We start from the raw sequence: 57,671 nt of genomic DNA, 5'->3' as shown, positions 1-57,671 counted from the left end.
GCCCTTCAGGCTGCGGCAAGACCACCACGCTTCGCATGGTCGCCGGACTTGAGGACATTTCGGGGGGCGAACTTGAGATCGCGGGCCGCCGGGTAAATGATGTCCCGCCAAAGGACCGGCAGATCGCGATGGTCTTCCAGAACTATGCGCTCTACCCGCATATGACCGTCCGACAGAACATGGAGTTCGCGCTAAAGCCGCAAAAACTCTCCGCGACTGAGGCAGAAGGCCGTATCAGCGAAGCGGCGCGTATTCTCGGCCTTGAATCGCTGCTCGCGCGAAAACCGTCACAACTTTCAGGCGGCCAGCGGCAGCGCGTCGCCATGGCGCGCGCCATGGTGCGAACGCCGAAAGTTTTCCTATTCGACGAGCCGCTTTCCAATCTTGACGCGAAGCTGCGCACGCAGGTGCGCGTAGAAATCGCGAAGCTGCACAAACGGCTTGGCACCACGGTCCTTTATGTCACCCATGACCAGATCGAGGCGATGACACTGGCCGACAAGATCGTCATCATGAAGGATGGCCACATCGAACAGATCGGGTCGCCAGAGGAGGTCTTCTCGCTGCCGCGCAACCTGTTCGTTGCTAGCTTCATCGGTAGCCCCGCGATGAACCTCATGCCGGGGGTCGTCGCGGCCGCTGGCGGGGCGGCAGTTCTTACCTGTGGGTCATTGCAGATTCCGGCACCCAACGCTCTGAGTCAGGTCCTGAAAACGGCACAGCAGGTGACGGTCGGCGTGCGGCCATCGGACATCCGGCTGGTGAGTAGCGAGGTCGCGACAACCTCTTATGACACGTCGATCGAGGTCGTCGAATACCTCGGTACCGAGGCGCTGCTCAATCTCAACGCGGGTGGCCAGGAACTTGTGGCGCAGGTGCCTGCTTCGGCCAGGCCCGCCGCCGGTCAGGAAAATGTCCGCATCGCTTTTGATCCGGACAAGCTGCATATCTTCGACACGCAAAGCGGGCAGGCCATTCGGCCCTGAGGTTGCGGCCACAATCGAATCCATTTGGAGGACGCCATGGGACGAGAGATCGTCTTCACCGGGAAGCGCAAGTTTGAACTAGCAGATTACGACGATAGTCCAATCACGCCGAATGAAGTACGTGGCCCTACATTGGCGACCTTGGTGAGCCCTGGCACCGAACTTGCGTGGGCCGATGGCGGCGATTTCCCGGTTCGTCCCGGCTATGCCGCTGTGTTCGAAGCCGAGGAGATCGGTTCGGCCGTCTCCGGTATTAAGCCAGGCGATCGGCTGCTATGCATGGGCGCCCACCGGTCGACCCAGAAGTTCGATACGCGCTACGCAGTCAAGCTTCCTGTCGGTATGGCGCCAGAGAAAGCTGTGGTGGCCCGCCTGATGGGGGTGACGATGACCACCCTGATGACCACGACGGCGCGACCTGGCGACAAGGTCATCATCTGCGGCGCCGGTCCAGTCGGCTACCTGGCGGCGCACCAGTGTCGGATCGCGGGTTACGAGGTTACCCTTGTCGAGCCGGACGAAAAACGGCGGGCTCAAGCGCTACGCTCGGGCATTGTCAACACGCTCCCCACGATGCCGGTGGGCGATCCGGCGTATGTCGGCTCGGTCGCTCTGGTGATCGATTGCTCGGGACATGAACAGGCGGTACTCGACGGCTGCAAGGTTGTGCGCAAACGCGGTGAGGTCGTATTGGTCGGTGTGCCGTGGAAGGCGAATACGGCCATTTTGGCCCAAGAGATACTCCACGCGATATTCTTCAATTTCGCCGTTTTACGCAGCGGCTGGGAATGGGAAGTTCCGCTCCTCGCCCGTGCCTTCGTGTGGGAGGAGCTTTACGAGGGGTACAACAATGCCTCACACAGCACCTTTACCGGCCTGGTTAAGGCACTGAAATGGTTGTCAGAAGGCCGCATCCCGGTCGATGGCTTGGTCCGCAGCTTGAATCCCAGTGACCCTTCTGCTGTCTATGGCGCGCTGCTAAACAGAGAGATTGATGAACCGTTCGTGGTGCTCGACTGGAGCGGTGCCAAGTGAAGTGAGGTATCAGTTCGCCTCAGTTTCAGCAAAGGATCGTGTTTGATTGCTCATGCCCGTTCGGTATCGAGCCGGATCGCTGTGGATGAATGCTGACACGCTGCTTCTTTGAAGTCGCCCTCTTGTAGATAGAACATCGCACCTTTCGCGAACTTCTTGGAATGAGGCAGCCTGTCTGCGAGGTATTCGGCTGCCAATCGGAACGCATCGGCCGGTTTTGTAGGTACCGGATTGGTCAGCGGTTCCGCGTCGAGCTCGTAGAGGACGATTCCCTCACTACGAATGTCGACAAAGAAATACTGACCCTCCCTGAGTGCGGTGTTCACCTCCCGGCGGGAATGCACAATGAAGCTGACCGGCGTGTTGATTTCGCGCATCAGGCGGTCTGCGGCCGTCTGCCAATAGCCGGCGAAATCGGTCAGTTTGCGATTGTTCACCAACACCAGCAGATCGAAATCCGAACGATAGCCCTTCCTGGTATGCGGCTCGTCGACCCAGCCACCACGCGCATAGGATCCGAAAAGTATGATCTTGAGGATGCGCCCACGCTTTTTGAAGTCGGCAGTCCCTCCCTTGAGGGCATCCTCAAACTCCTCGAGGAGTAGCTCAACCGTCTTTCTCAGCTCGCGCTGTTTTGGTGGCGGGAGGTTGTCGATGCTGGATTTCATAAACAAGGATCTGTCGTCCATCGGGTATGCATAGCCGAGACGATGCCTCGAATCCACAGACTGCCTCGTTCGGCCGGATTGAGCAACGCACACATTGCGGCATCTGCGGGATATCGACGCCATTCCCTTCGCGGCGGAGGGGCAGGCCTATACAATTGGCAGCTTCCTCAAGACGAGCTATGCCGATGGCCTCCTGGTGCTCCATGGCGGCAAGATCGCCGCCGAGCGCTACCTGAACGGCATGACACCGCATACCCAGCACCTGTCGCAATCGGTCGCCAAGTATCGTCGGCACCGTGGCGGGCATCCTGATCGGCCGCGGAGTGGTCGACCCGGCCGCGTCCCTGACGCACTATCTGCCGGAGCTGGAGGCGACGGCCTACCGCGGCGCGACCGTCCAGCACGTGCTCGACATGACCAGCGGAGTGGCCTTTGACGAGACCTATACCGCGCTCGATTCCCACATGGCGCAGCTGGATGCCGCCAGTGGCTGGAAGGATCGTTGGAACCCGAACTGGCCCACGCATGTCTGGGACCTGATCCTGTCTTTGAAGGATCTGGAGTGCCCGCACGGTACCTCCTTCCGCTATCGCTCGATCGAGACGGATGTTCTGTCCTTCGTTCTACAGCGCGCCGCCGTTACCCCGCTTGCAGAACTCGTCAGCCGTGAATTGTGGGCGCCGATGGGTGCGGACGAAGACGCCTATTTCACCGTGGACGCTGCCGGCTATGCTTTGGGTGATGAGGGATTCAATGCGACTCTTCGCGACTATGCTCGTTTCGCCCTGCTGCATCTTCGCGGCGGCGAGATCGACGGCCGGTGTATCGTGTCGACCGAGTGGATTGCCGGGACACGGTTCGGTGCTGATCCGACACTCTTCGGCAGCATCTATCAAGAGGTTCTGCCCGCCGGCGCATATCACAACCAGTTCTGGATCGAGGATACCGCACGCGGCGCCTATATGGCCCGCGGCGTCTTCGGACAACTGATCTACATCGACCCGGTGGCGGATTTCGCGGCGGTTGTTCTGTCGAGCTGGCCCGAATTCGTCAGCACGGCGCGGATGCGGACAGCGCTGGCGGCGGTCAGGGCTATCCGAGGGACGCTGTCGTCGTAACGAGCGGGCAATTCCCGTACGGGTCCGCAGCCGCGCCGGCTGGCCGGGATCGTCCAGACGCGGAGCGTGAGAGATCGCAGATGCCGACGCGGTCGGCCATGGCCAGTTCGTGCTGGCGGGGCTGACGGACTAGCCAACGGTACCATCGGCCTCTTGGCTCCTAGTTTCTGAGTGAGCTTCGTTTTTCAAGTCGTTACAATGAACGACTGTCAGCATCGTCGTTGCGCCGTTTTGAAACCTGCGGTTTTTGCCAAAGCCTGAACTGGCTTGCGGATTTCCGAAAATCACGCCTTGCGATCATTTCTGCTACCGATCAATTTAATGGCTTCTCATCTCCTGCACGTGCACGTCTTGGCATATGGACCAAGATCATGATCTTGGCAGGATTGAAGGAGGCCACACATTTTGCGTGCCGTTGTTTTCAGCAAGAGCACACAATAGACGCGTTCATCGCGGAACCGAAGCCGCTCGTTTCAATGGCGACGAAGATCTCGGCAGAGAACTTTCGGTACGCGGAAAGACCCATCAACTCCAAGATCGGCAGATGCGAAGCGGCAGGCCGGAAACTAACCTTGTGCCTGAGAGTCTCAGGGAACCTCACCTCAGCGTGTGACTCCATCCGGTCCAGGCCCGAAGGAACCTAGCTGTCCATCATCCGTGACCGTCTGGTGTCGAAAGCGCGCTGCGGCGTTTTGCGGGGGACCACAATGGGCAAGATTGCCTTGGAGGTCTTGCCTTTCGTCGATACCGGCCACCCCTGCGCCAGGGCTTGGACCACTTGGCCGTGAACGACCTCGTCGCGGTAATCCCGGAGCTCGGCCAGCCACGTCTGATGAGCTTTTATGATATCGAAGATCTGCTGTCCTTTGTCCCCCCTCTTTTCCAAGGTGTTTATCTAACGCGCGGTAGTGCCCGGCAACGTTCGGGACGCCGCAACCGTGAGAAAGTCCAAACCGGACCGGATGGCAGCCAAGAAGGCGGACAATTCATGGATGTAAGCCGGTGGCGGGGCCGCCGTTCACGACGACTGATGCCGTGGAGGTGACGACATTTTTTCTGCATTCATTCATGAACTAGATCAGGGGGCAGGCAAGACTGTCTCGACCAGGTTGGCCCAGTACCCAATCCCGTAAGGAAGAGCTTCATCGTTAAAGTCATACGCAGCGTTGTGGAGAGAGGCTGTCGAACCATTTCCAATGAAGATCATTGCACCCGGTCGAGCTTCGAGCATGAATGCAAAGTCTTCGGATCCCATAACGGGGCTGTAGTTATCATCGACGCTAATCGCCCCAACCAGATTGCGCGCGGCACTGATCGCAAGGTTTGTCTCTTCGGGGGAGTTGATCATGATCGGATCTATTCTACGGTACTTAAACTCGATTTCCGCGCCATAGCCGGTTGCAATCCCTCGCGCTACGGCGGGAATCTGCGCCTCAGCAAAGTCTCGAAGCCCAGGCTTCAACGTTCTTACTGTCCCGGATAATGTCGCTGTTTCGGGTATCACGTTGTAAGCCTCCCCAGCGTGCATCTTTGTGATCGAAACGACTAACGACTCCAATGGATTCGTCGAGCGTGATACCAGCGGCTGCAGGCCGACGATGATCTGGCCCGCTAGCACAATCGGATCGATGTTGCGATGAGGGCTGGCAGCATGTCCTCCCTGGCCTTTGATCGTAATGTCAAATTCATCCAGCGCTGCCATGAAAGGACCGTCGCAAATTGCGAACCTGCCAACATCAAGGCCGGGCGAATTGTCCATGGCAAAAACACGGGAGATTCCAAATCGATCCATTATACCTTCTTGAACCATCCTCTGCCCGCCAAGTGCATTCTCTTCAGCTGGCTGAAAGATCAAGGCCACGGAGCCACCGAAATTCCGGGATTCGGCAAGAAATTTCGCGGCCCCAAGCAACATAGCCATGTGGCCGTCGTGGCCGCATGCGTGCATTCTTCCAGATACGGTAGATGACCAGGGCTTATTTGATTTCTCCGCAAGGAGAACGGCGTCCATCTCAGCCCTCAAGCCAATCGTCGGACCGCTGCGTTGATTTCCCTCAATCAGTGCAACAACGCCGGTCTTTGCAACCCCAGTCTCGATATGCGTGACCCCGAACGATCGAAGTTTTTCTACTACGTAAGCAGCGGTGCCATGCAGTTCATAATCCAACTCTGGACGCTGATGGAGGTAGCGACGCCATTTCGTTGCCTCTTTGATCAGAGGTTTGAATGTCTCAAGATCATACATGCCGCTTTCCTTTAGCTCACACCGCTTAAGTTGAACCCTCGATGGTTCCGCTAAACTCAGCACGGCGTCAAATTCAGACTTTCTATCCCGTGATCTGGATCCGATATGGACAAAGTACGGCTCCCGAAGGCCATGGCTAGTTCCGGAGGTTGGGAGAGGCGGGCTGTTCGAAGTGCTCTAGCGCCAGCCCTTGGAATCGAACTCTGCCCTTCAGGCGAGAGGCTCACCAATTCGCGCCTCCACAGCGGTCAAGTTTTGTCTGATCAACAACGTCAATCCTATCCCGGCCGAAGCCGCTCGGGTTGCGGCAATCGCGCCTGCCACCTCCCATCTTTGATCAGCTGGCGCACTACTTTCGGCAGTAGGCCGCGGATGGCGGCCACTTCAGCCGACCGCTCATCTCGCGCGTTTGCCGCAAGTATGACTGAGCGCGATATCGATGGGTTGATGATCTTCGCCGTACGGATCAGACCAAGCGACGTTTCGCGCTGGACCGCAGATGGGGTCAAAATGGAATAAGCCTTGCCATCGGCAACCATGTCTATGATCGTGGATAGCGAATCTATCTCATATCGGACGTCCAGCAGAATCCCGTTTTTTTTCGCGACGTCGGCCACGGCTCGTTGGACGCTGGTAACATTCATGGGGACGGCCAGGGGATAGGCGCTCAACTGATCGAGAGACACAACGTTCTCGAAAGGGGGACTGTCCGGTGGGATAATAAGACAGAATTCCTCCTCAGCTAGAATGTCATAACGCGAGTTGTCGTCTCCCATCGTGTAGAAAACAGCCAAGTTGAAGCGCCCTGCCAGCATCATTTCTTCAACCGAGCCGCTCATGCCCTCGACGATTTTTAGCGAGACTTTCGGAAATCGCTCGTTCGCCATATTGAGCAATTCTGGAGCCATGAACCGAGCTGGGCCGGAGGGAAGCGCGACCGACACCTCTCCAACAGGGGTTTTCGGATTGCTGGTGAGTTCCTCTTCAGCGATGCTCACCTGGTTCAAGATGATGCGCGCATGATGAAGCAGCCGCGAGCCGGCCGCTGTCAATGTCACCCCACCTCGATCGCGGACGAGCAGCCTTGTTCCTAAGCTGTCCTCCATTTCACGAACATGCAGGCTGAGCGCGCTTTGGGCGACGTTCATTTGCTCGCCGGCTCGGGTAAAACCACCTGCTTCGGCTACGCCAACGAAGTATCTTAATTTCTTAAGATCCACGTTTGGACGCTCCTGCGTCCCGCTTAGCTTCACCAGGCGCAACGCAATCGTGAATCGAGATGACCAGTAGATTGTTCCTGAACATTGTGCGTTTCGACCCCTCCCGAGGCGGCAAGTGACACCCGATCTAGCCACATTGCTGGGTCAGAACACATGTTAATGCATTTGGATGCTGCACGCCATCTGGATTTGCGATGGCTTGGGGCCTGCGACAAGTGGGAGGCGCCTGCCGCCGTTTCATTGCCCGCAGAGACGGTCGCTCTTCTGTAAGGCAGCCACTCTGTATTGAGTGCTGCTCGGTCCTTTATAAGCTTGATTGGTGCGCTTGGTCGGCAAAGACACTTCCATCCGCTGCGGTGGGGACACGCTCCATTTTGCGATCGCTGGCGCGAACGACGCGGCAGAGCCTCGCTGCAGCGCTGCTAGACATCAAAATTGGAGACGGCTCGGTTGCTCTTGTAGAGAGTCATTTTGCGGCCTCGATGGCTTCCTCCGTCGAGAGACTTCCTCCGACACATGGTCGGTGAGCGCCTTTGCGAGGTACCGTTTGCCGGAGCGACCTAGCAAGCCAATACAATTCGGGAAGGTGATAGGCATCACTCGCCAACAGGATTGTCGAGAGAGGCACGACCTCCATGACCTGTGCCCTGCGAGATGTCGTGGGTTACCCCAATCTACCTTGTTTTGATAATCTTGTTGAGATCATGCTTTGTAGCTTCGTCACCGTTGAGCCATTGGGTGTAGGTCCCCCGTGGAAATTAAGCTGCCATTGGCATCCCCGCCAGTGAGATGCGCTCCAGGTAGCGTTTTGGCGTCGTAATGGCGTCCTGGTCGGTGATGACCTGGCCATGAGTATCGTCAATCGGCAGCGCATCAACCCAATATTGCTTCAAACTCCGGCTCCTGCCTGGAAAGAAACAGCGGCAGGTGTTCCAAGTGATGCAAGCCACTTTGACGTGAGACCGTCCCAGAGCTTTCTGTGATGGCGCCGGTTTGCGTGCTATTAATGCCGTGCTTGATCATTGTAGTCTCTTCGGGGTTACTCAGATTGTGATCTGCGGGTCACCAAACCTGGAAGATCTGTCGTGGAGCAGAGGTCAGAACGTCGACGCCGGTTGTGGTCACGCGAAATGTTTCGCTGATCACATAGCCGAACTCCTCATCAATCCAGTTTCCGAGCATCAGGTGAAAGGTCATGTTTGGTTGAAGCACGGTCACGTCGCCATCCCGGAGACTGGCGGTGGGTTCTGTCCAGCCAATCCCCTGTGCATATCCGCAGCGGGATTCCTTGCTGAGGCCTCTTTTCTCGATAGTTAGGTAAAATGCGTTGGCGACGTCGCTACAAGTCGCTCCTGGTCGGACAGCCGAGAGCGCAGCATCAAGCCCCTCCACTTGAACGTCGTGGACCCTGCGGAGTCGACCTGACGGAGCACCAATCGAATAGGTGCGCATCAGCGCAGCACAATATCCATGGCGGGATCCGGCGAGTTCGATATTGACCTGGGAGCCCTCGCGAAAAATATCCTCGCTCCAGGGGATATGACATGTGCCTGTGCGGGGCGTCGCGCAGATGGCTATCGCTTCCAGTCTCGTGCCCGGCTTTCCGTTAACGCCTCGAATGAGCACAGACGCGATCTCAGCAAAGGCGTCCGCTTCGCGCGTTCCGGGGCGGATCACTTCTGCAGCGCGCGCGATAGCGGCATCTGAAATCGCCGCTGCTTCGCGCATCACCTCAATCTCAAGCTCAGACTTGACCAGCCGTATCCACGTCACCGCTTTGGTGCAGTCTACGATCCTGGTGCCTTCGAGCCTTCTTCGGAACTTTTCGACCGTCAGGGTTGAGAGATCATACTGTTCGAGTCCGATCGAGCCTTGTGCCAAGCCGGCGGCTTGGAGGTAATCGATGACTGCGTCATAGCCATCCTTATCTTGATGGGCGATCAACAATTCTGGATAGGCAATGATCTTCTCTCGCCCCATAAAGCACTGATGCATAGCGGCAGGCGCATCCATACGACGGAGAATGAAAACCGGTTCGTCTTCTTTTGCAGTGACCACCAGGGCCTGAGGTACGTAAGCGGATCGTGCGGTATACCCGCTAAGATAAGTGATGTTGTGCTGGTCGGACACAACAAGCGCGTCTACCTCCCGGCGTGCCATTTCGGATTTGACCAGCAAAAGGCGCCGCAGGTACTCGTTGCGGGGAAACGGTCCCTTGATTATTGCCACCTTAAATACCTCCTTGAATTGCGAGACCTCGGATCGCCCAACGCGGCTCGCTGAGACATCAATTCAAAACGCCACCGACCACCGGTCCGCAGACAGATTCCATCAGCGTTCTGCAAAGCGTTGTGATGTCGAACACTGGCAGGCCGGTGTTTCGGCGAACTGACTGTGCCAAGCGAGGAAACATCGTGCACTCAAGCAAGACAGCTCCGATTTCAGGATGCTTTTCCCGCAACTGATCTGTACGCGTACAAACTTCCTCTCGCATGACGGCGATGTCGGTTGCCGACGGTGGGCGCTGCATTTCATTTTTCCAGGTCTGGGTGTTTTCGATGCCGCCGATGACCACTCGGTGAAGGTCATTTGCATCCGAAAGGCCCAGCAGCTCGGTTTCCAAGTGGGAGGCATCAAATGTCAAAACCGCAAGCTTGGCCGACACCGGCAGCTGCCGAAGTATGACCGGCGCAAGCAGGAGAGATGACAGAGCCACGGGAACCTGAACCGCGGCCGCGACCGCCGCTTGGTGTCGGATGGAGAAGCCACAGTCGGCCGTAATCGCAACAGCGCCGCGTTCGACTAGCCGTTTCGCTGATGCGATGTAAGGCGCTTCCAAGTCGGGATCACCTCGTACAACGACATCAGCCCCGGCGCCGGCGACAGTTTCTTGCATGGTTGAAAAGGGGAAAGTTTCTGGATCATGCAGCGGCCCGGTGACGGTGACGTCTTGTAAGGCAGATCCTGGCTTAAGATCCAAAATGCCGAGGATCCCGCCCGAGCGTAAAATGTCATCTGAAGCCATGTCCAAAACCGAACGTTCCTGGTGACTGAAGGCGGCAATCTGAGTTGCCGAGACACAGAAGCTAATTTCTGAACGCGCTCATCTCGATCAGCATCTTCGCCAGGCTCACATAATCCGCCACCATCAAACCAGTCTCGCGGCGAACCGCTTGGGCGGCGAGCGGGAAAGCAGCGCATTCGAAAACGAGCACGGCGACATCCGGATCGCGACTGAGCAAGGCTTGTGCGGCTGCCGTTACATCTTTGATGATAACAGAGGAGGAAACCTCCGGAACTGGCTCAGCCAGGCGGCTCCACGTCTCGGAACCCTCGATGCCCGCGACGGCAACATCAATCTTCGTCGAACACCATCCTGCCGCGGCAAAATGATTCTCACTCATCCGCGTGGCATCATAGGTGAGAATGCCGACTTTCTTGCCTTTGGGTAGGGTTGTCGCAACGAACGGTACCAAGGAAAGACTCGATAATACGACCGGCACTGACACTGAGGAGGCAATTTGGCTTTGCATCAGCGCCGTGAACCCGCAATTTGACGTGATCGCCGAAACACCATCTTCCTGCAGTTGCTGAGCGCACCGAACATAGGAGTCCAGGATATCCTCGCCCCCGTCCACAACGGCTTTGACAGACGCTCCAGGAACCGTGATCTGCCGTGTCGGGAAAGGAAATGTTTGTGGGTTGCAAAGTGCCCCTGGATGCAAAATTGGCCGGTTCTCCAAAAGCAGCAGCCCCAAAGTCTTAGCCATTCCTCACCTCCACGAACGTCGATCTATGTTAGGTGCTGTCGCGGACGGACGGACTTGTCGCGCAGGCAGCGCTCCTACGGGAGCCGGTCTCAGTTTGCTTGCGTCAGCGCGGCTACGGCTTGGCGATGAATCTGGCCGCAGCGAAAGACGACCATTTCCTGCCAGTCTGGCCGACTGGGATTGTAGTGGTCCCGGGTGGCGGTCCGTATCCGCTTGCCAAGCTCAGTGTTGGCTTGCGCGGCTTGGTAGGCAAACAACCAGTGGTCGTTTCGAAGGACTTCGCGGCCCTTGTCAGGGCTGTAAGTGCCGAACTCGAGACACACATATGTATGCCGGTTTCCCAACTCCCGCTGCCAGAACTCATCCTGCGTACCGGTGATTTCTACCGAGGACGAAGTCCCCAGTTCCGGCGAGGTCACCGACGGGCCGAAGATTTCCAGGGCGCGGCGATAGCCTTCCATTCCCGAGGATGTTTCGGTTTGCAGTTCACCATAGCCATAGGGGCCAAGCCCGGTGTGGTAATCGACAACGACAACCGACTGCCGCTGCGATATCTTGTAGTCAGTGAAAATCTCTTCCAAGACCTTTCTCGGTTCTGACGGGGCTGTGCCGCCAAAGAACATACCCTCCGGTCGGGTGTACTGACCCTTCTTCCGCGCCGTCTGAAACGCAATTTCTCCATTTTTGGCGCGGAAATCAGCAATCGTTCGCTCGGCTGCGGCTAACCCCTCTGCCGTAAGATCTGCGGGGACGAGGTGATCGGCCAGTTCGTCGTAGCCCGGATTTTCTGGTAGCGGACGCGTAAAGTCGACAAAATTTCGATTGAGATCGCATCCTTCTGGCGTAACACGTCGATCCCATGCAAAGCCGTATGGGTTAATGGCGTGAATGAGCAAAACCCCGACCGTGTCTTCGAGTTTTTTTACAAGATCCGAGCCGAGCAGAGAAAGTTGAGCCGCGGACCCGCAATAGCCCTCGACGCCGTGGGTTGCGGCTACGGAAACAAGAAGGTTTCTCGCGCCTGGATCACCTAAATATGCGACATCGGTGTACAGCGACTGGTCTTCAGGTCCTTTGTGGCTGGATGCATAGGATCGAACCTCAGTGAGATCGAGAAAGCGCCGTCGCGCTTCGAAATAAGTCCGCGAAAACATATCTATCGCCTTGCTGATCAATGGAGCGTGGATGAAGACGCGACGCGCAGGTGAGAGCTGAAGGCGATGAGGCGCGCTTCACACAGTCGCGCTCATGGCGCAGCCAGGCGCAATAGACGTGTCTCACCGCCTCGAGCATTCACATCGCCCCGCCTATGACTTGGAAACCAGTGTCCGTTCGAACTTTGAGAGGGGCTCGTTTCCGTCCTCCGTTACGAGGAAGGACTGCGTGATTGCGATGCCGGTGTCCTCCAGCCACAACCCCGACATGCAATGAAACGCCATGCCGGGCTGCAACGCTGTCTTATCGCCAGGGCGCAGACTCGCGGTGCGCTCGCCCCAGGTCGGCGGGAAGCCCAGACCGATCGAATAGCCGAGCCGGGCTTCCTTCTCGAAGCCGTGCTTGGCAATGGAGCGTCGCCACACCAATTCGACCTCTTCGGCAGCCATACCGGGACGGATGCTGCCCATGGTCGTGTCCAATCCCTCGACCACTGCGGCTGCGAGCCGCCGGTAGTTATCCGGTGGTTCCCCCAGGAACACCGTGCGGGTCATGGGGCAATGATAATGCAGGCGCGACCCGGCGATCTCGATGTTAAGCGGCGCATCCTTCTTCAGAGGCTTGTCGGTCCATAGACCATGCGGGGTTCGTACCCGTTCATCCGCGCAGAAGTGCGGAGGGCTGGTCGTGTAAACGCCACCCGCGTCAGGAAGCCCCGAAATCTGCGCCTTGTAGATTTCTGCCACCACATCGCATTCGCGGACACCTGGTGCGCATTTCTCCACCGCAGCTGACATCGCCGCGTCAACGATGCGGCCGGCCTGACGCATGTAGTTCTGCTCTGCATTGCTCTTTACAAGCCTCACACGGTTCACCAACAGCTCACCGTCTTCAAAACGTGCGTTCGGGAGGTGATTTACGAACTCGGCGTGAATACGCGCGGTATAATAATACGCACCCATTTCGGCCCCGATGACGCCTCTATCCAGACCCCGTTCCTTCAGAATGTCTGAGGTTGGCTGAACGGGATGGGAGGTGGCCGATTGAACGAAGCTATCTGGATACGCGCGAATGTTTTCGTCGCGCAGATAAGTCGTGTCGCGAGCCGAAACGGCATCCATAAATCGTCCGATCCAAATCGGCTGATCCTCGTTCATGGCGACAACGAGAAACAAAGGCGCATAAAAGGCCCACGCATCGAAGCCGGTCAAATAGAAGATGTTGGCGGGATCAGAGAGGATCAGGGTATCAAGTCCACAAGCCTGCATTTCCAGTTTTGTAGCGGCAAAGCGGGCCTGATACTCGGTCTCGGTAAAGTAAAGTGCTGGCATGGCGGCTCCTTGAAATTCTAGAAACGGGTACGGGTTAGATGCCATTTTGCTTGGAGAGAGAGCCGCCTGCGCCTTAGACCGCCGCTTCCGTCGGCTGGCTGGATCGACTGGCCTCATGCAGCTGTTCGAGCTGGGTCTCGCCGAACTGATTGCGCGCTGCGGCAGTTTTAGACTGGCAGGAGCCCTGACGATAAGATCCGTGCCACGCCAGGCCAGCTACAACACGTCAAGCTGTCGCCTCGATTGCTATGTTCTGGGAGCTACTTCTGCTTCTCCACCACGTGACATAGAGCGCGATCATCCACAGGATCGGGAGAAGCGTCAGCAGTGAGGCCACGGCTGCTACAGTAGGGTCGATCTCATTGCGAATATTCTCCCACATCTTGAGGGGCAATGTGCGAACCGAATACCCGCTGACCAACGAAGTGATTACCACCTCATCGAAGGAGTGGATAAAAGCGAAGAGGGCGCCGCCGATAATGCCAGGACGGATCAGCGGGAGGGTTATTCGGATGAACGCCGTGAAGGGTCTAGCCCCCATGCTTTTTGCCGCCTGCTCCAGTCGTGTGTCGAAATTCGCCAGCGTTGCAGAAACGATGACGACGACATAGCTGATTGCGCCGATCGTATGGGCGAGAACGATGCCCGTTTCCGTTCCGATAATTCCCAAGTTAACAAGGCCGAAATAGCTGGCGACGCCGACGACGATGACCGGGATGGTGATCGGGGCCAAGATGGCCATGGTAATCCAGCCGCGAATTTGGGGCGCGATACGGCTTAGACCGTATGCTGCCAGCGTGCCTAGGGCGGTCGACAGAGCTGCCACGGCCAGACCGATCTTGACGCTGGTCCAGGCGGCACCGTACCAGGCCTCATCGCTGAAGAAGCTTGCGTACCACTGAAGCGAGAATCCGGATGGGGGAAACTGCAGTGTCGCGTCGTCACTAAACGACATGATGATGACAACGATCTCGGGAAATAGCAGGAACGAAATGACAAGCGTCAAGATTAGGCCTGCGACAAGCCGGGACCATCCACCGTCGCCCTGAGCTTGATAAAGCATCTTGGACCACCGCTTCGACCTCGATCCCACCGAGAGCTCGTTCAGGTACCGCTTCACAGGACGGAGCAAACCAAGACGTTCTGACCAGCCCTTCTTTACCTTCGGGGCGCTGTCCTGTGTGCCGGAGAGGTTCAGGCCGAACACGGAGAGCATGACCACGGCAATGGCAAGAAGGACGAACGAGGAGGCGCTGACAGCGCCCATGTTGAACCCTGTGGCGAGCTGAGAAGCAATGAAGGTCGACAGCATCGCGTCTCCCAGGCCCCCCAAAGCAGCCGGCGTGATGTAAAAGCCGAGGCAGATCACGAAGACCAACAACGTTCCGCTGCGTACGCCCGGCATACTCAAAGGGAAATACACCCGCCAAAAGGCAGTCGAGGGCTTGGCGCCCATGCTCTTGGCGGCGGCGATCAATGAGGTGTTGATGCCAAGCATTACACTGACCAGCGGCAGAATCATCATCGGCAGCATGATGTGCACCATGCCGACATACACCGCCGCGCGATTGTAAATCAGCGGGAGAGGGCTGGATATCAGGCCCATATCTATCAGCACACTGTTGAGCAGTCCGTTGTCTCCAAGGATGACGACCCAGGAATAGGTGCGAGCCAATCCGCTCGTAAGGTAGGGAATAACGACAAGCACGATCAGCACCATGCGCGCTCGCTTCGAGGCCGTCGAAATCAAATATGCCGTTGGATAGCCAACCAACAAGCAGATGATTGTGGCTACCGCGCTGATTTCCAGAGTCTGCAGCAACACTCGGATGTTGGCATACTGACCCAGGAAAGAACTATAATTCTGCAGGCTGAAATTCGGCGCATTAAGGCTTTCGAGGAAGAGTTGGACAGTTGGGACCCCGAACACAACGAGGAGTACGGCCAAGGCAGGAATCACAAGGGTTACGGGAGCACGTCCGATTTTTTGAAACGTATGCATCTGAACGCCTCTCCGGTTTACTCGTCGAGCAGACGGACGTCTGCCCGAAGCCAATCGAGACGTACTGAATCTCCCGGGGCAAAGACGTCCTGTCCCGAAGCCGCGTGTTCACGCACTATCAGGGAAGTGCTTCCGACACGGACCTGATACTTTCTAAGCGGGCCGGCATAGATCATTTCTTCCACAGTGCCGGTCACAGTCTGACACTGATCAAGCTTGGCGGGCGCCAAGGCGCTTACCGCGGAGATCCGGATGCGTTCGGGGCGAACCATCGGTATTTTGTCTAGGGTGTTTTGCTTCTGATATCCGAGTTCCGGAGTATCAAGCACATTTGCTTCTCCCAAAAAGTTGGCAACGAAGCGATTGACCGGTCGGTCGTAGAGGGCTTCAGGCGCATCCAACTGCTCGATTCGACCACCTCTCATCACCACGATGCGGTCCGACAGCGTCAAGGCTTCTTCCTGGTCATGGGTGACACAAATGGTGGTCTTGCCGAACTCACGATGCAGGCCTTTGATCTCTCCCTGCATTTGTTCCCTTAGATTTCTGTCGAGCGCGCCGAGCGGTTCATCGAGGAGGAGGATCGGAGGATCAGCAATTAGGGCGCGTGCAAGCGCCACGCGCTGCTGTTGGCCGCCGCTGAGTTGTGAAGGCATACGTTCACCGAAGGAATCCAAGTGAACTCGCTTGAGCATCCGCTCAACCAAGGGTGCCCGCTCACGCGACTTCACGCCGCGCATCTCGAGCGGAAATTCAAGATTTCTGCGAACCGTTAAATGCGGAAACAACGCGTAGTTTTGAAAGACGATACCTTGGTCTCGACCATATGACGGCACGGCCGCCACCGATTTGCCCGCGATCAGGATGTCGCCTTTGGTCGGCGCCTCAAACCCCGCAAGCATCATCAGCGCTGTGGTCTTGCCGGAGCCACTGGGACCCAGGATGGTGAGAAACTCGCCGCGACGAACGATGAGTGACAGCTCAACAACCGCCGCGACCGCTCCGTACATTTTCGTGACATCACGAAATTCAATCTGAGCCGAAGCACGGTCTTCCAATGTCTGATCCTCAGTCGTTGGTCGTTTGTGCAGTTTGACGACGGATCCAAAATCCGAGCGCAGAGCAGAGTGGGACATGCTGTCGTCCTCAACCGTGGCGTCTGAAAGCGCCTTGGATACATCGCCAGTGGCCGCCGCGGCGACACACTGGCGTTTCGACTGATGCAAGTTATCGAATGACCCAGTCACTCCAACGCTGGACGAGGCGCTGGATGTTCGAAGCTCCATCCGAACCGACTTCGGAATACCAGGCCCCGTTCAATAGAATTGCCTTTTCAAGGTACTTGGGATGGCTCGGCAGTGTGAGGCCGATCTCCTCAGACAGCAACTTGAAAGCGTTGCGGTTGGTCGGTCCCTCCGGGTAGAGCTTCGCGAAGGCTGCCTGATTTTCGGCACGGCTCACGAATTCAACGAATTTCTGCGCATTCGCGGCGTTCGGGCTATTTTTCGGGATGACCCAGTAATCCCAGGTCATCTTGGCTTGGTCGCGACTCATCTCGATAGGAGCGCCCTGTGCGATGGACGACACGGCCCGGCCGTCATAGGACATCATGAGGTCGCCCGCCCCGCTGAGCATCAACTGTTGAATTTCAGATCCGGCTGTCCACCATTTGCGGATGTGAGGCTTGATCTTGTCCAGGCTTGCGAAAATGCGATCGATGTCCATCGGATAGATCTTGTCGGGAGAGACGCCGTCGGCGAGGAGGGCTTCTTCCCAAGGCCCCTCAGATCCATATTGCCCCGACACAAGGTAGCGAACACCCGGAAACTTTTCTACATTCCAGAACTCCGCCCAATTGCCGGGTCGCGGCTTGCCGGCAGGATACTTCTTCGTGTTGTAAACCAGGTTGTAGGTATAGAAGAAAAAACCAACCCCAAAGTCTTGCTTTACATTGGGCACGAGACCGTCGACATCCTCTTTCTTAAAGAGCGAGTAGTCGATTTTCTCCAGATAATCTTTTGAGGCAGCTTGCAAGGCTGCGCCCTGGCTCATGGGCCCCACGTCGATCGTCACGCTGTTGGTTTTCTGCATCAGCTCAAGCTGGGCGAGCTCAAAGTCTTGTGTGACCGGAGTGACCTTGATGCCTGTTTGTGCCTCGAAGGGCTTTGCATAGGCATCAATCACAAACTTACCGAGTTGTCCGCCGTAAGTGAGTACGCGAACTTCGCCGGTCGTCTGGGCGGAGACACGAACAGCAGGGGCCGCCAAAGCACCGACGGCGATGGCGGATGACGCCTGCATGAAACGTCTGCGGTTGATCAAAATGCTCATCTTCGTTCACCCTCTTTTTTGTCTCGCCACCATTGACGAGTTCGTTATTCTGTTTTGGCTGGCTTTTGTCCGATCAGGCCGCCAGTTCTGTCTCAACCAAATTGACCCAATAGCCGACGCCGTAGGGCAGGGCCTCATCGTTGAAATCATATTCAGGATTATGAACTGAGGCCGTAGGCCCGTTGCCCAGGAAAATATAAGAGCCGGGACGGGCCTCGAGCATGTAGGCAAAATCTTCCGACCCCATGCCCGGTTTGATCCGGTCGTTGACCGCTTCAGTACCGACGAGACCACGGGCTGCTTGCACCGCCAGCTTCGTCTCGGCCTCGTGGTTTATGGTGACAGGTTCGAGGCGACGGTACCTGAAGTCGACGTGCGCGCCGAAACCGCCTGCAATTCCCCTGGCGGCTTCGGAAATTGCCTTTTCCGCGAAGTCTCGCAGAGATGGCGACAGGGTGCGAACGGTCCCAGATATTTCCGCTTGATCGGGGATGATGTTATAGGCGTTGCCCGCATTCATCTTCGTCACGGAAATGACCAGAGCTTCCTGAGGGTCTGTGTTCCGCGACACAAGGGCCTGCAAGCCAACAATTACCTGACCGCCGATGACAATAGGATCGACGTTTTTGTGAGGCGTCGCGGCGTGACCTCCTTTGCCCCGGATAACAATATCAAACTCATCGAGCCCCGCCTGTATGGGCCCACTGCAAATGCTGAATTTGCCAATGTCAAGACCGGGGTAGTTATGCAATCCGAAGACCTTGGAGATCTCAAAACGTTCCATTATGCCTTCCTGCACCATCTTCTCCCCGCCGCGGCCGTCTTCCTCCGCAGGCTGGAAAATGAGTGCCACAGCGCCCTTAAAGTTGCGATGAGCTGCAAGATACTTTGCGGCACCCAACAGCATTGCCGTGTGGCCGTCGTGACCGCAGGCGTGCATCTTTCCTGAGATTTTCGAGGCCCAGGGTTTGCCGGAAGCCTCCAAAATGGGCAATGCATCCATGTCAGCGCGTAGGCCTATCGTAGGCCCGTCACCGAGTTCGCCGTGTATCAGCGCGACAATACCGGTTTCCGCGATCCCGGCTTCGATATGGTTGATCCCGAATGATGCGAGCTTTTCGACAACGAAATTTGCGGTGTTATACAGCGCATAACCCAACTCAGGGTTCTCATGAAGGTAGCGACGCCAAGCCACAACTTCATTTGTAACCATCTCGAAGCCTTCGATGCCACGCATCCTCCTACCTCTCTTCCTGCATGCCTTAGGCGAACACACACTCGGGCCGCGACCTCTACACGCGCGTTGGCTAGGATGATCAACTGTCTGCTGTTTGCTGGTAACCTTCAGCGGACCCTAGATCCTGCGTTGGTCACTATTCCCTTCAGGCGAAACTGCCTTTGCTGGGTGGTGAACGCAAATAGAGTCTCCATATGAAATCCATCTTGAAACGAGATGGGTTCCCGCCACCGTTGTGAAGCATTTGAAGACGGTCGCCTGTGAAAAGGACCAGAGAGGCTGGTGTGTGGATAATCTGCGCTGGCGTCTTGCCGATCGCTACGGGGAGCTCTGAAGCTCAGTCTTCGTTTGTTTGACTTTTCGGAACCGGAGAGAGATGGTCCGATTGGATTAGGACAGTTCATGTGAGGCAGATGTTGCAAAAAGGGCCTTTGCACGCTCAGATCATCGAGCGATTTGACGACATGCCTGGGCAGCTACAGCAAGCAGCTCGGCATATCTTGGAACATCCTCAGGAAGTGGCGCTGGTCTCGATGCGAGAATTGGCACGAAATGCAGGCGTTCAACCTTCTACAATGACACGTCTAGCGAAGTTCCTCGAATTTTCCGGATATGAGGATTTTCGCGGTCACCATGCTGACGTCATACGGGTTAGCGCGGATGGATTTGCCGCCCGGGCATTGCAGAGAGACGAAGGGGCGATTAACGGTGAGGGTCTGGCTTTTCGGATGCTACAGAGCCTCTCCGCACAGATCGCCCGCCTTTGCGAGCCCGACACGCTGTCGCAGCTGCACGCGATGGCGGATCGCCTAAGCAAGGCCCGGAGGATCTACGTGCTTGGCTTGCGTTCCTGCCATTCAGTCGCCTGGCATTTCCACTATGTCATGACGTTGTTTGGCGAAAAGACCGTTCATCTCGATAGTCCCGCCGGCACAAGCGGCGATGCGCTCATTCGCGCCGAGCCCGAAGATATTCTTCTGGCCGTTTCGATAAGCCCTTACTCGCTTTACACTCTGGAGCTTGCCGAGGCCGCACGGGTGAAAGGGGTGGGAATCGTTGCGATTACCGATAGCGAAGTTTCCCCTTTGGTTTCGATCGCTGAGCACGTGGTCCTGTGCCCGACTGAGAGCCAGACCTTTTTTCATACCTTGGCGCCCGCCCTCGCCGTCTCCGAGGTTTTATGTGGCCTGATGGCAAGCCACGATCGTGCAGAGGCACTGGAAGCACTCAAGCGCGCCGACCAGCATCTTTCAGCGATGAGCACATATGCCACGTCCATTCCACGACGGAACATATAACCGAGTTCCTGCTCATCGTTGTGTTCGCCTGACTGGTGATAGAGAACGTTCCTGCGAACTGGATGGCTATAGGCTACAGGCCCACGGGAGCACTGGCAAACTTACGCTCATAGTCTGGTGGAGAGCATTACCCGCCTGCCATCACCGTGCCGACTTGTCGACCTGTTTTCGGGAAGCTTCAAGGTCGGCCTTGCAATTCAAGAGGAAGATTGTTTCAAATCCTGCCCCGCGCCGGCAGCTATTTTCCCGGACGTAGCGACGATAGGCTGCGCCGCCGGCCTGCGCATCGGCGCCGACCCCCTGCGAGGCACCCACGAAACGAAAGATGCGTTCCGCCAGAGGTGCCCCCGTCAAAGTCTGCGACAGGAGCGATGTTTAGTTGTGGCCTTTTCCTGCCTTTGTGCTGTCTGCCTAGATGACGAGACGATCCACGCTTCGAGGGGTAAGGAGAAACCCGCCCTTACGCGATCCGTTCGACCATGGTTTCAAAGCATTTTGATGTCGCGGTTCTGAACTGCCCCGGGTTGACGTCGCATTCCGGAAGAGAATGGCTCGCTCTCAGGTCCTCCCGTTTTTGGCCCGACAGCCAACCTGTGTGGTCGCTTGGAGGCCTGCGCGAGCGCACACGAATGGGGCCGGGNTGACGTCGCATTCCGGAAGAGAATGGCTCGCTCTCAGGTCCTCCCGTTTTTGGCCCGACAGCCAACCTGTGTGGTCGCTATGGAGGAACCGCGCGGGTCCGGACCTCGGAGAGAACTTGTTGGTCGTCTTGCTTGTCATGGCTCCACCTTCTCAGGAGTTGATGGAGTGGATGCCCCTCCCGCCCAGTCAGCGGCATGGCAGAATGCCGTCGCAGAATGGGCTGCGGACAACAGGAGGAACGACATGAACAACGTCACCATCATTGGCATCGACCTGGCGAAACGCGTCTTCCACGCTCATGGCGCTCACGCCGACGGCAGCGCGCCGCTGGCATGCCGCAGGCGAGAGGGGAACTGTCTCAGCGAGTTCTTCTGATCTGAGACAAATTGTTTATTTGGACAGGTCGAAGAAGTGCCAAATCCAGGCGATGGAGCTCGCAATCGCGCCGACCTACTGCTGCTGTAAACGGGTGAATGCTTGAGTATTTGTTCATGCCATCCTCCCCATCATCGTACTAACTAAGGCCGGCCGAAAAGGTCATCGAGCTGGCAAACTTGTGCCAGTCCGCGCGTGGAATCTATGACAGAGGCCGCATTGCCAACTCGCTCGCGACGGCGTCGTCGATCGGAGTCTCATACGTCATCAAGATGAAGCCCAAGACTGAATAGAAGCCGACGGTCGCCAGGAGATCGAATACCGCTTGCTTTCCGATTGTGGCTGAAATCGCCTGTTCGATTGCCGGAGTCAAACGCTTTTGGTCGAAAAGCGCATCAACTGCTTGAGCGAGCAGCCCGTCCTCCCCCTCGGGCGAGCCGCGCAAAGTTTCAATTCGCGCATCCGAAATCCCGAGAGCACGGGCACGGCTAACATGATGAGCCCACTCGTAGGCTGAGCCCATCCGATGAGCTGCCCGCAAAATGACGAGTTCTGACCGAATGGCTCCCAGAGCGGTATCTTTGACGATGTGCTGGCGCAGCGGAGCCCACGCCTTCAGCAAGGCTGGATGATGGGCCATTGTGCGATAGACGTTCAGTGCACCGGCAAAACCTGATTTCAGATCCTCGATCTCAGTCGGCCAATGTTCTTCGGTTATGGGTGGGCAAGCGGACGTAACCTTATCGGAATGGTCCATCGCCGATCTCAAGCCTTGACTGCTGCATTAATAGCTTCAGCGATCCGTTCGACGATCAGGTCGATCTGTTCCGGCTGAATAATAAATGGAGGCGCCAGCAGCACGTGGTCGCCATGCAAGCCGTCGATGGTGCCGCCCATCGGGTAACACATCAGGCCGCGCTGCATTGCCTCTTTCTTAATCTTGACGTTAATTTTCCGGGTTGGGTCGAACGGCACCTTGGTTTCCCTATCAGACACGATTTCGATGCCCCGGAAAAGGCCTCGACCCCGTATGTCGCCTACATAGGGTGATTGGCCTAGCGCGGCATCAAGCCCGGTCTGGAGACGCTCGCCCATCTTGATCACATTTGTCATCATCCCTGGGCGCTTCAGGATCTCAACCACCTTGCTGGCTGCTGCGGCAGCAATCGGGTGGCCGATATAGGTGTGACCGTGCTGAAAAATGCCTGAGCCTTCCGCAAAAGCATGATAGATCTTCTCAGAAAGCAAGACGGCGCCGATCGGCTGAAAGCCACCGCCCAACCCCTTGGCAATGGTCACCAAATCGGGGACGATCCCCTCCTGCTCGCACGCAAAAATTGTGCCGGTGCGGCCCATGCCGCACATCACTTCATCGAGGATCAGCAAGACGCCGTACTTGTCACAGATCTGGCGAACTCGCTTGAAGTAGTCGGCGACAGGGCCGACCGCACCGAGCGTCGCACCCACCACCGGCTCCGCCACGAAAGCCATGACCTGATCCGCTCCCAACTCTATGAACTTGACCTCCAGCTCGGCGGCCAGGCGCTCGGCGTAAGCTTCCGGCGTTTCACCATTTTGCATGTCTCGATACGCATAGCAGGGCGAAACGTGGTGGGTTTCGGGCAAGATTGGTTTGAACTGCGCGCGCCGCCACGCATTCCCGCCGGCCGCCAGGGCGCCAATCGTGTTTCCGTGATAGCTCTGTCGGCGTGCAACGATGTGACGTCGCCGCGGCTGGCCAATTTCGACGAAATACTGACGAGCCATCTTGAGCGCGGCCTCAACAGCCTCGGACCCACCCGAGACCAGGTAGACAAAGTCGAGGCCCTTGGGCGCCAGTTCTACCAGTTGCTCAGCTAGCTGCTCAGCCACGTCGGTGGTGAAGAACGAAGTATGGGCGTAGGTGATGCGCCCCATCTGAGTTCTCATTGAATCCAAAACTTCAGGATGATTGTGGCCAAGACAACTTACCGCTGCGCCGGCCGATCCATCGATGTAGCATCGCCCTTCGCTGTCCGTGATGAAGACACCTTCGCCCCCTGCGGCTCTTGGCAGAACCGTCCCAATGGAACGATGGAGGAGTTTGGTCATGCGAATCTCGGTCTTTTCAAGTCGCCAGCATTGAGCCGCATGGCGCAATAATTCGCAGGTTCCGCGAGATAATGCAACAACTGTTTGATATTAGGATTTTTGACTCATTTGTTTTCCCGCGCTACAGCCGGGCTGCGCTCGGGGCACGCAAGTCCAGAATCGGCACTGTTGCTCTCTTTTGCAGAATTCCTGCGTTGCCAAGCGTTTTTTATGGGCGCTACGCCGAGGAGCTAAGTTGCACTTTGAGCCATGGTGACGGCTTCGAGGTGCAGGTCTCGTTTTTCCCTCAAAGGCACCGTCGGCAACAGTGGACAGCTACGGGGCCACGGAAGAGCCCGTCCGCGCAACACTTGATCGCGAGTCAAGCGCGGGAAGCCGGGCACAATGGAATTTCCGGTTCATTAATCCGGCCACCCGCTGGTTATCGTGCTCATCATTGACCTCCGGCTGATCTCGCGGGCGGGCGAGCCAGGCCAGTTCAGGTCAACTATACCCGCTCGCTCGGGTGCCCGGAAGAACATGGAACCGAGGCTTACAAACGCAGATGAACACGAGCCTAGCTTCATTCTGTGCTACGATTCAGGTTGATTATCCCAACGCCGTTCTCGAAAGCGATCCGTGTGCCGAAAGGTTCGGAAAGCTTCTGCAGGCGGTCTAAGATTATCTCGGCTTTCCCAGCAGATGCGAGGCTCGGAATTCCTCGGTTCGCGAACCTTTTAGAGTGACCGAGCTCAACGGGGTACAGACGCAACTCGGCGAGTCTGTTCTCCTCGAAGCGGCTTACCGTTATAACGCTTTCATAGAATACGGGGTCACTGAAACCAGGGGAAGTTTCGTACCCCGATGCCATTTCAGACACGGTCACGTCAGCGTCTGTGGTGTCGACCAAGTCCTTGCCATAAACTTCGTACATGTCAGCGCCGACAGGGGTCCGAAGATCGTCCATCATGAAGTTGCCTAGACTATAAAATATTGGCCGACCCTTATAGATTTCGATACCCCGCAATCGGTGCGGTCCGTGTACGATGTAAGCGTCAGCCCCCGCATCGATAGTCTGATGTGCGAATTCTGTTTCGTAATCCGGCGGTTCTTCGCTCCAATTCCCCGGTTCATGTCCGTGATTTGTAAAAATGCAGAAGTCAGAAAACTGCTTTCCGCGGCGAATGTTTCGGAGGATATTCGCGACGTCATTGGGGTTGGGCTCATAGGAATACCCGGGCCGCTCGCCAGCTCTGAAAGTCACATTCGCAACCCTAACTTTATCTGACTGTCTCTGGGACCGCCCAAAGTTCGGCAATGAATCGCGCACTATCCGGAGGCTGTCGAGCATTTTGGGCTCCACAACGATACTCCTCTCCAATCGAAGAGTGTTGATGCCAGGTCTACCCGGAGCTTCGCCCGCTGCGTCGCAGGCACGTGACATAGGTGTGAACGTGGAAGCGGACGAAACCAACCCCACCCGTCCTTTAGGTGTTTCTACAAAACGTGCGGCACCAGCCTGTGATAGATTTTCGCCAACCCCCGCGTAGACAATGCCGTTATCCTCGAGCGCGCGGCACGTGAGGCGCATACCCTCCACGCCCCAGTCGAAAGCGTGATTGTTTGCGTAACTAACCAGATTGAACCCCACCGATCTCAGATCAGGACCAGTTTCAGTCAAGCTGAGATGATACGCTCCGCCGTACTCTGCTTGCGGACTTCCTTCGAATGAGCGAATATCGAAAATGTTGGTTTCCAAGTTGCCGAAGGTGATGTCCGCAGATTGCAAAATTTCAACAACTTGCGCAAAGGCTGGGTGGCAGCTGTTTGTTAATCGCCGCGACACAATGAGGTCGCCAACTGCGACAATCGTAAAGCCGTCCGCGATATTGGTTTCGACAGAGCCTGCCAAGTCGTAGCTGTTCAGCTCGGGCTTCTGTTCTTCTCTATCTGCATTTTGGTCCGGGTTCATACATTCTCCAGATAGCCTGCACGAGGAGTGGCAAAAATACGTTCGGGTGAGATTTGAAGGCTTCAGGGGAGGTCCCTTCAGCACTGGTCACTGATTAAGAATCAGAGCCTCGCTTACAACGTCAGAATTCTCACAAATGGTCGGGGCCCGTACATGACATGCGACAACTCGACGATCTACCATCGGGTTCAATATCGGAACCTCCACTCTGCAGCGCTCGATTGCCAATGGACAGCGAGGGTGGAATGCACAGCCCGTCGGTGGGTTGACAGGGCTCGGAACTTCCCCTTCCAGGCGTGCTTCTAGCGCGCGATGAGTAGGGTCGGGCACCGGAGCTGCTGCGATCAATGCCTCGGTGTAGGGATGCGCTGGATTGGCAAATAAATCTTCGCACCTGGCGAGTTCCACGATGCGCCCCAGATACATGACCGCCACCTTGTGGCCAATATGCTCGACGACGCCAAGGTCATGAGAGATAAAGACGAAAGCGATGCCCAGGTCTTGCTGGAGATCCATGAGCAGGTTTAGGATCTGCGCTTGGACCGAGACATCGAGAGCCGAAACCGCCTCGTCAGCTATGATGATCGCCGGCTTCAGGGACAAAGCCCGTGCTATACCGACACGCTGGCGTTGACCTCCCGATAGCTCGGAGGGGAGCCGGTGCATGATCTCTGGAGCTAGACCCACCTGTCGCAGAAGCTCTGCCGCCAATGCCTCCCGCTGCTTTCGGCTGAGGCGCTCGAAATTCTCAACTGGTTCAGTGATAATCCGGCCCGCCGAGAGCCGCGGGTTTAGCGACGAATAGGGGTCCTGGAACACCATCTGCATACGACGGCGTGTATTTCGGAGCTCGGGTTTCTTCAGCCTTGCAATATCAACACCTTCAAGAAGCACCCGGCCTCCGGTGGGGTCCATAAGGCGCATCAGGAGCCGTGCGACGGTTGACTTGCCGCAGCCTGATTCACCCACGATGCAGAGGGTCTCACCTGCCTCGACGGAAAACGACACGTCCTGGACGGCCCGAATCACTGGAACATCTCTCCTCGAAAATCCGGTGCCAAGCGGATAATGCTTCACCAGACTCTCGACCTTAAGCAGTGGACCATTCATACGCTCAGCACCTTCTCTACGTGCCAGCAGGCGGCCGCGTGGACCGGCCCGTGTTCCTCTAGGACTGGTGTTTTCTCCCTGCAAATCTCACTGGCGTACGGACAGCGCGGGGCAAAGCTGCATCCGACGATGGGTGCGCGCAGGCTCGGCACGATTCCTGCAATTTCCGGCAGACGACGTTCCTTTCCGCGGCGCCTATCGGGAACAGAGCGCATGAGTGCCTTGGTGTAGGGATGCATGGGCCGTGCAAAAAGATCGACGACAGTCGCCTGCTCAACAATCTGCCCGGCGTACATCACGATTACACGCTGACATGTCTCGGCGACAACGCCGAGATCGTGAGTGATGAACATTACCGAGGTGCCCGTGCGCTCTTTGAGGTCGACGATCAATCTGAGTATTTGCGCCTGTATTGTCACATCCAGGGCTGTAGTAGGCTCATCGGCAATCAACAGCTCTGGTGAACAGGCAAGCGCCATGGCAATCATTGCACGTTGGCGCATGCCGCCTGACATTTCATGCGGATAGTTCTTCAGCCGGCGCTCGGGGTCTGCGATACGTACCAGACGCAGCATCTCCTCAGCCTTCGTCATCGCGACGGAACGAGAAACCCGAGTGTGAATTTCAACGGCTTCGGCGATCTGCCGCCCAACGGTGTGCACCGGGCTCAGACTGGTCATCGGGTCTTGGAATATCATGGCAATCTTGTTGCCACGAATTTTTCGCATCTCGCGATCGGAAAGCTTGAGCAGGTCTTGCCCGTGGAAACGAACCTCACCTCGAACTGTCCGAGCAGTTAGCTTTGGCAACAGACGAAGAATGGACAGCGAGGTAACGCTTTTCCCGCACCCCGATTCGCCAACGACACCGAGCGTTTCGCCTTTTCGGACCTGAAAGCTCACGCCACCGACAGCCCGGGTGATGCTATCTTCACCAAGGAAGTGAGTTTCAAGATCGCGAACGTCGAGAAGGACGTCGTTGTCAGAAAAATTCAGCATCTTCATATCAATGCCTTCGCTTCACGCGAGGATCAAACAGGTCGCGTAAGCCGTCCCCGAATAGATTGACAGCCAGCACAGTAAGGGCAAGGCAGATGCCAGGGGCAAAAAGCGTCAGCGGAGCGATGGAAAGATAAAGGCGAGAGCTGGAAATCATATTTCCCCAACTTGGAATCTCTGGCGGCACGCCAACGCCAAGAAAGCTTAAGCCGGCTTCGGTCAAAATCGCATTTCCGCAGACAATTGCACTTTGAACCATGAGTGGCGGAAGAGTGCTCGGAAGAATGTGGCGCCACAAGATCTTCGGAAGACGAGCGCCACCGCAAACAGCCGCCTCGACGTATGGTCGCTCCCGTACGCTTAGAACAATCGAGCGAACGAGCCGGGTTACCCCCGGTATTTCGGGAAGAGCAATTGCCAACACCAAAATCCCGATTCCAGACCCAGTTAACGAAATTAGCGCAATTGCCAGGAGAATGGCCGGGATCGACATCAAGGCGTCCATGAAACGCATGACTAGATTGTCTACTGCGCGGATGTAGCCAGCCACGACGCCGATCATGAGCCCCGCCAAGGCTGCTATTAAAGCTGAAGTCAGCCCAACCAAGAGCGATATACGCGCTCCGTAAATGGTCCGGACTAGAACATCACGACCTAGATTATCAGCGCCCAGCCAATGATCACTGGACGGAGGCTGCAGGCGAGCGAATGGATCCATTTTTCCGGGATCACCTGCATAGAACGGAGCAAGAAGTGCGAGAAGGATCAGGAGAACGAGGAGGCCCCCGCCGGTTAGAACCAGTGGGTGGCGACGGGCAAGTACTGAGATCCGAAATCGATCCTGCGAGCCAGCATGTGTTGGCGATGTTGAGATGACCATATTAGTACCGAATACGTGGGTCGATGAGCGTGTAAGCAAGATCGACCATGAGATTGATAAGGACATAAAGGCCCGAGACGATAATCAGAACGCTTTGAATTATGGGATAGTCCCGCCCGTTAATGGCATCTACAACCAGGCGTCCGATGCCCGGTATGTTGAACACGGTTTCCGTAAGGACGACGCCGCCGACAAGTCCCGCGAAACTCAATCCAACCGCAGTAAGGATCGGGACACCAGTATTTTTCAAGGCATGATGAAACAGCATGGCATAGGACGACGCACCCTTGGCTGCTGCAGTTCGCATGTAATCTTCTGACAGAACTTCAAGCATGCTCGACCGCGTGATCCGGGCGATAAAGGCAATGTACGCAAGGCTTAAGGTCAGTGTTGGGAGGATTAAGTGCAGGAGCCAGGCTGCCACGCCCTCACCGATCGGCTTGTATCCCTGAACAGGCAGCCAACGCGTCTGGATAGAAAAAAAGTAGACGAGGAAATAACCGATCACAAATACGGGAACAGAAAATCCGATAGCTGAAAAACCGATTAGAACGCGGTCTGCCAGCCCTCCCGCACGCCACGCGGCAAGAACGCCGAAGGATGTCCCGACAAATACCGAAAGGAAAACTGTCAGCAGCGATAGGGAGATGGTGGGCTGTAGCCGTTGTGAAATTAACTCACTGACGGGACTGCCAGAAAATATTGACGTTCCGAGATTGCCGCTAAAGATTTCTCGAGCCCAACGGACGAACTGCGCCGCCAAAGGATCGTTCAAACCCATTTTTTCGCGTATGCCGGCAACGACCGCTTCCGTCGCAGTCGGACCCGCTATAATGGCGGCGGGGTCGCCCGGCGCAAATCTGACGAGCAGGAAAATGAACGCTCCAACCATCGCCATGACGGCGATGGCCGAGATCATCCTGCGGATGATGTAGAACATCATGTTGCTCAGGCCTTCTCCATGTTCCACAACGCGACGCGGTTGATGGGCATCTCGACAACGCCGGTAAGTTCCTTGCGCCGCGCGACTGCCCTGAGTTCTTGGCCGAGTCTGATATCGCCAACAAAATCCCACCAGATTTTTTGCATTTGTCGGGCTAACATCTTACGCTCCTCAAGTGTCCCGACATCAGGCCACTTGGCACGAAGCGCCTCATATTCCTCATTACTCGGCCAACCATACCAAGCCTTTTCCCCACCTGCATTCATAAAGATCTCCGATGTAGGGTCGCTCATCAGGAAGTCGGTATCGGTAGTCATAAACATGCTCCACCCCCCACTCTCGACCGGCCCCTTGTTTGTCCGGCGCTTAGAAAGCCCACCCCAGTCGCTTGCAGCGAGTTCAACATTCATCCCAATTTTGCGAAGGGAGTCCGCGAGAAGTTGCGAAGCATCCCTGTGTGCGGGCGTGGTAGAGTCCTGAAGAATCATGACCTTTTCGCCCGCATATCCTGCTTCCTTTAAAAGTTGCGCGGCCTTTTCCACGTCGCCACCTTTTTTGAACCAACCAGTATTCTCATCATTCGAATAATGAGTACTGTTACCGAAGATCGAGGTGACTGTATGGCCGTACCGAGCATCAGGAGCGATTACTCGCAAAAACGCCTCTTGGTCGAGCAAGTGTAAAACTGCTTGGCGCGCTTTCAAGTTGTTGAACGGCGGTTGAAGGAAATTCATTCGCAGGCACCAATCCTGACCGGATTGATTCAGCACCTGCAGCTCTAGGTTCGGGTCAGCTGCTATAATCGGTAAAAGATCGGCGCTTGGCGATTCAATGAAATCAATTTCACCAGCCTGCAGAGCACTTACAGCTGTTTGCGAATCTGACATTTGATCGAATACGATCCGAGCTACTTTAGCAGTTTTAGCACCCGCGTAACCATCCTGCGGTTCCTTCCGCGGCACGTAAGCCTCGTTGCGATCATAGGTGAAACTAGCTCCTGGTCGAGCGAGTTCCGAGTTGAACTTGAAAGGCCCTGAGCCGATATTTGCGGTGATCTGATCTGTAGCAGCCTTCTTTGCATCGTGCTCACGCATTATGGCCAGGTAATAGCCGCTGGATGCTCCAAGAATGTCTATCAATATCGGCAGCGGCTGCTTCAGAACAATCGAAAACGTTTTGTCATCTTGCGTCGAGACGTCCTGAGCACGTGACATGATCAGTTGTCCGCCGGCATCCACCTCGGCCCATCTACGAACCGAAGCCACACAGTCTCCTGCCGTAACTGGCGTGCCATCATGCCATTCCAAGCCCTCCCTAAGCTGAAACGTGTAAGTCTTTTTGTCTTCAGATAGAGTCCATTTCTCCAACATTTGGGGCTGCGCCTTTAGCTGCGAGTCCAAGGCAAATAACGTGTCGTAAATGGCCATAGCGTGGCTGGCCGTGATGTCACTGGAGGTAAAGATTGGATCAAAGGCAGTGAGGGGATCGCCCATCACCATACGGACTGTTTTCGCATCGGCTGAACTTGTCTGCGCGCGGAGGATGGACGGGGTAGAGAGCGATGCTCCGGCTGCCATCCCCAATTTCAGCGCGCTACGTCGAGATATAATCATTGTTATTTCCCCTTTTGGCTGGACGTTATATTTGCATGTGGGAGTGCATTCTCAGACAAGCATCGAAGAGTCTTAGTTATTAGATCGAACGGACACCTTCTTTCCAGCAAGCCTCCCCGCTGCTTAGATTGTTCTTTGCAGCACCGGATGGTCCGTGGCTGCATCAGATGCAACCGTCATAAGCCTCATTTCTGGCGAATACAACATATGTGTCATATTGCAGTCACTGAGACACTTAACTCAAGTTTCGCTGATATCGCGTCCCGCGACTGCGACGGACTTTAGACTGAGCGCTCTCAGCCCCATTGGCGTTTTGGCAAGACGTTATCAGCAGCACTGTTTGAGGAGCGGGTGGCCTCCATGTCTGAATAAGCCCACGAAGCTAAGGTTCTGTCTAATACCTTCTTACAGAACATAGATAATAATTCCGAAAATCGATAATCCACACCGTCGACGAAATGCACCATTTGACGCGGCTCCGTGTCGTGGCGCGTTGAAAGCCGCTTCCGATTGGCTGCCTTTAATCGGTCACGCAACCTTTAGCCCCGACCAGATCACTCTGCGGCGAGTTGCTTCGGGCCGAGACGAAGTGCGGCGGCGCGGCGATGGCCCTCGAGTTTTTCGGTCGCGCTCTGGCGAACAGCTGCGGGAGCAACGGCGGCGACGCCGCGTTCGTCCAGCCATTGATGGGTGGCGATCTTCACGTAGGAACCGACCCAGAGCCCACCCGTGTAGCGCCCGGCACCCATCGTCGGCAGGGTATGGTTCGTGCCACAGCACTTGTCGGAATAGACGACACTGGCAAGTTCCCCGATGAAGATCGAGCCGTAGTTGCGCAGCTTGTGCGCGGTTGCTTGCGGGTCACGCGTGTGGACCTGCAAATGCTCCGTTGCGATGTGATCGGAGTAGGCAATCATCGCTTCTTCGTTCTCAACAACGGTGATCTCGCCGTAGTCCTTCCACGCGACCGCTGCCACCGGTGCTGTCGGCAGGGTTCCCAACTGGTTCTCGACTTCGCTTAGAATGTCTTGAGCGAGTTTGCGGTCGGTTGTGACCACACCAACACGGGTGCGAACGTCATGCTCGGCCTGAGCGAGCAGGTCCGTTGCGATCGTTACAGCATTGGCGGTCTCATCAGCGACGACGAATATTTCGCTGGGACCGGCAAGCTGGTCGATACCGACTTGGCCGAACACCTGACGCTTTGCTTCGTTCACGAAGGCATTGCCAGGCCCAACGATCTTGTCGACAGCCGGGATTGTCTCGGTGCCATATGCCATGGCGGCGATTGCTTGCGCGCCGCCGACGCGGAAGATGCGATCGGCGCCCGCGAGATGGCAGCCAGCGATCATGGCAGGGTGAGCATTTGGCGGAAGGCAAGCGATGACCTGATCGCAGCCAGCGACCTTTGCCGGTACGATGGTCATCACCGGAGCCGAAAGAAGCGGGTAGCGACCGCCTGGTACGTAGCAGCCAACCGTTTCAATCGGGATCACACGATGGCCGAGGTGAAGACCGGGAAGGCTCTCGATTTCGAGGGGCAAAATAGTGCCAAGTTGCGCCTCGGCGAAGCGACGGACATTGGCAATAGCGAACTCGGTGTCCTCGCGGGTCTGCGGATCAAGATCGGCGACAGCCTTCAGCTTTTCGTCCTCGGTGACCTCGAACTTTGCGACGTCAGCCTTGTCGAAGGCGAGGGAGTATTCGCGAACCGCCGCGTCACCTCGCTTGCGGACATTTGCGATGATCTCCTTTACGGTTGTTTCGACCTGAGCTGTATCGGAGACGGCGTCCCTGGTCGGTTGCTTGAGCTGGACAAATTTGCCTTTCAACGCATCAAGACGCGGCGTCATCAAAATCTCCTGGAATTGGAATAATCCACGCCAGCATCGTGGAAGCTCAGCGGCCCGGCAATCGCCAGTCAACCGCCTGTTCAGTATATTCACCAGCGTTTTCCCCTGTATGTTGCATCTGGTCCTCCCTTCGACATGGATGGTGTCGTTGTGGGTCTGATTGAATGATACGGGGAGAGCTGTCGCATGCCCAAGATCGGGAGCAAGCTGCATGAGTTGCGCCGTCGACGCAATTTGAGTGCTCGAGAACTGGCCGCCCGTTCAGGGATATCTCATTCAACAATTTCCCTTATTGAACGAGATCGCATGAGCCCCTCGATTGACACGCTCAGCGCGGTGCTCGAAGCCCTGGGCACGACAATGCCTGGCTTTTTCTCCGATTTGCAGTCGAGCCTTCCATACTCTCCGTTCTACGCCTCTGTTGACTTGGCCGAGATTGGAAAGGTCGATACAATTTCATATCGCGTCATCGGACTGGATCACCCAAACCGACAGTTGCTGATGTTGCACGAGCGCTATGCGCCCGGCGCCGACACAGGCGAGGAGTTTTCACACGCCGCGCAGGAGGCTGGCATGGTGCTATCGGGGAAAGTGGAGGTCACGGTTGGAGATCAGAAACGAGTGCTGGAGCCGGGTGACGGATACTATTTCGACAGCCGGCTGCCTCACCGCTTTCGCAACGTTGATGACGGGCAGAGCGAAATCCTCAGTGCGATCACGCCACCCACCTACTAGCCTCGAACCCCCAAACGAATGGTGAGAATAATAGCCAGAGCGGTCGGAGCTGCTTCCCAAACGCTTGAAACGTGATTTGCTATTGGGCAGTCCAGAACTCAGGGGAATGGCCGCTCAAGGTTGAAGCTGCGTTCGCTCAGGCGGCCGGCTCTGCCAATCAGCCGCGTGCCCTACGTTCCTGGCAAAAAACTCCCGCCAAGGCTGGCGCGAGCAAAAAAAGAGGGTGAAAATGAGCATTCTGATCAATCGCAGACGTTTCATGCAAGCGTCCTCTGCTATCGCCGTCGGCGCGTTGGCGGCCCCATCCGTGCGCGCTTCGGCATCGACGACTGGCGAGCTTCGCGTGCTGACCTACGGCGGACAGCTCGGAAAAATCGTGATCGACACCTATGCGAAGCCGTTCGAGGCGGAAACCGGCGTCAAGGTCATCCCTGTCACGCAAGACTTCGAGTTTGCCCAACTGGAGTTGATGCAGAAGACCAATAGCATCAGCATTGATGTCGGTCCGATGGGCAGCGGCGCAGCCCTACAAGCCGTCCAAAAAGGATATCTTGAAAAGATAGACTACTCGCTGTTCAAGAAGGATGACGTCGAAGGGCTACTGCCCACTGTGAAACAGGATTTCGGCGTAGGCTTCTTCTTTTACTCATTCAACCTGGTCTACAATACAAAGAAATATCCTGCGGACAAGCCGCGTCCAAGCAGCTGGGCAGAGTTTTGGGACGTCAAGACGTTCCCTGGCGTGCGTTACATGGTTTCAGGACAGTATGGTAACGAGGGTCCCTGGGAAGAAGCCCTCTTGGCTGACGGTGTTTCGCCAGACAAAATCTACCCGATGGACATCGATCGGATCTTCACGAGCTTGGACAAGATCAAGCCGCACGTGCGCAAATGGTGGACCTCGGGATCGGAAATCCAGCAATTGATGCTCAGCGGCTCTGGCGATCTGATGCAATCCTACGATGGTCGGGCCGCCTATTCCATCGGCCAGGGCGCCGCGCTTGAAATGAGCCGAAACCAAGCCAAATTGACGTGTGATTACTGGGTGATTCCGAAGAATGCTCCGAACGCGCAAAACGCGCAGAAGTTTGTAGAGTTCGTGAGCCGCGCAGAAAACCAGGCAGCGTTGGCGAAGCTTTATCCCGAAGGGCCCACCAACAAGAACGCATTCAAATTGATCTCGGAGGAAATCGGGCGCGCGCTTCCCAGTCACCCCAGCAATATGGAGAAGGCGGTCCTGGTGAACGGCGCGTGGTATTCGGAAGTCGGCTCGGACGGACTTTCGAACATGCAGCGTCTCACGCAGCGCTGGAGCGAATGGGTTCTTCGCTAAGTCAGATAAGCGGGAACGCCAGCGGGCTCGGCTAGTGGCCCGCTGGACCCTATCGACCACGTTTTTCCGACGCTCACGTCTAAGGACGCCATCATGTCTTCTGCCGCCATGTTACGCTCAGACCTCACGCCTGCATTGAGGCTGGTGGCACGAACAACCGCCGAGGATCAAACATTGCAAAGCAGCGTTCCCGCACAGATCGAGTTTCGTAACGTCACCAAGATGTACGGTCTCATCGCGGCGGTAACCGAGCTATCTCTCAGCGTTCGTCGGGGAGAATTCCTGACGATCCTTGGTCCCAGCGGTTCTGGCAAGACCACAGCGTTGATGATGCTCGCTGGCTTTGAAGCGCCGACCAAAGGCGACATTTTGATCGCCGGCAAATCCGTAGCCGCCGTCCCATCGTATCGACGCGATCAAGGTATTGTTTTTCAGAACTATGCGCTGTTTCCTCATCTAACGGTGCGCCGGAATCTGGAATTTCCTCTGGAAATGCGGGGCGTCAAGGCCAGTGGCCGGGCCTCGCTCATCGAGCGGATGCTCAGGCGTGTTCATCTCGACGCTTTCGGCGAGCGCATGCCTTCGCAACTCAGCGGTGGCCAGCAGCAGCGTGTAGCGCTTGCTCGAGCCTTGATCGCCGATCCTCCCATCCTTTTGCTCGACGAACCTCTCGGGGCGCTTGACAGGAACCTGCGCGAGCAGATGCAAGGCGAGATCAAAAGCCTCCATCGCGAGTTTGGCAAGACGACCATCTGCGTCACTCACGACCAGGAAGAAGCGCTCACGCTCTCTGATCGGATCGTCGTTATGCGAGGCGGTCGGATTGAACAATCAGATACGCCTGAGGCGCTTTACGACCGTCCCGCGACACGCTTCGTGGCCAACTTCCTTGGCGAGGCAAATCTGTTGAACAATCCTCAGCTGGGCTTCAAGAAGAGCGACAGTCCAGGAACCGTGCCAATGATCCGGCCGGAACGCGTTCGGATCGCGGCAAAGCACGCCGCGCCACTTCCCGACCAGGATCAACGACAAGTTGTCAGCGGGACTGTCGAAGAGATGATCTATGCCGGTCCGCTGCGAAAATACCAGGTCCGGGTCGGAGATGATCTGCTCATCGTGCGCGAACATGTTGCGTTTGGACAGGAAACCTTTGGGCCGGGGGATACGGTTCGCCTTGACTGGCTGCGCGCCGACATTCGCTTGCTGAGCGAGTGAAGCCGGGAGGGGAGCAAATGCAACCGCTGCAAAAAATCGTACGCGCGCCATTTACGCTGGTCCTTCCGGCGCTTGCCATCCTCCTTGTTGTATTCGGCATACCAACAGTACAGCTCTTCCTCGAGAGCATTAACGCGCCGAACGTCAGTCTTAACAACTACTCTTCCTTCCTCGCGCAGTACGCCAATATCAGGGTTCTGTTTCAGACTCTGGAGATCAGCGCGATCGTCACACTCATTTGCTTGCTGGTCGGCTATCCGGCAGCGTATTTGATCTCAACGGCCTCGAAACGAGCTCGAATGATCCTCGTCGTGCTGGTCGTAATCCCTTACCTCACCAGCGCCTTGGCCCGTACATATTCGTGGATCGTCATTCTCGGCGACAATGGGCTGGTCAACAGCGTCCTTCTGGATCTCGGTCTTATCTCCTCCCCAATGCCCCTGATCTATAACCGCATCGCGGTCTATGTCGGCATGGTCCACATCATGCTGCCGATGATGATACTGCCGCTGGTCAGTGTGATGATGGGCATCAATACCTCGCTGATTGCGGCCGCCAAAAGCATGGGAGCGACGAGATCGACGGCGTTTTGGCGGGTCTATTTTCCCCTCAGTATGTCGGGCGTGCGCAGCGGAACGTTGCTGGTTTTCGTCATCTGCCTCGGCTTCTACATCACGCCGGCTGCTTTGGGCGGCCTGGGTGACGCGATGCTTTCGACTTTCATTGCAGCGCAGGTGGCCACCGGGTTCGATATGGGTGCCGTCAGCGCGTCGTCCTTCGTGCTTCTCGCCATCGCCATCGCCATGTTGTCGGTTTTTGGCCTCAACCTTTCTGGCGTGCAAAATCCCGCGCCGAAGCAAAAAGGAGGGTGGTCTGAACGTTTTGGTATCCTTCGCGCAATCAAGGGCTACCTCAAGGAGCTTTCGGTCGCTTCCAGAGCCAGGCGGTGGCCGATGGACCTCTACCGCGCTAGCGGCAGTATGGGTTTGTCCAGGTTTGTTGCCGGAGCATTCCTGGCGCTGGTGATATCCTTCCTTCTGTTTCCTGAGATCGTCGTCATTGTCATGTCCTTCAGCGATGGCGCCACCTTGCAATTTCCGCCTACGGGCCTGTCCATACGGTGGTACGTCTCGTTCTTCAGCGACGTTGCCTGGTACGGCGCGGCTTGGGTCAGCATCAAGATCGGCTTTTGGGTCACTGTGCTGGCGACTGTGGTCGGAACACTCGCAGCTTACGGTCTAAGCGGCGTGAGGGCCGATTTGCGAAGCTCCATGACGATGATTATCCTGACGCCAATCACCATTCCCGTCATCGTTGTTGCTGTCGCCAGCTACTTTGGCCTGGTCAATCTTGGCCTTATTGGCACGGAGACCGGCATCGTTCTCGCCCATACGATCGGAGCAATCAGCTACGTCGTCGTGATTGTCGCAGCAACGCTGGCCAATTTCGACAGGCGTCTTGAGCAGGCCGCAAAGAGCATGCGCGCTCCGCCGCTGACGACTTTCGTCAGGATTACGCTGCCGCTGATCCGCCCGGGCATCATTGGTGGCGCACTGTTCGCCTTCATCCATTCATTCGACGAAGTCGTCTCCACCTCACTTGTCAGTGGGTTCTCGGTGCGTACGTTGCCGCTGAAAATGTGGGAAAACATCCGCAACGAGATCGATCCGACCGTGGCGGCCGTGGCATCCCTGCTCACGCTTTTGCCGATACTGTGGATGATCGCACTCTACATCACATGGTGGAGGGCAAGAGCTCCATCGGGTGTCGCGCTGGAGGGCAAGGTCTAGCGGGACGCCGGTGAGCCTGCTTGTAGGATCACCGGCAGGTCAAATGCGCGCCGCGGTACGAAGTCTGGCGACCTGACCTAGCGCAGTTGGCGGCGTCCTGTTCATCGAAGCACCGCGACGGCAATCTGCAGGCGCCGTTGGCACATGATGTGAGGAAGAAATGAAGGGCATTGGCTTGGTTACGCTGTCCACCGACCCGGTGGGCGAAGACGCATTCAAGGCTGTGATGGCGGATTATCCGGTGCGGGTTTTTACCACGCGCACTGGCTATGACGAGGAAAACCATGAGGCAGGCGGCTTTATTCCAAGACCGGATTGGCCCGTTTCCCTGGGGACCTTGCCACCCGATGACTTGGTCGATGCGATCGTGTTTCTCTGCACGTCGGCCACGATAGCGCTCGGAAATGAACAGCTCGTGGGCCACCTCATTTCAGCGCGCCCCGGTCTTAAGTATACCTCGCCCGGCATAGCGGCAGTCGTAATGATGCAAAGGCTCGGCATCCGGCGGATTGCGTTGCTTACGCCATATGGCCCCACTCTGCACAACGCGTTTACGCCATACCTTGCGCGCCACGGCATTGATGTGGTCGCCGATATTTCTCTCGCGCATTCCATGAACCTGGTAACCGATGACGACATCGGACGTGTGCCGGTCCATCGAATTCACGAGGAATTGCGGATACTTTTGTCCCCCGCACAGGCCGTTGACGCCGTGTTCGTGTCTTGCGCGGCTTTCTCGATAAAGAAATCCGACCTCATTCAAATGACTGCAGCGCTCGGTTGCCCAGTTCTCGCCAGCGTGCATTCGACGGCATGGCACGTTCTGGATCTTTTGGGCGAGCCCAGTCTGAGCGACGAGCTGGCTGCCGAGCTTGGGCTGCCACGCTTGGATCAACCGTCGAAGTCGAAATCAAGTGCCCGAGGATAAGGCGACCATGCTGACCAACGATCTACTGTCGCCAGAAGAGCGCGAAGCCGTCATCGAAATGCGGCATGCCATGCATCGGGAACCTGAGCTGTCGAACCAGGAAACGAAGACCCGAAAGAGGATCATCGATGCGCTTGCCAAATTTGGACTGGAGGGCGCGCGGTCATTTCACAAAACCGGTGTCTACGTCGATGTTCAAGGGCTCGCTCCCGGGCCAAACCGTGCGATCGCCTTGCGCGGCGACATCGACGCGCTTCCGATACAGGAGAGCCGTGACGATTTGCCGTATCGATCGCAAGTGCCCGGCGTCATGCATGCGTGTGGGCATGACATGCATGCCTCGATCGCCCTGGGAACGGCTCTGGCCTTTCACCGGATGCGACAGAATTTCTCCGGCAAGGTACGCGTAATTTTTCAACCTGCAGAAGAAGCTGAGCCCCTTGGAGGGCGAAGCGTCGCGGAAGAAGGTTTGCTGGTCGGCTTCGAGGCCGCGGTGGGCTTTCACGTCGACACGGATATTCCCGCCGGCTCCTTTGGGGCACGTGCCGGTGCGGTGACAAAATCATCCGAGCAATTCGAGGTGAATATCATCGGAACGATGGCGCATGGCGCAGAGCCGCACGCGGGCGTCGACGCGATCTCCATGGCGGGCGCCTTCATCAATGAAGTCCAGAAGGTTGTCTCAAGGGAGATGCCGGTACACGACGGCGCAATCGTGACCATCGGCACCATCCATGGCGGAGAGGCAACGAATATCATCTGCCCGTCAGTCGTCATGACAGGAACCATCCGCACCAGCAGTCCCGAGCGGCGAGGCTTCTTGGTGCAGAGGGTACGCGAGGTCGCCGAAGGCGTCGCCGCCATGCATCGCGGCCGTGTCGAGTTCAGCTCTCAATCTGGCGAGCCCCCCGTTGTAAACGATGCCGGCATGGTTGAGCGGTTTCGGCAAATTGTGCTCCAGTCCGCCGGCGAGGATAAATACGTCCAGGCACCGCCGAGTTCAGGTAGTGACGATTTCGGCTTCTACTCCGGCTGCGTTCCCTCAATTTACTTCCTGTTCGGCAGTCGAGAGCCCGGGAATGAATCAGGTGTTCACACACCAACTTTCGGTGCATCCGACAAGATACTCCTTCCCGTAACGGAGCTCGCCATCAAATATTGCTGGGAACTCCTGCATAGTTGATGGCGTGACGACAGACGACACAACATAGCCGCGGCACTGTGTTTTTGTGAAAAACCAGTCAAACGATCCGCGATATGGATCGGCACAAAGACACCCCGCTTACAGTGTCGTCATGACACCCGAAGACGACCAAACCATTCAAAGACTACAGAAAGAGTTGATGTCATGACAATGCCGAAAGCACTGCAGGTTTTCCCAAGCAGCGAGTATTTGAGACGCTTGGCCGCCGTGAAAGCCGAAATGGAGCGAAGGGACATCAGTGCTCTGGTTGTCGTCTCGCCGGCGAACATAGCCTACCTGACGGGGTACACGGCCAAATCCGGTTACGTGCCACAAGGTCTGATCGTCGCGCTTAACGATGAAGAGCCGACCTTCATCACGCGCCGCATGGATGCACCAGCCGCGGTGCACCAAATGTTTATCGATCGTAGCCGGGTTGTCGGTTATCCCGAAGCTCTCATCGCAAATCCTGACAAAGACGGTTGGGACGCGATCATCGACAACTTGCTGGACGCTGGATTTGCAAAGGCAAATATCGGGGTCGAGGAGCAAAGCCTATCGAGTAAAACCTTGGAAAAATTCCGTTCAAGGGCGCCGGCAGCGAAAATACTGGACTTCGGGAATACGGTTTGCTGGATCCGCGGGGTCAAGTCCGATCTAGAGATTGCGCTCATGCGCGAAGCGGCAGCTATTGCCGATGCTGGAATGTTGCGCGCACGAGAGGTGATCCGTCCGGACGTCAGTGAGGCTGACGCCGCAGCGGAAATCATCGCGCAGCTCATTCGAGGAACGGATGGCAAGCAGGGCACCGATGTGGCCAGCTTCACGCTTTGTGCGTCGCCGCGCACATCCACTGCCCATATTTCATGGGCCGACGATCACTTCCGACATGGTTCCCAGATCAATATCGAGCTGGCAGGGGTGCGCCATGGTTACACGTCGGCTTTGATGCGGACATTTTCCATCGGGAAGCCTTCCGATACGTTGCGACGCCTTCACGAAGGCGAGGCTGCTGGTCTGGAGGCCGCACTCGCTGTCGTGAAGCCGGGCGCGACATGTGGGGACGTCGCCACGGCTTTCAATGAAACATTGGGCAAGTTCGGGTTTGAGAAGCAGTCGCGGTGCGGCTATGCGATTGGAATCGACTGGACGGAACCGACGGCAAGTTTCAAGGTCGGAGATCCCACCATCTTAAAGCCGAATATGACATTCCATCTGATGCTCGGTAACTGGATCGATGAAGATCTCGGTTACGCAATCAGCGAAACGTTGCGGGTTACGGACGCCGGTGTTGAAACATTCAGCGCACTTCCGCGTGAGATCTTCCAGCTATAGCGCGAAAGCCGGTCCAAGGTGAAAAAGATCCTGACGCAAGCGCAGAGCCGCCGGTTGGGAGGGGTTCATGGGACAACTTCAAGCCCTTTCGTCGCGCGTTGGTCAGATTGCTCAGCGATCGACCTGCAACACTGACCATCGCCAAACGCCATTGCGGTAGACGGGCTTTTCTCGGCGGCGCTGAAATTGATAGCTGCGGTGTGAGCGGTGAACCAATCAGCACTTGGAAGGGCGACTTACGCCGAGCTGTCGCGGTGTTGGCGTCTCAAAAAAAGCAGACGAGGTGAACCATGGTCAAGAGGCGAGTGCTTGCAGGCGGTATCGCGCAAGAATCCCACAGTTTCAACCCGATCGTCACGCGGCGCGAGCGCTTCACAATTGTTGAAGGCCAAGCAGCCATTGACCGAAATCGCGGCGCAAACTCCACATTTGGCGGTGTGATCGACGCCGCAATCGAGGCGGGTGTCGATCTGATTGTCCCGACATTGTTTCGGGCGCAATCCGGCGGGCCTGTTGAGGATCGGGTTTTCGAGGAGGTAAGCGACGTATTGGTCGATGCCGCCAAGAGCGGCAACTTTGACGCCATCGTTCTACCGCTGCATGGCGGCATGCTCACCGAGAGCCTGGCGGACCCCGAAGGTGTCCTGGTTGGGCGCCTGCGTGCCATTGTTGGGCGAGACGTTCCGATAACCGCCGCGTTCGACCTCCATGCGCATGTTACAGAAGGTACCCTGGAGCCTCTCGATTTCCTTTCCAGTTACCTGACAAATCCGCACGAGGATCAATCGGCGACCGCAAAACGTGCGTTCCGCGCGGCGATGGGAATTCTGAACGGCACTTTCAATCCGGCGCTAGCGGCGACTTTTCTTCCCGTGCTGACGTTGGGAAATGACACGACCTTCTCTGGGCCGCTGGCAAAGATACATGCTCACGCAAGAGAAGCCGTGAAGCAGGGCAGAGCTTGGGATGTATCGATTTTCAACTCGCAACAGTTCCTCGACGTTCCAGGGATGGGACAGGCAGTTCTCGCCTACGGAAACGGTGAAATCGATGAAGCCCAAAAAGTTGCTGACGAGATCATGGAGATGATCTGGAATTATCGTGACGACCTCGTTGAGAAATATCCTGATCTCGCAAACGAACTAAAAAAGATCGAGGGATCGGACCGTTCGATTGTCATCGGCGATCAGGGAGATCGCGTCGCTGCCGGCGGTCCAGGCGACAGCACATATATCCTCAATCACCTCCTGGCGAACAATATCGATGTCGAAACCTATTTCCCGATCTACGATCCTGACGCAGTGGAAACATGCGACCGTGCGGGTGCCGGAAATGAAATTGTTCTGAAATTTGGCGGGAACTATTCCACGCAAAGCCCGAGCGTGACTGTCAAGGGAAAGGTCATCAGCATCGGCAAGAACGTCCCTGTCGTCTACGACGGACCGTCCGATGGCGGCACCAGGACATATATCGAAAAATACGCGGTTTTCGAAATTGGAAATATCAAAGTGCTGCTCACAAGCCAGCCATACGCCTATATCGATCCCGATTATTTCCGAGCCGCAGGGCTCGATCCCGAAAATGCGAAAATCATTGTCACCCGCTCTGGGTATCACTTCCAGCTTAATTTCGCGAAAATTGGCCGCGTCGTTACCGTCGATACGCCTGGAATGACCTCCTACAGCATCGCCCAGTTCCCCTGGCGCCATGCCCGGCCGTTTTACCCCTTGGACAGGATCGAATATAAGCCGCGCCAATACGTCCAACTTCCCAAATGAGCTGGCTCAAACAAACCGCGCTGTCCAAATTCACGAGCATGTTTGCACTGACGAGGGAAAGCTCGATCGACATGTCGACAACTCCCGGCTCCTTCTCGTGATGCTCAGGCGGGAAGGCCTTCGTGAACGACAAGAAGCTGTTTCGGCAAAATCGAGACGAGAAGCTCGGTGTTCGCCGCCATGGTGATCGCAGGCGGGCGATCGGGACGAGGGCGCCGATTCTGGTGCCGGTTGAGCCCGAGCGTTAGTCGCCCGACGGTGTCGAAGACGATGTCCTTGCGCCACGGCACATTGCCACCCGCTCAGTGTGTCACGTCCAGCTCACTTTTGCGAAAGTCGGCCCCGTCATCGCGGTGGGTAGCTGGGTCACTTGGCTCGACATTACCCAGGCAATGCCTGGTCGCTTCTCAAGACCCTATCGGTGGTCTTGTAGAACGCCAGGCTAGACCTGCTGCTTGCTGGTTACTCCTGGATAGGAAAGGAGAAGCTTGCCTTAACCCGGTCCATGACGACCATGGTTTTGAAGCCCTTGATATCATGATTTTCGTAGAAAAATCGGCGGGTAAACTGCTCGTAATCCTCCATGTTCTTCGCTGTCACGATCAAGATGAAATCTGCATCCCCCGTAACGTAATAGCCAAGCATTACATCCTTGGTCTTGCGAATTGCAGCTTTAAATCGATCCACAATGTCTGCCCGCTCACGTTCGAGCGACACCAAAACGATCATGGTAAGTTGCCGCCCCACCGCCTTCGGCGACACGATCGACACATCGGCCTCGATGACCCCCGCTTCCCGCAATTTCTTCATTCTGCGCTGGCACGCTGTCGGTGAGAGATTTGCAACGGTTGCGAGCTCCTCGGAGGTCAAGCGATTGTTGTGTTGAACTGCCTCCAGGAGTGCGAGGTCGGCGTGGTCGAGTTCCATTGGATCGTGATCCTGCGCCATGGGCTATATTCTGCAGAATTTCTGCTTAATCACGTGCAATTGCGCCGTCAACCGCGTTCGCGAATTGGCTAATTTACACCTTACGAGTTTCAGAGGGGCGGCGAAGGAGTTAGCAAACGGTCCGGCCGCTTCACGGCCCGGTTCATACAGACCTGGAGAGACAAACCCGCACGACATTTTGAAGGATTTACAATGACCATCAACATCAAAGACATCGCCGAAAAGGACCGCAATTCGGTCCTGCATCCTTTCACGCAGCTCAAGGACTTTGCTAGCGGCAAGCTTGGCGAGCCGACGATCATCGAGACCGGGAAGGGGATCCGGATCCAGGACGCATATGGCAATCAGCTGATCGACGGTTTTGCGGGTCTGTACTGCGTCAATGTCGGCTACGGCCGCACCGAAGTCGCCGAGGCGATCTCACGTCAGGCCTATCGTCTTGCCTACTACCATTCGTACGCGGCACACACGACCGACGAACTCGCAATTCTTTCCGACCGTCTGGTGAAGATGGCGCCGGGCAACATGAGCAAGGTGTTCTACGGCATGTCCGGATCGGACGCCAATGAGACGCAGGCCAAGCTCGTCTGGTACTACAACAACCTGCGCGGCAAGCCGACCAAGAAGAAGATCATCTCGCGTGAGCGCGGCTATCATGGCTGCAGCGTCGTCGCCGGCTCGATGACCGGAATGAGCTTCTACCACGACCATATGGACCTGCCGCTGCCGCAGGTCGTCCACACGGGCGCGCCGCATCATTATTGGGGTGCGGAGCCCGGCGAAACTGAACAGGAATTCTCTGCCCGCCGCGCCGCCGAGCTTGACCAGCTGATCGAGCAGCTCGGTCCCGACAATGTCGGCGGCTTCATCGCCGAGCCTGTGCTTGGCACCGGGGGCATTACGCCGCCCCCGGAAGGGTATTGGGCCGCCATCCAGCCTGTGCTGAAGAAGCACGACGTGCTGCTGATCGCTGATGAAGTCATCACCGGTTTTGGTCGCACCGGCTCCATGTTCGGCTCGCAACATTACGGCATCGAGCCTGACCTCATCACCGTCGCCAAGGGCCTGACCTCTGCCTACTTCCCGCTCTCGGCGGCGATCGTCGGCGAGAAGGTCTACAAGGTTCTGGAAGACGGCGCTGACAGGGTGGGCGCTTTCTCGCATGGCTATACCTATTCCGGTCACCCAATTGGCGCCGCCGCTGCCAACGCGGTTCTCGACATCGTCGAGAGAGAAGATCTCCCCGGGAATGCTCGCGACGTCGGCGCATTTTTCCAGGCGCAGCTGAAGCAGAAATTCGCGCAGTTGCCGATCGTCGGTGAAGTGCGCGGTGTCGGCCTCATGGGCGCGATCGAGTTCGTGGCTGACCGCAACAACCGAAAGCGTTTTGATCCGGCGCTCAAGGTTGGGGCGCGGATTTCCAAGGCGGCCCGGGACCGCGGTCTTATAGCGCGCGCTATGCCGCACGGCGACATTCTAGGCTTTGCCCCGCCGCTCGTAACGACAAAGTCCGAAGTCGAGGAAATCGTTGCAATTGCCGAAAGCGCAGTCCGCTTCGTGATGGATGAGCTCGTCCGTGAGGGCCAGCAAATCTGAACCTAAACTGCCGGAGCATTCCCGGCTCAATTGCTTGAACCGATTGTCACCATCTGCCGCATCACCATGGAAACAGGGCAGGTCTAGGACCTGCCCTGACCAAAGAATACCGCAAATGCCGGCGTCATCACAAAAGGGAAGGGTAGCCTATGACAGCTGCCAAGCTTCATATCAAAGCGGGCGTGCCGCCCAAATCTGTCTACAACCCCTTTGACGGGTCTTTGATAGGGTCGATCGACGTCACGGATGCAAGCGATGCCGGTGAAAGTCTCGCCCGTGCCCGGCGTGGTGCAGGGCTTTCCCGCGACCTGCCCAGGCACCGCCGCGCCGCTATTCTTGAAGGGGCTGCGCAGATTGTCGAGCACAAACGGGATGTCTTTGCCGAAACCATTGTCCGCGAAGCCGGAAAGACGATCCTTCAGGCACGCAAGGAAGTCGGTCGCTGCGTCAATACGCTGAAGCTGTCGGCAGAAGAAGCCAAGCGCAACGCCGGCGAGATCGTGCCCTTTGATGCGTTTGCGGGATCAGAACAGCGCCAGGGCTGGTTTACGCGTGAGCCACTTGGCATCATCGCGGCAATCACCCCGTATAACGATCCGCTGAACCTGGTGGCTCATAAGCTCGGTCCAGCGATCGCAGGTGGCAACGCTGTCCTGCTGAAGCCGTCGCATTTGACGCCATTCTCCGCAATCAAACTTGTCGACGCTCTTTTGGAAGCCGGCCTGCCTCCGGAGGTCATCACCGTTCTTCATGGTGACAGGGAGCTGGTCACTGCCTTGATCTCTTCCCGCGACATCCGCATGGTTTCGTTTACGGGTGGATTTGCGACCGGCGAGGCGATCAGCCGTTCGGCAGGACTGAAGAAACTCGCGATGGAACTTGGCGGCAATGCCCCGGTGATCGTGATGAATGATTGTGAGTTCGACAAAGCGGTCGAAGGCTGCGTATCCGGCGCGTTTTGGGCCGCCGGACAAAATTGCATTGGCGCCCAGCGCATTCTGGTTGAGGCGGCTCTTTATGAGCGGTTCCGTGATGCCTTCGTCGCTGGAACAAAAAAGCTTAAGGCTGGAAATCCTACGCGCGAGGACACGGATGTCGGTCCGATGATCTCGACCCAGTCGGCCGAGCGCACCGAAGCAGCGGTCAATGATGCTATTGCCGCTGGAGCCAAGCTGCTGTGCGGCCACCGCCGCGATGGATCGCTTTATCATCCCACGGTGCTGGAAGGCACGCCTCGAAACTGCGCCCTGTGGCACGAGGAGGTGTTCGCGCCTGTCGTCATGCTGGCCCCTTTCGACACGCTCGATGAAGCCATCGAGATGGCCAACGAGCCCGAATACGCCCTGCATGCCGGCATCTTCACCAGCAATCTCAATGTTGCACTCGAAGCGGCAAGCAGGATCGAGGCTGGCGGCGTTATGATCAACGATTCCTCCGACTATCGCTTCGACGCCATGCCCTTCGGCGGCTTCAAATACGGCAGCATGGGCAGGGAAGGCGTTCGCTTTGCCTACGAAGAGATGACGCAGCCGAAGGTCGTGTGCATCAACAGGAGGTAACCGGGCTGAAGAGGTCATAGTGGTCACTGGGGAGAGGCGTGGAACCGCAATGCCGGGCGGTGCGCCAGCTCGCATCAGCAGGCGGCAGGCGGTGCCACAATCCAAAGTGAAATCCACCTGAGTGTTTTAAAACAGGGGCGTCGATAGCTCCGCGCGAGACGTGATTTCTGCCCCAAAATTACTGGTTGAGAGTGCGGTCCAAGGCATGAGAGCCCCGTCCGACCGGTCCTAGGAGGAAACATCAAGTGCATGCAAACCCGCTCACTGAAACCATCAATGGAAGTGGCGCTGTTCCAACGCCGCAGTGCGTGATGCAGGCCAACTCTGCCGGGCTTCTGGAAAGCGTTGATCAGAACTTCCGCCATGCCATGTCCTTCCTTGATCTTCCGGAGGGGCTATCGGAACGGATCATTCAGTGCAACTCGACCTATACGGTCCGGTTTGGCGTGCGGCTGCGCGGCGGGATGTACAGCTTCGTCGGGTGGCGGTCGGTTCACAGCGAACACTGCGAACCCGTGAAAGGCGGTATTCGCTACGCCTCAAATGCCGATGCCCAAGAGGTCGAGGCACTTGCCGCCTTGATGACGCTGAAATGCTCGCTTGTAGACGTGCCGTTCGGTGGTTCGAAGGGCGCGCTCAAGATCGATCCACGCGAATGGACATCGCAAGAACTTGAGCGGATCACTCGCCGGTTCACGCAGGAACTCAACAAGCGTGGCCTGATCGGCCCCGGTGTCAATGTTCCCGCCCCCGACATCGGCACCGGTGAGCGGGAAATGGCCTGGATGATGGACGAGTTCCGTCGCGCCAATCCCACTGATGTCATCAACGCACGCGCATGCGTCACCGGAAAACCGCTTTCGAAAGGCGGCATCGCTGGCCGAACGGAGGCGACTGGCCGCAGGGTGCAGTTTGCCATTCAAAGTTATCTCCGTGATCCGCGTACGCCGGGGATTGTTGGAGGGCGCGACCTGGGTGGGGCCACTGTCGTCGTTCAAGGGTTTGGCAATGTGGGCTACCATGCCGCCAAGTTTCTCTCAGAAGAAGATGGCGCGCGGGTCATTGTCGTTGCCGAGCGCGACGGGTATGTCGCCAACCCTGAAGGCATTGCCGTTGAAGCGTTGAAGCAGCACCTGATTCGCACCGGCAGCATCCTAGGTTTTGCCGGTGCCAAATCGTTTGCCGGCGACACGACGGGCATCCAACAGCAATGCGACATCCTCATCCCGGCGGCGATGGAAAATGCTATCGACGGCCACAATGCTGAGCGTATCAAGGCGCGTCTAGTCGTCGAAGCTGCCAATGGGCCGGTCACCTTCCAGGCAGATCAGATGCTGCGCTCCCGAGGCGGGACAATCCTTCCCGACCTCTACGTCAATGCGGGCGGCGTCATTGTCAGCTATTTCGAGTGGGTGAAAAACCTCACGCATATTCCCTTCGGGCTGATGGAACGGCGGCGACGCGAGCGGCGCAACCTGACGATCGCGACAGCGCTCGAGCGAATGACCGGTAATCCATTCCCGGCCGACTTGCGCGACGAATTCCTCGAAGGTGGCGCTGAGATAGATCTGGTTCGGTCTGGTCTGGAGGACGTCATGCGCAGCACCTGGGTGAACATAGCCGATCTGCTTGAGGAACAGCCTGAGCTTGGCGACTACAGGACTGCCGCCTATGTGGCGTCAATTCGCAGGATTGCAGCCGCCTACGAGGCCATAGGGATTTGAGCGCCTTGCGAGAAGCTGGTTGCATTTAGTTGAGGTCACTGCTTGCCGCTGCCGTCCGGTCCCTCCCATTGACCGGGACCTTGGCGGCGCGCCCTGCCGGTCCAACTCCCGACCGGCAGGGCGCTTTTTGAGGCGCCGGACGGGTCAAGACTTATCACCTGCGAGCGAGAATCTTCACAGCGAGGGCTTCGCGCACATGCGGTCGGAGTTCACTGCATCGTAGAAAGGCGTATGGGGTTCGTCTGCCATGCGCCTGAGGGCACTTGAACGATGCTTTCCCCTACCTAAGCGTCCCGGATTCGTTCGACGAAGTTTTGCACCTTCTCAAAAGCGGATGCGAATTCAGGCCTGTCGCCATAAACCATGTCACCGAGCAGCTTCGCGTTGCCCTCGGCGAACTTCTCGTTTTGGAGATAACCTCATACGCGCGGAGCGTTTCACCCTTGGGATCTGCCTTATAGGCAGGGTATTCGTCGCCGCGTCTCTCAGCGTCTGCCTTCATCGTCTCCAAAGCAATCGCGGCGGCCTCCGCTGCATCATAGTGACCGTCCATGCGTGACAAATCATAAATGTGACGGACAAGCGTGTGGTCGAGGTTCCCCAATCCGGCGAAAGCGAAGCCGGCCCGACGCCCGAGCGCGACGAACTTATCCGCTGCGGTTTCGGCCAGTCTCACGCATGCGACCGCCTTGGCTTCGGCGTCGGCACCACTGGCCTCAGCGACAAAGGATGAGACGGAGAGCTTTTCGGGTGCGGTGCAAATAGGAAATACAGCGATCTCGATCTTGATCTCCGGGCGCAAGACGCCCTCTCCCTTAGCGACGGGCTCGTAGGGCAGATCATATCGTACGTATCGGTCGTTTTGCTTGATGGAGTAATGGCCCCCCACAGCAAACCCCGCCGCTTCAATCCGCTTGTTCACCTCGGTCCGCAAGCGCTTGAGTGCGCCGCGAGACGGCTTGTCTTGGCCGACGATGCGAAGGTCGATGTCTTCTGACATCCGCTCGAGCAGGCGATAGGCACGTCCAAGCGCCGTTCCCCCGCCGAACGCTAGCGTCAGTCCATCGACCTCCACATCGTGTATGGCAGCCAAGGCGCGAACGACAAACCAATCCTTCTCGACCAGAGCGGGCGACGGAAGGCTAAATAGTCTTGTACTTCCAGAAGCGTTTTCTGATCTGGCTTACCGTTCAACGCGAAGCTCCGTGCGGCCGTCAGATAGCCGCCGGTTGAAGCGCGCGTTGAGCTTGACTGTCGGGTTCACCGGGATCTGGGTAGAGCGGCCTTCATTGTAGGCTTTCGTGCTCTCACTCTGCTCCCACGGGTCGCAGGGCAGAGCCGCAATGGTTGATTGCGTCGCAGCCGAGCCAGCCGCTTGTTGCCGTCTCGGCGGATGTTCGGGAATTGCATAATTATCTTTGGCACGCGGCGCCCCAACAGTATCTTGAGGCGGCAGTCGCAGGGGCCGGGGTGTTTCCTGTGGTGGTGCCTTCATTTGGTGACCGGCTCGACTTTGACCAGCTCTTCGGCGCTGTCGATGGCGTGATGATAACGGGTTCAGGATCGAACGTGCATCCCTCGCTTTATGGCGGCGATGGGTGTGAAGCGAATGGTCCTTATGACACAGCGCGGGATTCAACGACGCTGCCTTTGATCCGAAAGGCGATCGACCAAGGAGCGCTAGCTCTGTCGAGGACTGCAGCAGCCGGACACTGGGCAGTCATCGCATGGCTCATCGCAACCTGCAAACTCAACGGTGTCGAGCCGCTCGGCTATCTCGCCAACGTCCTCACCAGGATCGTCAACGGCCATCCGAACAGCCAGATCGACGACTTGCTGCCCTGGGCCTACATCCGGGCGCCTGAGCTCAAGGCCGTGGCCTGAGAACAGCGCTCTGATGTCCGCTGTCAAGGTTTGGAACGCAGGAGGTCGCCTGATCCGAGGAACGGCTGATCATTCTGATAGTCGCGCATGGGTGGAGGCGGAACTGAAGGACGTCGGTGATCAAGCTCTGATCCGCGGGTTGGCTACCGCATTCCCGATTGGGCGTCCGGGGCTGTTCCTATCTTACTGCGGGCGTCGGTCGATTTGCCGGCCACAAAGCGTCTGACGGGCATTCCCCTGCCGGGTCCCGCCTCCGCCCATGCGCGAGATGAAAGCCATCGCAGCGGTCTACGACCTGATCGCCTGCGCCTCCGTGCAACGGCCCACATGAAGCCGGCCAGTTCACGGGCGATCGCCGTTCAGACCACCGTTGTCCTCTTGCCGCGTCCGCTCAACATTCGATAGCGGGTGGTCAGCCGTCTTTGAGCCTTCCATGCGATCTCGCGCACCTTCGGTGGTGCTTGTTCCAGCCGGTACAGCTTCGTCTTGCCGACCTTGGGCGGATGCCGGTAGGTCCATGCGCTCTCGACCAGCATATGGCGAACGCGGCCGTTGCCCGCTTTGGTGATGCCGCCCCGTCTGACTGTCTCGCCGGTCGATCGTTCGCCGGGAACGAGGCCGAGATACCCCATGAGTTGGCGCGGGCTCTCGAACCGCTGCACGTCGCCAACCTCGGTGGCGAATGTCACGGCAACAATCAGGTCTACGCCCCGCAGGGTCTGGAGCGCCCGCACGATCGGCGCCAGCGACCAGGCCGGAACGAACTCCTCGATCACCCCCTCAAGCCGATCGACCCGCTCTTTCGAGACGCGCACCGCTTCGACCATTTCCTGAAGCGCGATCTGATGCGCCGGATGATTGAACGGTTGCTCCTGCAGCCAGCGCAGATAGCGCATCGTCCAACCCTTCTTACGGGGATAGATACGCCCGTGCTTGAGCATGAAGGCGCTCACGTGCTGCCGGTGAACGCGAAGCGTCTCGACCGCGGCCGCCCGGGCGCGAACGAGATCCCGCATGGCTTCGTGACCTTCATCGGGGACCCACACCGCCGTCAGTTAGCCGGCGCGCAGCAATCGCGCCAAAGCAAGAGCATCCCGGCGGTTCGTCTTCACCCGATCACCGGGCTTCCTTGGGATCAGCGATGGGGCGACTACCATGCATTCATGGCCGAGCGATCGGATCAGCCGATAGAGACCAGAAGCCGGTCGGGCCGGCCTCGTAGCAGAAATCGAACTTGGCGGCGACCCGCTGGATAACGCGGCGCATGCTCTCATCCGATGCGTCGACCTCGCCGAAGAAGCGAACCTCTCCTTCCCGGCCAGCCTCCGAAATCGCGATGGCGTTCCTCAGCTTTGCAACATCGATTCCTACAATGCTTCCCTATAATCTGACTCGGCTCGTCCTTCTGTGATGAGGATCGGCTCGGTCCGCCCGAGCAACCCTCGGACGCGCAGTGTAGGGCGAGCCACCTCACCGGCAGAGGCGGACATACGGTCTTACAGTGCATTCGACGACGAGTCCGCAAATCATCGGTCTTGGAAAAGCGGACTCGGCTGGTTAGGCTTCGGCTTCGTGACTGGGAGGTGACCAGATTCCAAAGCCCACCTTTGTTGACATTGCCCGCCGCGCCGGGGTTGGCACGGCGACGGTTGAGCGCGTGCTGAACGGCAGGGGTGGCGTCACACCTGCGACTGTCGAGAAGGTCGTCGCCGCCGCGCGCTCGCTCAATTATGCTCGTCGCTTGCCGGAAGCTCATCACGGGGGGATCAGGATCGAGGTCATCCTGGTGCGTCCGGACGCCACCTTCTTTGCCCGACTGTCTCGCGCTTTCGAGCGCATCGCCGCGACGCTCGATCGTTCCATCGCCGTCCACCGCACCTTTCTCGACGAGGGCGACCCCGCGGCGATCGCCAGGCGCATCCTTGATCCGGACATGCGCCGCGCCGGCCTGATCCTCGCAGTTCCCGACCACCCGCTGGTTGGCGCCGCCTTGAGGAATCTCGAAGCCGAAAACATCCCAACCGTGCAGATTGTCACTGAGATTTCCGGCACCAGCGGGGCCTATGTCGGTATCGACAATTATGCCGCCGGGCGCATGGCAGGGCTGTTGTTGTCGCGCATGCAAAGGCGGCCAGGCAAGGTGGTGGCGGTCTGCCACAGCCAGATCTACCGCGTGCACCGCGACCGCGTGCGCGGCTTCTTCGACTACCTGATGGAGACGGCGATCGAACATTTCGAGCCGATCGGGGCGCTTTTCGGCCATGACGATGGAGACCGCAACGCTGAGCAGCTTCTAGAAGCCTTGGAGCGCTGGCCGGACCTTGCCGGCCTCTATAATGCAGGCGGCGCCAATTCGGCGCTCAACGATGTGCTGCGCCGAAATCCGCTCGGTCGCCAGGTCTTCTTCGTCGGCCACGAGCTCACCGAGCGCAGCGCCGCTGCACTTCGCGAGGGCACGATGGATGTCGTGCTCGACCAAGCACCCGAGGCGCAGGCGAGGCGAGCCATGGACCTCGTGCTGGCGACATTGAACCTGCACGACCTGCAAGTCGAAAACCCGCCGATCCGTTTCGTCACCTTCACCGCCGAGAACCTTTGATCTGATTTGATCAAGGTAGTGCGAGCCTTCGCCTCCGCCACGGTGCTAACTCCCTGCGAACGGACGGCGATCGCATATGAAGTTCGCGCCCTCATCCGGCCGCTTCGCCTCCACCTTCCCTGCTGGGGAAGGCTGGCGCCAGCGCAGACGATCTCCCTCTCCCGCAGGGGAGAGGTCGGGTGGCCCCGATTTGTCCTTCACAAATCGGATGAGGGGGCATTTTCTCACATGCGACGCTGCTCCGCGAAGGAGAGGGCGGACCGGTGACGAGACGGCTGACAGTCAGTGATCTGCAAAGCCAGAAGGGCAGCCGCAAATGGCTGCAGCTGCACGTCGACACGCCGGCCGAGGCGGCGGCCGCGGTCGCCTGCGATATCGTGCTCCTCTCCTGCGAGCCCGACCATAATCTGGAATTGATCCGCCAGGCGGCACCATTCGCCTTCCTGTCCGTCGGCATGCCGCATGGCGCGGTCGCCTCGCCGACGAGGCGGTGCGGCTGGGCTTTGCCATGATGAAGCGCGGCGCCGACGCCGTCTATTGCTCGCATTCGCCGCGCTTCATCGAAGCGATGGCGGCGGAGGGCATACCGGTTACCGGCCATGTCGGCCTGGTGCCGAACCGCGCCACTTGGACGAACTTCCGCGCCATCGGCCGCACCGCCGATGAAGCCTTCAAGGTGCTGCGCGCCGCCAAGGATTTGGAGAATGCGGGCGCCGCCTGCATCGAGGTCGAGGTCGTGCCGGTCCGGCTTGCCGATCACATCACGCGCTCGACCCCACTGATCACCATGGGCATGGGCTGCGGCTCAGCCTGCGACACGCAGTACCTTTTTTCAAGCGACGTGCTCGGCACCCACACCGGTCACAATCCGCGCCACGCCAAACGCTATGCCGATTTCGTCACACTCGAGGCCGAACTGCAGGAAAAGCGCATCGCCGCCTTCCGCGCCTTCGGCCGCGATGTGACAGCCGGCGCCTATCCCGAAGCGAAGCACCAGGTCGACATGGACGATGCCGCCTATGACCGCTTCCTCACCCTTTTCCAATCCCTGTGAGATCGACATGGACGACCTGAAATACGGCACGCGCAACAAAAGAGGCGACTGGGCTCCGAGCGAGCCGGCAGGCACCGCGCCGCTGTTCGCCTTTCCGCCGCGTCCGACGGCGCTGCTGAAATGGCTGCCGCACTATTTCCTGCCCTACAATCTGCTGTTCGCGCTCTCCGCGGTGGCGTGGTGGCACTACGTGCTGCCCGACGTCGACGTCATGAAGACGCTGAACGCCGGATGGATCGTAAGGCTCTTCCTCGTCAACTGCACGGCGCTGCTTGTCTTCTTTGGCGTCTTCGAGCTCCGGCTCTACATTTTGAGAGCCCAGGGAATCCGCTTCAAATATAACGGCAAATGGCCGTCCGAGCAGAAGAGCAAGGCTTTCTTCTTCGAGAACCAGAACCTCGACAACCTGCTGCGTACCTTCGGTACGGGCATGCCGATCTGGACGGCGATCGAGGTCGCGATCCTCTACGCCTATGCCAATGGCTACGTGCCGTGGCTGACAGTCGCCGAGCATCCCGTCTACCTGTTTTGCCTGACCCTGGTGGTGCCAATCATCCACGAGACGCACTTCTTCTTGCTGCACCGGGCAATCCACTGGCCGCCGCTCTACAAATGGGTGCATTCGGTGCACCACAACTCAGTTAATCCGTCGCCCTGGTCGTCGCTGTCGATGCACCCCGTCGAGCAGTTCGGCTATCTCGGCGTTGCACTCTGGCATCTGGTCATCCCGTCGAACCCGCTGCTTGCGCTCTACCAACTCCACTATGCCGGCTTCGGCGCTATTCCCGGTCATATCGGCTTCGACAAGGTCGAACTCGGCGAGGGCACCAGCATCGATAGCCACGCCTACATTCATTACCTGCATCACAAGTATTTCGAGGTGAACTACGGCGACGGCCTCATCCCGTTCGACCGATGGTTTGGCACTTTCCACGACGGCAGCAAGGAAGGCGAGGCCCGCATGCAGGCCCGCTATGAGAAGAAGAAGGCGCGCGCCAACGCCGCCCAATGACAGCCAGATCAGACGGCCACGCGAGGCGGTTCCGGCCGTCCTTGCAAGTCATCCCGCAAGGGCCGGAAGTCAAAGGAGGAGTGAACCGGCGCTCCGTCCACAAGGGAGGAAAACCGTGAAGAAACTTTTGATTTCGACCGCGTTGGCGGCCTTAATGTCGACCAATGCGATGGCTGCAAAAATCGGCGTCAGCATCGTCAACTTCGACAACAATTTTCAGACGTTGCTGAGGGACGGTATGCAGGCCCGCGCCAAGGAGAAGGGCGCCGGCATCCAGATCGAGGACGCGCAGAACGACGTCGCCAAGCAACTCGACCAGGTGAAGAACTTCATTGCCACGGGCGTAGACGCCATCGTCGTCACGCTGGTCGATACCAATGCGTCAAGGACGCTCAGCGAGGAAGCCGCCAAGGCCGGCATCCCACTGGTCTTCGTCAACCTCGAACCGTCAGACATGGCGAACCTGCCGGAGAAGCAGGTCTATGTCGGCTCCAACGAGGTGGAGTCCGGCACGCTGGAAGCGTTCGAGGTGTGCAAGGTGCTGCGCGCCAAGGGCAAGTCGGCAGGTGCCAAAGCCTACATCGTCATGGGCAGCCTCGTCCATCAGGCGGCCCTGCAGCGGACCAAGGATGTCGAGCAGATCTTCGGCACAGACATGTGCAACTTCATAAAGATCGTCGACAAGCAGTCGTCCGAATGGTCGCGCGACAATGCCCAGAACCTGATGACCAACTGGCTGACCGCCGGCGGCGCGCCGGACGCCGTCATCGCCAACAATGACGAATCCGCCATCGGTGCCATCCTGGCGCTCAAGGCCAACGGCGTCGACATGAAGAACGTCGTCGTCGGCGGCATCGACGCCACGCAGGACGGGTTGCAGTCGATGAAGGCCGGCGATCTCGCGGTCACCGTGTTCCAGAACGCCAAGGGGCAGGGCGGCGGCGGTGTCGACGCGGCCCTTGCGCTGGCCAAGGGGGAGAAGGTCAACCGCGTTGTCTATGTGCCATTCGAGTTGGTGACGCCGGCCAACGCCGCCGGCTATCTCAACAAGAATTGATCCCAGGACCGGGCCTCCGGGCGGCATTGCCGTGCCGGAGGCCCGACCGCAACTCATAGAGGAAAAAATGTCCAGCTGGATCACGGTCTGCGGCCTCGACGATATCGAACAGGAAGGTGCCCGCCGTTTCGACCATGAAGGCCGTACCTACGCCATCTTCCGCTCGCCCGATGATGAAGTGTTCTGCACCGACGGCCTATGCACGCACGAAGCGGTACACATCGCCGACGGACTTGTCATGGATTATGAGGTCGAATGCCCCAAGCACGCGGGCGCCTTTGACTATCGCACCGGCGCGGCAAAGCGGCTGCCGCCTTGTGTCAATCTCAGGACCTACCCTGCGAGGGTCGAAGAAGGCTCCGTCCTGGTTGCGATGCCAGTATCAGGAGCCTGAGGCTCGGTGGGGCAGTCGACCTGCTCCCGTACCGCTTCGGTCAGTTAAGGACTATGCAAGCCGAGCCTATATGTCCGCTTTTCTGCCTGAAAACTGCCGGTCCGCTATTGGCGGTGGACGGCTCTCCTCCGCCTTTTCAGCTAAGTCGCCGGCCCAAACCTGGAGGAGAGCTGAGAAGGACAACATTACGACGATTGGTCTGGATATCACGAAGTCGTAGTTTCAAGTTCGAGAAGCTGCCCCGATGTCTCGATGTCCAGCCCGGAGACATAGTGGACTGCACCCCTTGGGTGGGACACTAATTAGGGACAGTTCTTCAGGTTTTGGATTGCGGCCAGGGGATCCTGGCGCAATCGTGTTAGGCCGGCTTCGTATTCATCCGGCGAGAGATAGTCGAGTGCGGAATGCAGGCGCTGCCTGTTGTAGACCGCTCGATGAATTCGCCGATGCTCTTCTTGGCATCGATGATATCGCGATAGGCTCGGCCATCGACTTCTTCGTCCTTCAGCGTTCGCATGAAGCGCTCAGCCTTGGCATTATCATAAGGGTTGCCAATCCGGCTCATGCTCGGCTGGATGAGATGCGCCGCAAGTCGTGCAGCGTATTCAGCGCAGGCATATTGGGCGGATTCAAGCGGTCGTCGCAACACTCTGAAGTTGGAGGTTGCGATGAGCATTCGAAAGCGGCGATCGGCA

General features: G+C 57.5%; 47 protein-coding genes and 5 pseudogenes (1 of these 52 running past the window's edge). 25 read left to right on the top strand and 27 right to left on the bottom strand.

Annotated features, from left to right (window positions below):
- Together ugpC and X742_RS145640 are read left to right on the top strand one after the other, a co-directional pair.
- Nucleotides 1–986, top strand: the 3' portion of a protein-coding gene (gene ugpC, locus X742_RS145635; RefSeq protein ID WP_023774241.1) for a sn-glycerol-3-phosphate ABC transporter ATP-binding protein UgpC. It extends 106 nt beyond the left edge of the window; the window shows 986 of its 1,092 coding nt (coding positions 107–1,092); its start codon lies off the left edge, out of view; it ends in the stop codon at nucleotides 984–986.
- 36 nt (nucleotides 987–1,022) lie between these two features.
- Entirely contained in the window at nucleotides 1,023–2,021 is a 999-nt protein-coding gene (locus tag X742_RS145640; protein WP_031248277.1) for a zinc-binding dehydrogenase, read from the top strand.
- Nucleotides 2,022–2,119: 98 nt separating this feature from the next.
- Here the strand turns inward: X742_RS145640 and X742_RS145645 are convergent.
- A pseudogene (locus X742_RS145645) lies at nucleotides 2,120–2,689 on the bottom strand (nucleotidyltransferase); the annotation flags it as partial.
- A 296-nt stretch (nucleotides 2,690–2,985) separates the two neighbouring features.
- Here X742_RS145645 and X742_RS0137990 point away from each other — a divergent pair.
- Entirely contained in the window at nucleotides 2,986–3,807 is an 822-nt protein-coding gene (locus X742_RS0137990; protein WP_023774238.1) for a serine hydrolase, read from the top strand.
- Nucleotides 3,808–4,885: 1,078 nt separating this feature from the next.
- Here the strand turns inward: X742_RS0137990 and X742_RS0137985 are convergent.
- The 13 genes from X742_RS0137985 to X742_RS145700 all read right to left on the bottom strand — a co-directional run bounded on the left by X742_RS0137985 (nucleotide 4,886) and on the right by X742_RS145700 (nucleotide 19,098).
- Nucleotides 4,886–6,052 (bottom strand): M20 aminoacylase family protein, encoded by a 1,167-nt coding sequence (locus X742_RS0137985; RefSeq protein WP_031248274.1) that lies wholly within the window; start codon nucleotides 6,050–6,052, stop codon nucleotides 4,886–4,888.
- 278 nt (nucleotides 6,053–6,330) lie between these two features.
- Entirely contained in the window at nucleotides 6,331–7,272 is a 942-nt protein-coding gene (locus X742_RS145660; protein ID WP_031248273.1) for a LysR family transcriptional regulator, read from the bottom strand.
- 758 nt (nucleotides 7,273–8,030) lie between these two features.
- A complete protein-coding gene (locus X742_RS1000000176610) occupies nucleotides 8,031–8,165 on the bottom strand; it encodes a hypothetical protein (RefSeq protein ID WP_023774232.1) in 135 nt (44 codons plus the stop codon).
- The gene (locus X742_RS1000000174930; protein WP_198019235.1) at nucleotides 8,146–8,295 is read right to left on the bottom strand and encodes a hypothetical protein; all 150 of its coding nucleotides are present in this window, start codon (nucleotides 8,293–8,295) and stop codon (nucleotides 8,146–8,148) included. The genes X742_RS1000000176610 and X742_RS1000000174930 overlap by 20 nt, the downstream gene beginning before the upstream one ends.
- A 39-nt stretch (nucleotides 8,296–8,334) precedes the next feature.
- Nucleotides 8,335–9,501, bottom strand: coding sequence for a Xaa-Pro peptidase family protein (locus X742_RS145665; protein ID WP_031248272.1), 1,167 nt, complete (start codon nucleotides 9,499–9,501; stop codon nucleotides 8,335–8,337).
- Nucleotides 9,502–9,559: 58 nt separating this feature from the next.
- A complete protein-coding gene (locus tag X742_RS1000000171580; RefSeq protein ID WP_023774230.1) occupies nucleotides 9,560–10,297 on the bottom strand; it encodes a hypothetical protein in 738 nt (245 codons plus the stop codon).
- A gap of 61 nt (nucleotides 10,298–10,358) precedes the next feature.
- The gene (locus tag X742_RS145670) at nucleotides 10,359–11,042 is read right to left on the bottom strand and encodes a hypothetical protein (protein ID WP_023774229.1); all 684 of its coding nucleotides are present in this window, start codon (nucleotides 11,040–11,042) and stop codon (nucleotides 10,359–10,361) included.
- Between the two features lie 89 nt (nucleotides 11,043–11,131).
- Entirely contained in the window at nucleotides 11,132–12,196 is a 1,065-nt protein-coding gene (locus X742_RS145675) for a DUF2817 domain-containing protein (RefSeq protein ID WP_023774228.1), read from the bottom strand.
- Between the two features lie 153 nt (nucleotides 12,197–12,349).
- A complete protein-coding gene (locus X742_RS145680; RefSeq protein WP_023774227.1) occupies nucleotides 12,350–13,528 on the bottom strand; it encodes a Xaa-Pro peptidase family protein in 1,179 nt (392 codons plus the stop codon).
- A 226-nt stretch (nucleotides 13,529–13,754) separates the two neighbouring features.
- Entirely contained in the window at nucleotides 13,755–15,530 is a 1,776-nt protein-coding gene (locus X742_RS145685; RefSeq protein WP_031248270.1) for an ABC transporter permease subunit, read from the bottom strand.
- A gap of 17 nt (nucleotides 15,531–15,547) precedes the next feature.
- A complete protein-coding gene (locus X742_RS145690; protein WP_245275603.1) occupies nucleotides 15,548–16,540 on the bottom strand; it encodes an ABC transporter ATP-binding protein in 993 nt (330 codons plus the stop codon).
- A gap of 217 nt (nucleotides 16,541–16,757) precedes the next feature.
- Nucleotides 16,758–17,861: a polyamine ABC transporter substrate-binding protein gene (locus tag X742_RS145695; protein ID WP_031248267.1), complete on the bottom strand. Its 1,104-nt coding sequence runs from the start codon at nucleotides 17,859–17,861 to the stop codon at nucleotides 16,758–16,760.
- A gap of 73 nt (nucleotides 17,862–17,934) precedes the next feature.
- Nucleotides 17,935–19,098 (bottom strand): M20 aminoacylase family protein, encoded by a 1,164-nt coding sequence (locus X742_RS145700; protein ID WP_023774223.1) that lies wholly within the window; start codon nucleotides 19,096–19,098, stop codon nucleotides 17,935–17,937.
- A 413-nt stretch (nucleotides 19,099–19,511) separates the two neighbouring features.
- Here X742_RS145700 and X742_RS145705 point away from each other — a divergent pair, with 413 nt between their 5' ends.
- The gene (locus X742_RS145705; protein WP_023774222.1) at nucleotides 19,512–20,396 is read left to right on the top strand and encodes a MurR/RpiR family transcriptional regulator; all 885 of its coding nucleotides are present in this window, start codon (nucleotides 19,512–19,514) and stop codon (nucleotides 20,394–20,396) included.
- A gap of 885 nt (nucleotides 20,397–21,281) precedes the next feature.
- Nucleotides 21,282–21,413: a hypothetical protein gene (locus X742_RS1000000176605; RefSeq protein ID WP_280800198.1), complete on the top strand. Its 132-nt coding sequence runs from the start codon at nucleotides 21,282–21,284 to the stop codon at nucleotides 21,411–21,413.
- Between the two features lie 202 nt (nucleotides 21,414–21,615).
- On the opposite strand, the gene X742_RS145715 is transcribed toward X742_RS1000000176605, so the two are convergent.
- The 9 genes from X742_RS145715 to hisD all read right to left on the bottom strand — a co-directional run bounded on the left by X742_RS145715 (nucleotide 21,616) and on the right by hisD (nucleotide 32,852).
- Nucleotides 21,616–22,170, bottom strand: coding sequence for a carboxymuconolactone decarboxylase family protein (locus X742_RS145715; RefSeq protein WP_023774219.1), 555 nt, complete (start codon nucleotides 22,168–22,170; stop codon nucleotides 21,616–21,618).
- An 8-nt stretch (nucleotides 22,171–22,178) separates the two neighbouring features.
- On the bottom strand, nucleotides 22,179–23,504 hold the full coding sequence (locus X742_RS145720) for an aspartate aminotransferase family protein (RefSeq protein ID WP_031248266.1): 1,326 nt from the start codon (nucleotides 23,502–23,504) through the stop codon (nucleotides 22,179–22,181).
- Nucleotides 23,505–24,066: 562 nt separating this feature from the next.
- On the bottom strand, nucleotides 24,067–25,455 hold the full coding sequence (locus X742_RS145725; RefSeq protein WP_023774216.1) for a CapA family protein: 1,389 nt from the start codon (nucleotides 25,453–25,455) through the stop codon (nucleotides 24,067–24,069).
- Between the two features lie 87 nt (nucleotides 25,456–25,542).
- Nucleotides 25,543–26,565 carry a dipeptide ABC transporter ATP-binding protein gene (locus X742_RS145730; protein ID WP_032924960.1) on the bottom strand — a complete coding sequence of 341 codons (1,023 nt, stop codon included), beginning with the start codon at nucleotides 26,563–26,565 and terminating at the stop codon, nucleotides 25,543–25,545.
- A complete protein-coding gene (locus X742_RS145735; protein WP_023774214.1) occupies nucleotides 26,562–27,569 on the bottom strand; it encodes an ABC transporter ATP-binding protein in 1,008 nt (335 codons plus the stop codon). Before X742_RS145735 ends, X742_RS145730 begins: the two co-directional genes overlap by 4 nt.
- A 1-nt stretch (nucleotide 27,570) precedes the next feature.
- The gene (locus X742_RS0137975) at nucleotides 27,571–28,443 is read right to left on the bottom strand and encodes an ABC transporter permease (RefSeq protein ID WP_031248264.1); all 873 of its coding nucleotides are present in this window, start codon (nucleotides 28,441–28,443) and stop codon (nucleotides 27,571–27,573) included.
- A gap of 1 nt (nucleotide 28,444) precedes the next feature.
- Nucleotides 28,445–29,386 carry an ABC transporter permease gene (locus X742_RS145740; RefSeq protein WP_023774211.1) on the bottom strand — a complete coding sequence of 314 codons (942 nt, stop codon included), beginning with the start codon at nucleotides 29,384–29,386 and terminating at the stop codon, nucleotides 28,445–28,447.
- Between the two features lie 5 nt (nucleotides 29,387–29,391).
- Nucleotides 29,392–30,999: an ABC transporter substrate-binding protein gene (locus X742_RS145745; protein WP_031248262.1), complete on the bottom strand. Its 1,608-nt coding sequence runs from the start codon at nucleotides 30,997–30,999 to the stop codon at nucleotides 29,392–29,394.
- 554 nt (nucleotides 31,000–31,553) lie between these two features.
- Nucleotides 31,554–32,852 carry a histidinol dehydrogenase gene (gene hisD, locus X742_RS145750; RefSeq protein ID WP_023774209.1) on the bottom strand — a complete coding sequence of 433 codons (1,299 nt, stop codon included), beginning with the start codon at nucleotides 32,850–32,852 and terminating at the stop codon, nucleotides 31,554–31,556.
- A gap of 186 nt (nucleotides 32,853–33,038) precedes the next feature.
- Here hisD and X742_RS0137970 point away from each other — a divergent pair, with 186 nt between their 5' ends.
- The 9 genes and pseudogenes from X742_RS0137970 to X742_RS1000000175925 form a co-directional block, all read left to right on the top strand.
- Nucleotides 33,039–33,587: a cupin domain-containing protein gene (locus X742_RS0137970; protein ID WP_031248261.1), complete on the top strand. Its 549-nt coding sequence runs from the start codon at nucleotides 33,039–33,041 to the stop codon at nucleotides 33,585–33,587.
- Nucleotides 33,588–33,816: 229 nt separating this feature from the next.
- Nucleotides 33,817–34,920 carry an ABC transporter substrate-binding protein gene (locus X742_RS145755; protein WP_023774207.1) on the top strand — a complete coding sequence of 368 codons (1,104 nt, stop codon included), beginning with the start codon at nucleotides 33,817–33,819 and terminating at the stop codon, nucleotides 34,918–34,920.
- Between the two features lie 93 nt (nucleotides 34,921–35,013).
- Complete coding sequence (locus X742_RS0137965) at nucleotides 35,014–36,135, top strand: ABC transporter ATP-binding protein (protein WP_031248260.1); 1,122 nt, start codon at nucleotides 35,014–35,016, stop codon at nucleotides 36,133–36,135.
- A gap of 17 nt (nucleotides 36,136–36,152) precedes the next feature.
- The gene (locus X742_RS145760; protein ID WP_023774205.1) at nucleotides 36,153–37,925 is read left to right on the top strand and encodes an ABC transporter permease subunit; all 1,773 of its coding nucleotides are present in this window, start codon (nucleotides 36,153–36,155) and stop codon (nucleotides 37,923–37,925) included.
- A gap of 160 nt (nucleotides 37,926–38,085) precedes the next feature.
- Nucleotides 38,086–38,853: a hypothetical protein gene (locus tag X742_RS1000000174925; protein ID WP_023774204.1), complete on the top strand. Its 768-nt coding sequence runs from the start codon at nucleotides 38,086–38,088 to the stop codon at nucleotides 38,851–38,853.
- Nucleotides 38,854–38,860: 7 nt separating this feature from the next.
- Nucleotides 38,861–40,036: a M20 family metallopeptidase gene (locus X742_RS145765; RefSeq protein ID WP_031248258.1), complete on the top strand. Its 1,176-nt coding sequence runs from the start codon at nucleotides 38,861–38,863 to the stop codon at nucleotides 40,034–40,036.
- Between the two features lie 165 nt (nucleotides 40,037–40,201).
- Nucleotides 40,202–41,371 carry a Xaa-Pro peptidase family protein gene (locus X742_RS145770; protein WP_023774202.1) on the top strand — a complete coding sequence of 390 codons (1,170 nt, stop codon included), beginning with the start codon at nucleotides 40,202–40,204 and terminating at the stop codon, nucleotides 41,369–41,371.
- A 290-nt stretch (nucleotides 41,372–41,661) separates the two neighbouring features.
- Nucleotides 41,662–43,149, top strand: a complete 1,488-nt coding sequence (locus X742_RS145775; protein WP_023774201.1) for a M81 family metallopeptidase — start codon at nucleotides 41,662–41,664, stop codon at nucleotides 43,147–43,149.
- 85 nt (nucleotides 43,150–43,234) lie between these two features.
- Nucleotides 43,235–43,394: pseudogene (locus X742_RS1000000175925) on the top strand (IS3 family transposase); the annotation flags it as partial.
- Nucleotides 43,395–43,611: 217 nt separating this feature from the next.
- On the opposite strand, the gene X742_RS145785 reads toward X742_RS1000000175925, so the two are convergent.
- Entirely contained in the window at nucleotides 43,612–44,097 is a 486-nt protein-coding gene (locus X742_RS145785) for an Lrp/AsnC family transcriptional regulator (protein WP_023774198.1), read from the bottom strand.
- A gap of 192 nt (nucleotides 44,098–44,289) precedes the next feature.
- On the opposite strand from X742_RS145785, the gene X742_RS145790 reads away from it, so the two are divergent.
- The 3 genes from X742_RS145790 to X742_RS145800 all read left to right on the top strand — a co-directional run bounded on the left by X742_RS145790 (nucleotide 44,290) and on the right by X742_RS145800 (nucleotide 48,976).
- The gene (locus X742_RS145790; RefSeq protein WP_023774197.1) at nucleotides 44,290–45,693 is read left to right on the top strand and encodes an aspartate aminotransferase family protein; all 1,404 of its coding nucleotides are present in this window, start codon (nucleotides 44,290–44,292) and stop codon (nucleotides 45,691–45,693) included.
- 149 nt (nucleotides 45,694–45,842) lie between these two features.
- Nucleotides 45,843–47,252, top strand: a complete 1,410-nt coding sequence (locus tag X742_RS145795; protein WP_023774196.1) for an aldehyde dehydrogenase family protein — start codon at nucleotides 45,843–45,845, stop codon at nucleotides 47,250–47,252.
- A gap of 368 nt (nucleotides 47,253–47,620) precedes the next feature.
- On the top strand, nucleotides 47,621–48,976 hold the full coding sequence (locus X742_RS145800; protein WP_032924962.1) for a Glu/Leu/Phe/Val dehydrogenase: 1,356 nt from the start codon (nucleotides 47,621–47,623) through the stop codon (nucleotides 48,974–48,976).
- 280 nt (nucleotides 48,977–49,256) lie between these two features.
- Here the strand turns inward: X742_RS145800 and X742_RS145805 are convergent, their stop codons facing one another.
- On the bottom strand, nucleotides 49,257–50,069 hold the full coding sequence (locus tag X742_RS145805; protein ID WP_023774194.1) for a nucleotidyl transferase AbiEii/AbiGii toxin family protein: 813 nt from the start codon (nucleotides 50,067–50,069) through the stop codon (nucleotides 49,257–49,259).
- A 257-nt stretch (nucleotides 50,070–50,326) separates the two neighbouring features.
- Between X742_RS145805 and X742_RS1000000174185 the strand changes: the two are divergent.
- A pseudogene (locus tag X742_RS1000000174185) lies at nucleotides 50,327–50,681 on the top strand (gamma-glutamyl-gamma-aminobutyrate hydrolase family protein); the annotation flags it as partial.
- Nucleotides 50,681–50,860 (top strand): annotated as a pseudogene (locus X742_RS1000000174180) (transposase domain-containing protein); the annotation flags it as partial. The pseudogenes X742_RS1000000174185 and X742_RS1000000174180, both read left to right, overlap by 1 nt.
- A gap of 296 nt (nucleotides 50,861–51,156) precedes the next feature.
- Here the strand turns inward: X742_RS1000000174180 and X742_RS01000000170515 are convergent.
- Nucleotides 51,157–52,234, bottom strand: a pseudogene (locus X742_RS01000000170515) (IS110 family transposase); the annotation flags it as partial.
- Between the two features lie 217 nt (nucleotides 52,235–52,451).
- Here X742_RS01000000170515 and X742_RS145810 point away from each other — a divergent pair.
- From X742_RS145810 to X742_RS145825, 6 genes are all read left to right on the top strand, one after another.
- A complete protein-coding gene (locus X742_RS145810) occupies nucleotides 52,452–53,459 on the top strand; it encodes a LacI family DNA-binding transcriptional regulator (RefSeq protein WP_031248253.1) in 1,008 nt (335 codons plus the stop codon).
- A gap of 263 nt (nucleotides 53,460–53,722) precedes the next feature.
- Complete coding sequence (locus tag X742_RS1000000175920; RefSeq protein ID WP_023774189.1) at nucleotides 53,723–53,971, top strand: hypothetical protein; 249 nt, start codon at nucleotides 53,723–53,725, stop codon at nucleotides 53,969–53,971.
- The gene (locus X742_RS01000000170510; RefSeq protein WP_023774188.1) at nucleotides 53,968–54,513 is read left to right on the top strand and encodes a 3-methyl-2-oxobutanoate hydroxymethyltransferase; all 546 of its coding nucleotides are present in this window, start codon (nucleotides 53,968–53,970) and stop codon (nucleotides 54,511–54,513) included. Before X742_RS1000000175920 ends, X742_RS01000000170510 begins: the two co-directional genes overlap by 4 nt.
- Before the next feature lie 7 nt (nucleotides 54,514–54,520).
- Nucleotides 54,521–55,525 carry a sterol desaturase family protein gene (locus X742_RS145815; RefSeq protein WP_023774187.1) on the top strand — a complete coding sequence of 335 codons (1,005 nt, stop codon included), beginning with the start codon at nucleotides 54,521–54,523 and terminating at the stop codon, nucleotides 55,523–55,525.
- 115 nt (nucleotides 55,526–55,640) lie between these two features.
- Entirely contained in the window at nucleotides 55,641–56,582 is a 942-nt protein-coding gene (locus X742_RS145820) for a substrate-binding domain-containing protein (RefSeq protein WP_031248252.1), read from the top strand.
- 67 nt (nucleotides 56,583–56,649) lie between these two features.
- Nucleotides 56,650–56,976, top strand: coding sequence for a MocE family 2Fe-2S type ferredoxin (locus tag X742_RS145825; protein WP_031248250.1), 327 nt, complete (start codon nucleotides 56,650–56,652; stop codon nucleotides 56,974–56,976).
- Nucleotides 56,977–57,334: 358 nt separating this feature from the next.
- Here X742_RS145825 and X742_RS0137940 read toward each other — a convergent pair.
- The coding region (locus X742_RS0137940) for an integrase core domain-containing protein (protein WP_031248249.1) at nucleotides 57,335–57,671 on the bottom strand (337 nt) is incomplete at its 5' end.

This window comes from Mesorhizobium sp. LNHC229A00, assembly GCF_000502415.1.
In the GTDB taxonomy this organism is placed as follows: domain Bacteria; phylum Pseudomonadota; class Alphaproteobacteria; order Rhizobiales; family Rhizobiaceae; genus Mesorhizobium.
The sequence above is the reverse complement of the archived record's forward strand: the minus strand, read 5'-3'. Positions and strand labels throughout refer to the sequence as shown.

What these genes read in the sequence shown, in the direction of transcription:
- X742_RS145675 (WP_023774228.1), bottom strand. Translation starts at nt 12,196, where the DNA reads ATGTTTTCGCGGACTTATTTCGAAGCGCGACGGCGCTTTCTCGATCTC.
- X742_RS145685 (WP_031248270.1), bottom strand. Translation starts at nt 15,530, where the DNA reads ATGCATACGTTTCAAAAAATCGGACGTGCTCCCGTAACCCTTGTGATT.
- X742_RS145680 (WP_023774227.1), bottom strand. Translation starts at nt 13,528, where the DNA reads ATGCCAGCACTTTACTTTACCGAGACCGAGTATCAGGCCCGCTTTGCC.
- X742_RS145695 (WP_031248267.1), bottom strand. Translation starts at nt 17,861, where the DNA reads ATGAGCATTTTGATCAACCGCAGACGTTTCATGCAGGCGTCATCCGCC.
- hisD (WP_023774209.1), bottom strand. Translation starts at nt 32,852, where the DNA reads ATGACGCCGCGTCTTGATGCGTTGAAAGGCAAATTTGTCCAGCTCAAG.
- X742_RS0137970 (WP_031248261.1), top strand. Translation starts at nt 33,039, where the DNA reads ATGCCCAAGATCGGGAGCAAGCTGCATGAGTTGCGCCGTCGACGCAAT.
- X742_RS145705 (WP_023774222.1), top strand. Translation starts at nt 19,512, where the DNA reads ATGTTGCAAAAAGGGCCTTTGCACGCTCAGATCATCGAGCGATTTGAC.
- X742_RS0137965 (WP_031248260.1), top strand. Translation starts at nt 35,014, where the DNA reads ATGTCTTCTGCCGCCATGTTACGCTCAGACCTCACGCCTGCATTGAGG.
- X742_RS145795 (WP_023774196.1), top strand. Translation starts at nt 45,843, where the DNA reads ATGACAGCTGCCAAGCTTCATATCAAAGCGGGCGTGCCGCCCAAATCT.
- X742_RS145670 (WP_023774229.1), bottom strand. Translation starts at nt 11,042, where the DNA reads ATGGCTAAGACTTTGGGGCTGCTGCTTTTGGAGAACCGGCCAATTTTG.
- X742_RS145720 (WP_031248266.1), bottom strand. Translation starts at nt 23,504, where the DNA reads ATGACCAAACTCCTCCATCGTTCCATTGGGACGGTTCTGCCAAGAGCC.
- X742_RS145755 (WP_023774207.1), top strand. Translation starts at nt 33,817, where the DNA reads ATGAGCATTCTGATCAATCGCAGACGTTTCATGCAAGCGTCCTCTGCT.
- X742_RS145715 (WP_023774219.1), bottom strand. Translation starts at nt 22,170, where the DNA reads ATGGACCATTCCGATAAGGTTACGTCCGCTTGCCCACCCATAACCGAA.
- X742_RS145770 (WP_023774202.1), top strand. Translation starts at nt 40,202, where the DNA reads ATGACAATGCCGAAAGCACTGCAGGTTTTCCCAAGCAGCGAGTATTTG.
- X742_RS145775 (WP_023774201.1), top strand. Translation starts at nt 41,662, where the DNA reads ATGGTCAAGAGGCGAGTGCTTGCAGGCGGTATCGCGCAAGAATCCCAC.
- X742_RS1000000171580 (WP_023774230.1), bottom strand. Translation starts at nt 10,297, where the DNA reads ATGGCTTCAGATGACATTTTACGCTCGGGCGGGATCCTCGGCATTTTG.
- X742_RS145785 (WP_023774198.1), bottom strand. Translation starts at nt 44,097, where the DNA reads ATGGCGCAGGATCACGATCCAATGGAACTCGACCACGCCGACCTCGCA.
- X742_RS145700 (WP_023774223.1), bottom strand. Translation starts at nt 19,098, where the DNA reads ATGCGTGGCATCGAAGGCTTCGAGATGGTTACAAATGAAGTTGTGGCT.
- X742_RS145825 (WP_031248250.1), top strand. Translation starts at nt 56,650, where the DNA reads ATGTCCAGCTGGATCACGGTCTGCGGCCTCGACGATATCGAACAGGAA.
- X742_RS145690 (WP_245275603.1), bottom strand. Translation starts at nt 16,540, where the DNA reads ATGTACGGAGCGGTCGCGGCGGTTGTTGAGCTGTCACTCATCGTTCGT.
- X742_RS1000000174930 (WP_198019235.1), bottom strand. Translation starts at nt 8,295, where the DNA reads ATGATCAAGCACGGCATTAATAGCACGCAAACCGGCGCCATCACAGAA.
- X742_RS145800 (WP_032924962.1), top strand. Translation starts at nt 47,621, where the DNA reads ATGTCCTTCCTTGATCTTCCGGAGGGGCTATCGGAACGGATCATTCAG.
- X742_RS01000000170510 (WP_023774188.1), top strand. Translation starts at nt 53,968, where the DNA reads ATGATGAAGCGCGGCGCCGACGCCGTCTATTGCTCGCATTCGCCGCGC.
- X742_RS1000000174925 (WP_023774204.1), top strand. Translation starts at nt 38,086, where the DNA reads ATGAAGGGCATTGGCTTGGTTACGCTGTCCACCGACCCGGTGGGCGAA.
- X742_RS145730 (WP_032924960.1), bottom strand. Translation starts at nt 26,565, where the DNA reads ATGAATGGTCCACTGCTTAAGGTCGAGAGTCTGGTGAAGCATTATCCG.
- X742_RS0137985 (WP_031248274.1), bottom strand. Translation starts at nt 6,052, where the DNA reads ATGTATGATCTTGAGACATTCAAACCTCTGATCAAAGAGGCAACGAAA.
- X742_RS145790 (WP_023774197.1), top strand. Translation starts at nt 44,290, where the DNA reads ATGACCATCAACATCAAAGACATCGCCGAAAAGGACCGCAATTCGGTC.
- X742_RS1000000176605 (WP_280800198.1), top strand. Translation starts at nt 21,282, where the DNA reads ATGAACAACGTCACCATCATTGGCATCGACCTGGCGAAACGCGTCTTC.
- X742_RS145740 (WP_023774211.1), bottom strand. Translation starts at nt 29,386, where the DNA reads ATGATGTTCTACATCATCCGCAGGATGATCTCGGCCATCGCCGTCATG.
- X742_RS145760 (WP_023774205.1), top strand. Translation starts at nt 36,153, where the DNA reads ATGCAACCGCTGCAAAAAATCGTACGCGCGCCATTTACGCTGGTCCTT.
- X742_RS145735 (WP_023774214.1), bottom strand. Translation starts at nt 27,569, where the DNA reads ATGAAGATGCTGAATTTTTCTGACAACGACGTCCTTCTCGACGTTCGC.
- X742_RS145640 (WP_031248277.1), top strand. Translation starts at nt 1,023, where the DNA reads ATGGGACGAGAGATCGTCTTCACCGGGAAGCGCAAGTTTGAACTAGCA.
- X742_RS145765 (WP_031248258.1), top strand. Translation starts at nt 38,861, where the DNA reads ATGCTGACCAACGATCTACTGTCGCCAGAAGAGCGCGAAGCCGTCATC.
- X742_RS145725 (WP_023774216.1), bottom strand. Translation starts at nt 25,455, where the DNA reads ATGAACCCGGACCAAAATGCAGATAGAGAAGAACAGAAGCCCGAGCTG.
- X742_RS145745 (WP_031248262.1), bottom strand. Translation starts at nt 30,999, where the DNA reads ATGATTATATCTCGACGTAGCGCGCTGAAATTGGGGATGGCAGCCGGA.
- X742_RS0137975 (WP_031248264.1), bottom strand. Translation starts at nt 28,443, where the DNA reads ATGGTCATCTCAACATCGCCAACACATGCTGGCTCGCAGGATCGATTT.
- X742_RS145815 (WP_023774187.1), top strand. Translation starts at nt 54,521, where the DNA reads ATGGACGACCTGAAATACGGCACGCGCAACAAAAGAGGCGACTGGGCT.